This is a genomic window from Deinococcus metallilatus (assembly GCF_004758605.1).
Taxonomy (GTDB): Bacteria; Deinococcota; Deinococci; order Deinococcales; family Deinococcaceae; genus Deinococcus; species Deinococcus metallilatus.
This window is the reverse complement of sequence record NZ_CP038510.1, coordinates 788,404-845,214: the sequence shown is the minus strand read 5'-3', so window position 1 is coordinate 845,214 and position 56,811 is coordinate 788,404. Positions and strand designations below refer to the sequence as shown.

47 protein-coding genes and 1 CRISPR repeat array (2 of these 48 cut by a window edge) are annotated in these 56,811 nt (G+C 68.6%); of the genes, 24 read left to right on the top strand and 23 right to left on the bottom strand.

Going from position 1 to position 56,811, the window contains the following annotated elements; genetic code table 11:
- Both galK and galT read right to left on the bottom strand, forming a co-directional pair.
- Positions 1-522, bottom strand: partial view of a galactokinase gene (gene galK, locus E5F05_RS03730; RefSeq protein WP_129117315.1) — the start only. It extends 597 nt beyond the left edge of the window; the window shows 522 of its 1,119 coding nt (coding positions 1-522); its start codon is at positions 520-522; the stop codon falls past the left edge of the window.
- A complete protein-coding gene (gene galT / locus E5F05_RS03725; RefSeq protein WP_129117314.1) occupies positions 509-1,594 on the bottom strand; it encodes a galactose-1-phosphate uridylyltransferase in 1,086 nt (361 codons plus the stop codon). Before galT ends, galK begins: the two co-directional genes overlap by 14 nt.
- Positions 1,595-2,020: 426 nt before the next feature.
- Between galT and E5F05_RS03720 the strand changes: the two genes are divergently transcribed.
- Complete coding sequence (locus tag E5F05_RS03720; RefSeq protein ID WP_129117313.1) at positions 2,021-2,608, top strand: hypothetical protein; 588 nt, start codon at positions 2,021-2,023, stop codon at positions 2,606-2,608.
- Between the two features lie 240 nt (positions 2,609-2,848).
- Positions 2,849-4,864: an HD domain-containing phosphohydrolase gene (locus tag E5F05_RS03715; RefSeq protein ID WP_129117312.1), complete on the top strand. Its 2,016-nt coding sequence runs from the start codon at positions 2,849-2,851 to the stop codon at positions 4,862-4,864.
- A 40-nt stretch (positions 4,865-4,904) separates the two neighbouring features.
- On the opposite strand, the gene E5F05_RS03710 is transcribed toward E5F05_RS03715, so the two are convergent.
- Positions 4,905-5,435: a MarR family winged helix-turn-helix transcriptional regulator gene (locus E5F05_RS03710; RefSeq protein WP_129117311.1), complete on the bottom strand. Its 531-nt coding sequence runs from the start codon at positions 5,433-5,435 to the stop codon at positions 4,905-4,907.
- Between the two features lie 703 nt (positions 5,436-6,138).
- On the opposite strand from E5F05_RS03710, the gene E5F05_RS03705 reads away from it, so the two are divergent.
- The 10 genes from E5F05_RS03705 to E5F05_RS03660 all read left to right on the top strand — a co-directional run bounded on the left by E5F05_RS03705 (position 6,139) and on the right by E5F05_RS03660 (position 18,543).
- Positions 6,139-7,518 carry a nucleobase:cation symporter-2 family protein gene (locus tag E5F05_RS03705; RefSeq protein ID WP_129117310.1) on the top strand — a complete coding sequence of 460 codons (1,380 nt, stop codon included), beginning with the start codon at positions 6,139-6,141 and terminating at the stop codon, positions 7,516-7,518.
- The gene (gene uraD, locus E5F05_RS03700) at positions 7,515-8,060 is read left to right on the top strand and encodes a 2-oxo-4-hydroxy-4-carboxy-5-ureidoimidazoline decarboxylase (protein ID WP_129117309.1); all 546 of its coding nucleotides are present in this window, start codon (positions 7,515-7,517) and stop codon (positions 8,058-8,060) included. The genes E5F05_RS03705 and uraD overlap by 4 nt, the downstream gene beginning before the upstream one ends.
- A complete protein-coding gene (gene pucL / locus E5F05_RS03695) occupies positions 8,057-8,938 on the top strand; it encodes a factor-independent urate hydroxylase (RefSeq protein WP_129117308.1) in 882 nt (293 codons plus the stop codon). The genes uraD and pucL overlap by 4 nt, the downstream gene beginning before the upstream one ends.
- Positions 8,938-9,312, top strand: coding sequence for a hydroxyisourate hydrolase (uraH, locus tag E5F05_RS03690; protein WP_129117307.1), 375 nt, complete (start codon positions 8,938-8,940; stop codon positions 9,310-9,312). The genes pucL and uraH overlap by 1 nt, the downstream gene beginning before the upstream one ends.
- A gap of 269 nt (positions 9,313-9,581) precedes the next feature.
- Complete coding sequence (gene xdhA, locus E5F05_RS03685) at positions 9,582-10,988, top strand: xanthine dehydrogenase small subunit (RefSeq protein ID WP_129117306.1); 1,407 nt, start codon at positions 9,582-9,584, stop codon at positions 10,986-10,988.
- A complete protein-coding gene (gene xdhB, locus E5F05_RS03680; protein WP_129117305.1) occupies positions 10,985-13,372 on the top strand; it encodes a xanthine dehydrogenase molybdopterin binding subunit in 2,388 nt (795 codons plus the stop codon). Before xdhA ends, xdhB begins: the two co-directional genes overlap by 4 nt.
- Position 13,373: 1 nt before the next feature.
- On the top strand, positions 13,374-14,222 hold the full coding sequence (gene xdhC, locus E5F05_RS03675) for a xanthine dehydrogenase accessory protein XdhC (RefSeq protein WP_129117304.1): 849 nt from the start codon (positions 13,374-13,376) through the stop codon (positions 14,220-14,222).
- Positions 14,219-15,538, top strand: coding sequence for a guanine deaminase (gene guaD / locus E5F05_RS03670; protein WP_129117303.1), 1,320 nt, complete (start codon positions 14,219-14,221; stop codon positions 15,536-15,538). Before xdhC ends, guaD begins: the two co-directional genes overlap by 4 nt.
- 129 nt (positions 15,539-15,667) lie before the next feature.
- A complete protein-coding gene (locus E5F05_RS03665) occupies positions 15,668-17,068 on the top strand; it encodes an NCS2 family permease (RefSeq protein ID WP_129117302.1) in 1,401 nt (466 codons plus the stop codon).
- A gap of 71 nt (positions 17,069-17,139) precedes the next feature.
- The gene (locus tag E5F05_RS03660; protein ID WP_129117301.1) at positions 17,140-18,543 is read left to right on the top strand and encodes an 8-oxoguanine deaminase; all 1,404 of its coding nucleotides are present in this window, start codon (positions 17,140-17,142) and stop codon (positions 18,541-18,543) included.
- 122 nt (positions 18,544-18,665) lie between these two features.
- Here the strand turns inward: E5F05_RS03660 and E5F05_RS03655 are convergent, their stop codons facing one another.
- From E5F05_RS03655 to E5F05_RS03645, 3 genes are all read right to left on the bottom strand, one after another.
- On the bottom strand, positions 18,666-20,213 hold the full coding sequence (locus E5F05_RS03655; RefSeq protein WP_129117300.1) for a glycerol-3-phosphate dehydrogenase/oxidase: 1,548 nt from the start codon (positions 20,211-20,213) through the stop codon (positions 18,666-18,668).
- A gap of 150 nt (positions 20,214-20,363) precedes the next feature.
- Complete coding sequence (gene glpK, locus E5F05_RS03650) at positions 20,364-21,872, bottom strand: glycerol kinase GlpK (RefSeq protein ID WP_129117299.1); 1,509 nt, start codon at positions 21,870-21,872, stop codon at positions 20,364-20,366.
- Positions 21,873-21,986: 114 nt separating this feature from the next.
- A complete protein-coding gene (locus tag E5F05_RS03645) occupies positions 21,987-22,814 on the bottom strand; it encodes an MIP/aquaporin family protein (protein WP_129117298.1) in 828 nt (275 codons plus the stop codon).
- A gap of 209 nt (positions 22,815-23,023) precedes the next feature.
- Here E5F05_RS03645 and E5F05_RS03640 point away from each other — a divergent pair, with 209 nt between their 5' ends.
- Positions 23,024-23,998, top strand: coding sequence for a sugar-binding transcriptional regulator (locus E5F05_RS03640; protein WP_241687028.1), 975 nt, complete (start codon positions 23,024-23,026; stop codon positions 23,996-23,998).
- Positions 23,999-24,010: 12 nt separating this feature from the next.
- Here the strand turns inward: E5F05_RS03640 and E5F05_RS03635 are convergent, their stop codons facing one another.
- Positions 24,011-24,868, bottom strand: a complete 858-nt coding sequence (locus E5F05_RS03635) for a patatin-like phospholipase family protein (RefSeq protein ID WP_129117296.1) — start codon at positions 24,866-24,868, stop codon at positions 24,011-24,013.
- A gap of 166 nt (positions 24,869-25,034) precedes the next feature.
- Between E5F05_RS03635 and E5F05_RS03630 the strand changes: the two genes are divergently transcribed.
- The 3 genes from E5F05_RS03630 (at position 25,035) to paaK (ending at position 28,936) form a co-directional block, all read left to right on the top strand.
- On the top strand, positions 25,035-26,180 hold the full coding sequence (locus E5F05_RS03630; RefSeq protein WP_129117295.1) for an ABC transporter substrate-binding protein: 1,146 nt from the start codon (positions 25,035-25,037) through the stop codon (positions 26,178-26,180).
- 70 nt (positions 26,181-26,250) lie between these two features.
- Positions 26,251-27,675, top strand: coding sequence for an FAD-binding oxidoreductase (locus E5F05_RS03625; RefSeq protein WP_129117294.1), 1,425 nt, complete (start codon positions 26,251-26,253; stop codon positions 27,673-27,675).
- Positions 27,656-28,936 (top strand): phenylacetate--CoA ligase PaaK, encoded by a 1,281-nt coding sequence (paaK, locus tag E5F05_RS03620; RefSeq protein ID WP_129117293.1) that lies wholly within the window; start codon positions 27,656-27,658, stop codon positions 28,934-28,936. Before E5F05_RS03625 ends, paaK begins: the two co-directional genes overlap by 20 nt.
- Before the next feature lie 3 nt (positions 28,937-28,939).
- Here the strand turns inward: paaK and E5F05_RS03615 are convergent, their stop codons facing one another.
- Positions 28,940-30,289: an MATE family efflux transporter gene (locus E5F05_RS03615; protein WP_129117292.1), complete on the bottom strand. Its 1,350-nt coding sequence runs from the start codon at positions 30,287-30,289 to the stop codon at positions 28,940-28,942.
- Positions 30,290-30,754: 465 nt separating this feature from the next.
- Between E5F05_RS03615 and E5F05_RS03610 the strand changes: the two genes are divergently transcribed.
- The gene (locus tag E5F05_RS03610; protein ID WP_241687027.1) at positions 30,755-31,942 is read left to right on the top strand and encodes a glycosyltransferase family 1 protein; all 1,188 of its coding nucleotides are present in this window, start codon (positions 30,755-30,757) and stop codon (positions 31,940-31,942) included.
- Positions 31,935-33,086: a UDP-galactopyranose mutase gene (gene glf, locus E5F05_RS03605; RefSeq protein ID WP_129117290.1), complete on the top strand. Its 1,152-nt coding sequence runs from the start codon at positions 31,935-31,937 to the stop codon at positions 33,084-33,086. The genes E5F05_RS03610 and glf overlap by 8 nt, the downstream gene beginning before the upstream one ends.
- A gap of 119 nt (positions 33,087-33,205) precedes the next feature.
- Here the strand turns inward: glf and E5F05_RS03600 are convergent, their stop codons facing one another.
- From E5F05_RS03600 to E5F05_RS03575, 6 genes are read right to left on the bottom strand one after another with little or no spacing between them, the layout of a single operon-like run.
- Positions 33,206-33,892 carry an MIP/aquaporin family protein gene (locus E5F05_RS03600; RefSeq protein WP_129117289.1) on the bottom strand — a complete coding sequence of 229 codons (687 nt, stop codon included), beginning with the start codon at positions 33,890-33,892 and terminating at the stop codon, positions 33,206-33,208.
- Positions 33,889-35,628 carry an NAD-dependent malic enzyme gene (locus tag E5F05_RS03595; protein ID WP_129117442.1) on the bottom strand — a complete coding sequence of 580 codons (1,740 nt, stop codon included), beginning with the start codon at positions 35,626-35,628 and terminating at the stop codon, positions 33,889-33,891. Before E5F05_RS03595 ends, E5F05_RS03600 begins: the two co-directional genes overlap by 4 nt.
- Before the next feature lie 56 nt (positions 35,629-35,684).
- Entirely contained in the window at positions 35,685-36,458 is a 774-nt protein-coding gene (gene allE / locus E5F05_RS03590) for a (S)-ureidoglycine aminohydrolase (protein ID WP_129117288.1), read from the bottom strand.
- Positions 36,455-37,819 (bottom strand): allantoinase, encoded by a 1,365-nt coding sequence (locus E5F05_RS03585; RefSeq protein ID WP_129117287.1) that lies wholly within the window; start codon positions 37,817-37,819, stop codon positions 36,455-36,457. Before E5F05_RS03585 ends, allE begins: the two co-directional genes overlap by 4 nt.
- Entirely contained in the window at positions 37,819-39,078 is a 1,260-nt protein-coding gene (locus E5F05_RS03580) for an allantoate amidohydrolase (RefSeq protein WP_129117286.1), read from the bottom strand. The genes E5F05_RS03585 and E5F05_RS03580 overlap by 1 nt, the downstream gene beginning before the upstream one ends.
- Positions 39,075-40,457, bottom strand: coding sequence for an aldolase/citrate lyase/malate synthase family protein (locus E5F05_RS03575; RefSeq protein ID WP_129117285.1), 1,383 nt, complete (start codon positions 40,455-40,457; stop codon positions 39,075-39,077). The genes E5F05_RS03580 and E5F05_RS03575 overlap by 4 nt, the downstream gene beginning before the upstream one ends.
- 808 nt (positions 40,458-41,265) lie before the next feature.
- On the opposite strand from E5F05_RS03575, the gene gcl reads away from it, so the two are divergent.
- The 6 genes from gcl (at position 41,266) to E5F05_RS03545 (ending at position 48,717) form a co-directional block, all read left to right on the top strand.
- A complete protein-coding gene (gcl, locus tag E5F05_RS03570; protein ID WP_129117284.1) occupies positions 41,266-43,044 on the top strand; it encodes a glyoxylate carboligase in 1,779 nt (592 codons plus the stop codon).
- 72 nt (positions 43,045-43,116) lie between these two features.
- Positions 43,117-43,920 carry a hydroxypyruvate isomerase gene (hyi, locus tag E5F05_RS03565; protein ID WP_129117283.1) on the top strand — a complete coding sequence of 268 codons (804 nt, stop codon included), beginning with the start codon at positions 43,117-43,119 and terminating at the stop codon, positions 43,918-43,920.
- Entirely contained in the window at positions 43,917-44,813 is an 897-nt protein-coding gene (locus E5F05_RS03560) for a 2-hydroxy-3-oxopropionate reductase (protein WP_129117282.1), read from the top strand. The genes hyi and E5F05_RS03560 overlap by 4 nt, the downstream gene beginning before the upstream one ends.
- A gap of 2 nt (positions 44,814-44,815) precedes the next feature.
- Entirely contained in the window at positions 44,816-46,093 is a 1,278-nt protein-coding gene (locus E5F05_RS03555; protein WP_206732972.1) for a glycerate kinase type-2 family protein, read from the top strand.
- Between the two features lie 226 nt (positions 46,094-46,319).
- The gene (aceB, locus tag E5F05_RS03550) at positions 46,320-47,858 is read left to right on the top strand and encodes a malate synthase A (protein ID WP_212744541.1); all 1,539 of its coding nucleotides are present in this window, start codon (positions 46,320-46,322) and stop codon (positions 47,856-47,858) included.
- A 58-nt stretch (positions 47,859-47,916) separates the two neighbouring features.
- Positions 47,917-48,717, top strand: coding sequence for an IclR family transcriptional regulator (locus tag E5F05_RS03545; protein WP_129117280.1), 801 nt, complete (start codon positions 47,917-47,919; stop codon positions 48,715-48,717).
- Between the two features lie 268 nt (positions 48,718-48,985).
- On the opposite strand, the gene E5F05_RS21150 is transcribed toward E5F05_RS03545, so the two are convergent.
- From E5F05_RS21150 to cas5c, 9 genes are all read right to left on the bottom strand, one after another.
- Positions 48,986-49,159 (bottom strand): hypothetical protein, encoded by a 174-nt coding sequence (locus E5F05_RS21150; RefSeq protein WP_164973297.1) that lies wholly within the window; start codon positions 49,157-49,159, stop codon positions 48,986-48,988.
- 70 nt (positions 49,160-49,229) lie between these two features.
- A complete protein-coding gene (locus E5F05_RS03540) occupies positions 49,230-49,661 on the bottom strand; it encodes a helix-turn-helix domain-containing protein (RefSeq protein ID WP_129117279.1) in 432 nt (143 codons plus the stop codon).
- Positions 49,662-49,718: 57 nt separating this feature from the next.
- Positions 49,719-50,003: a type II toxin-antitoxin system HigB family toxin gene (locus tag E5F05_RS03535; protein WP_129117278.1), complete on the bottom strand. Its 285-nt coding sequence runs from the start codon at positions 50,001-50,003 to the stop codon at positions 49,719-49,721.
- A gap of 145 nt (positions 50,004-50,148) precedes the next feature.
- Positions 50,149-50,975: direct repeats of the CRISPR family, unit length 37 nt; unit sequence GTTTCAATCCTCAGCCGCCCCGAAGGACGGCTGCAAC.
- A 181-nt stretch (positions 50,976-51,156) separates the two neighbouring features.
- Entirely contained in the window at positions 51,157-51,450 is a 294-nt protein-coding gene (cas2, locus tag E5F05_RS03530) for a CRISPR-associated endonuclease Cas2 (protein WP_171029480.1), read from the bottom strand.
- 7 nt (positions 51,451-51,457) lie between these two features.
- Positions 51,458-52,486, bottom strand: coding sequence for a type I-C CRISPR-associated endonuclease Cas1c (gene cas1c, locus E5F05_RS03525; RefSeq protein ID WP_129117277.1), 1,029 nt, complete (start codon positions 52,484-52,486; stop codon positions 51,458-51,460).
- Positions 52,483-53,121 (bottom strand): CRISPR-associated protein Cas4, encoded by a 639-nt coding sequence (gene cas4 / locus E5F05_RS03520; RefSeq protein WP_129117276.1) that lies wholly within the window; start codon positions 53,119-53,121, stop codon positions 52,483-52,485. The genes cas1c and cas4 overlap by 4 nt, the downstream gene beginning before the upstream one ends.
- Positions 53,122-53,124: 3 nt before the next feature.
- Positions 53,125-54,117, bottom strand: a complete 993-nt coding sequence (cas7c, locus tag E5F05_RS03515; protein ID WP_129117275.1) for a type I-C CRISPR-associated protein Cas7/Csd2 — start codon at positions 54,115-54,117, stop codon at positions 53,125-53,127.
- A gap of 2 nt (positions 54,118-54,119) precedes the next feature.
- Complete coding sequence (gene cas8c / locus E5F05_RS03510; RefSeq protein ID WP_129117274.1) at positions 54,120-56,114, bottom strand: type I-C CRISPR-associated protein Cas8c/Csd1; 1,995 nt, start codon at positions 56,112-56,114, stop codon at positions 54,120-54,122.
- Positions 56,099-56,811 carry the 3' portion of a type I-C CRISPR-associated protein Cas5c gene (gene cas5c, locus E5F05_RS03505; RefSeq protein ID WP_129117273.1) on the bottom strand. 61 nt of this gene lie beyond the right edge of the window, so the window shows 713 of its 774 coding nt (coding positions 62-774); its start codon lies off the right edge, out of view — the gene reads right to left on this strand; the stop codon is at positions 56,099-56,101. Before cas5c ends, cas8c begins: the two co-directional genes overlap by 16 nt.

Below are 56,811 nucleotides of genomic sequence, written 5' to 3'. Positions count from 1 at the left end.
AAACAGCATGTGCCGGGTGTCCGCCAGGCTGCTCGCCATCTGGTCCATGATCCCGCTGCGGACCCCCACGAATTCGTGTTCGACCCGCTGCCCGATCAGCGCCAGGTCCACGTCGGTCAGCGGCAGGTCGTACAGCGTCCGCAGGGCACGCAGGGTCGCGATTTCCAGCGCCGCGCTGCTCGACAGCCCCCCGGAGGGCACGTCCGAACTGATCCACACGTCCAGCGCGTCCGTGACCCCCGTGAGGGCGCAGCATCCGGTGACGTACGGCGCGAAGCCCGTGCCCGTCTCGCCCGCTGGCACGTCCAGCCGCTCCCTGTAGTTGAGGGAGTACAGGTGGTGGGTGTCGCCGCCGTTCCGCGCCAGGGCGACCACCGTATGCTGCGGAATCGCGCTGGGCAGCACGAATCCGCCCTGGTAGTCGGTGTGTTCGCCCAGCAGGTTCACCCGGCCTGGGGCCTGGGCCTGGGCTTCGGGCGGCCTGCCGAACACGTCAGCGAAGCTCGGGCTACTGGCGGGCATCCTTCACCTCTCTCAGCTCGGCGGCCTTCTGCTCGGGCAGCGCGTCGTTCACGAATTCGCCCGCGCCCTGCTCGGTCCCGGCCAGGTACTTCATGCGGCCCGGCGCCCGCAGGTAAGGCGAAATCTCGATCCGCAGCGGCCACTCGGGATACGCCTGGCCATCGGTCGGGGCCTGCTGCACCGTCAGCAAGTAGGGCATCCTCACCCCGAACAGCGTGTCCAGCCGCGTCAGGGCGTCCTTGAGGACGGCGGCCAGCGCGTCCCGCTCGCCCTCCCGCAGGTCGGACAGGAAGGCGACGGCGCGGGTCGGCAGCACCCACATCTCGTAGGTGAAGCGCGCGAAGGGCGGCACCACGCTGAGCGCCTGGCCCTCGTCCCGCACCACCCGCAGGCCCGCCTCGCGCTCCTGGCGCACGAAGTCTTCCAGCCAGGGTCGGCCGTGCTCCGCCAGGTAAGCGCGCATCTGGGTGAGCGCCCGGGTCTGCACCGGGGGCAGGTGGTCGTAGGCGTAGATCTGGCCGTGCGGGTGGTGCAGGGTCACGCCGACCTCCACCCCCCGGTTCTCGAAGGGCAGCACGTACTGGAGCTGGGGGTCGCGGCCCAGGCAGGTCGTCCGGTCGGCCCAGACGTCGATCAGCAGCCGCACCTGTTCTGCGGGCAGGCCGCCCAGGGTGCCGCCCGGGTCCTGGCTGAACACCACCACCTCACATTTGCCTCGCCCGGCCCGGACCGTCACGTCCGGCACCGGGTCCGGCGTGGGGGCGTCGAGCGTCAGGCTGGGAAAGCGGTTCTCGAACACCGCCAGGTCGTAGTTCCCCGGCGGCAGCTCGGTGGGATGCTCGGGGTCGTGGGTGGGGGCCAGCGGGTTGTACTCGGGTGGGGGCAGAAAGGTGCGGTTCAGGCGGTGCGCGGCGTAGATCACCCACTCGCCGCGCACCGGATGCCAGCGCATCTGCGGGCGCGCCTCCACCGCCTCGCCGGGGCTGGGAATGGGACCGCTGACCTCCACCGGCGTCAGGCCATAGAGGATAAGGGCGCGGCCATCCGGTTTCACGAACTCCGACTTGTACATATTCCACCAGTCCTGTCAGGGGAGGCGGCCGGGTCCGGACCGGCAGAAGGCGTGGGTAAGCACGCTTCAGGGCTGAGCCGGGGGGCCGGGCCGCCTGGGTTGAGCGGCGTCATCGGGGCGCGCTCCAATCGACTTGATCACACCGAATCACGGGACCTCACAGCGGGTTGACCAGCAGAAAATACCGGAACCGGGAACGGAAGAGGCCTCCGCCTCCCCCGGCTCCCGCCCCACATTGCCATGAAGAACGGGCGGCCAGCGCGGCCAGCTGGGACAGACGGGTTCCCCCCGGCTTCAGGGCCGCGCCGTCACCCATAGTCCAGCCCTCCCGGACAGAACCCAGGCAGTGATTCCACCCGGCGGGGGTAAGGGCATGATGTGAAATTCTTAACACCCCTTTCGGGGATGGAGACAGGATATTGAACCATGGTGTCGTCTCTCGTCCGCTCGCCTGCCTGCCTGGCCCTGCTGGTCCCCCTCCTGCTGTCCGCCTGTGGGCAGGCCGGGCTGACGCCAGGGGCGCAGGCCGCAGCGGACCGCCCCGAATTCGCGGCCCAGGTTCCGCTGCCTGCCGGGACCGCCGGGGGCAGCCTGAGCGCGGCCTACGGGGGCCGGGTGCTGCGTGAGGCCCCGGACGCGGACGAGGGTGACGCCCTGTTGGGCTTCTCGGAGGGGCAGGTCGGGGGCGGCCTGACCACTCAGGGGCTGCCCTCCGTGCAGGTGGAGCGCAACCGCGACGTCTTCCAGGCAGGGGAGGCAGCCCCAGTCACGGAGACCGCCCGGCGTACCGTGTGGGTGAACGGGAGTTTTACCAGTTGGGCGAGCGCCCGGCGCACCGTCTGGGTGAACGGCCGCTTTGGTCCCGTTCCCGCGAGTGAGTGGCGGGATTTCCGCGACGACGCCTGCGACCCGGACGAGGAAGGCACGCCGGGCGCGGGCGGGTATGGGCACGGTCTGAACAGCGCCTACAAGACGGGCTGGGCGAGAGCCGCCTCGATCTGCCCGCCTTCCTGAACAGCGTCTTCTGAAAGAATTCCGGTTCATCAGTGATGAAATAACTGGGTAACCCGACCGGACTTGCAAAGCTGCGCAGCAGAGGAAGAAGGAAAGACGGTGACGGAGAGGCGTGGAGGCACCGAAGCGGAGCGGGTTTGCAAAGCTGCTCAGCAGAGGGGCTGTGCCGGATGATCCGGAATCCGTATAAGACGGGCGGCATGAGGGCGGCGGCGCGTCGTATCGGGGGCCGGGGGAGTCTTGCCACCCTCTGACCTGCGGGGTGGGCGGCCGGGTGAGCGTGCCCTGGCCCTGCTGGAGCAGGCCGAGCGGCTGACGGCCGTGGACGAGGCGCGGGCGCTCCAGGTGGCCGAACTGGCCCTGGCGGCGGCGGGCGAGGAGTCGCGGCCCCGGCTGCGCGCCCAGGCCCACCACCTGATCGGGCAGATGCAGGCGCGGCGCGGGGACGGGGAACGGGCGGCGTACCACCTGGAAGCTGCCCTGGGCCTGTTCCTGGCCCTGGGGGACCGCCGCGCCGAGGGGCGCGTCCGGCGCGATCTGGGGGCAGCCCTGCTCGATCAGGGGCGCTTCCGCGAGGCCGAAGGGCAGCTCACCCAGGCGCTCGGGCAGTCAGCCGTGGGAGAGGACGGGCGGGGCGACATCCTCAACAGTCTCGCCGGGCTTTACCACGCGGCCGGGCAGTACGCGGAGAGCCTGGACAGCCTGCGGGCCGCGCTGGGCGAATTCCGGCAGGCGGGCGACGTGGTGGGGGAGGTCAAGGTGCTGTGCAACCTCGGCACGCTCCTGACCAGCCTGGGCCGCTACCCCGAGGCGCTGGAGCACCTACAGGCCGCCTATGCCCTCAGCACCGGCCCGGCCCGGGCGCAGCTCGCCGGGCACCGCAGCCAGGGGGCGATGCTGCTGAGTCTGGGGGCACTCCTGCTGGACATGGGCGATCCGCGCGAGGCGCAGCGGTACTTCGACGAGGCGCTGGCCTTCGGGCAGCACTCCGGCGATCAGGTCATCGCGGCCAACGCCATGCTGAACCGCGCCGAGGCGCAGCAGGCCCTGGGGGAGGCGGCGGCCGCCCGCGCCGCCTACGAACGGGCGCTGGACCTCGCGCGCGAAGGGCAGTACCGGCAGGTGGAGGCCTCGGCCCTGACGGGGCTGGGGCAACTGCTGATGGCGGAGGGGCAGGAGGTGGAGGCCGAGAGCGCCTACCGCCAGGCGGGGGAGATCGCCCGCGAGACGGGGGACCTGGAGGGGCAACTGTACGCCCTGCTGCACCTCGGTGAAGTCCAGGAGCGGCTGGAGGACCTGCCCGCGGCCCTCGCCACGCTGGAACTGGCCCTGTCGCTGGCGCGCGGGATGGGCCGCCCCAAGGCAGTCTGCGACGTCCACCGGGCCCTGTATCCCATGTATGCCCGCCGGGGCGACCACGCCCGCGCCCTGGCACATCTGGAACAGCTCTACCAGCAGGAGCGCGAGATCCTGAACACGGAGGTCGAGCAGCGGGTGCAGACGCTGACCGGCAACTTCGAGCTGGAGCGCGCGCAGCATCAGGCGGAGCTGACGCGGCTGCGGCTGGTGGCGGCCGAGGAGGCCCGCGCCCTGGCCGAGGAGGAGGTGCGCGAGCGCACGCACAGCCTGGAACAGGCGCACCTGGAGGTCGTGACCCGGCTCGCGGTGGCCGCCGAGTACCGGGACGACTCGACCGGCGAGCACACCTGGCGGGTGGGCCAGATGTCGGCGGCCATCGCCCTGCGCCTCGGGCTGCCCCACGAAACGGTCGAACTGCTGCGGGTCGCGGCCCGGCTCCATGACGTCGGCAAGATCGGGATTCCTGACCGCATTCTCCTGAAGACCGGCGTGCTGACCGAGGAGGAGTACCGGCACATGCAGCAGCACACCCTGATCGGGAGCCGCATCCTGTCGGGCGGGCAGTCCCGCCTGCTCCAGATGGCCGAGGAGATCGCCCGCGCCCACCACGAGCGCTGGGCGGGCGGCGGCTACCCCCTCGACCTGCGAGGCGAGGCCATTCCGCTCACCGCCCGCATCGTGGCGGTCGCGGACGTCTTCGACGCGCTCACCCACGACCGCCCGTACAAGGCGGCCTGGACCGTCACCAGCGCCCTGCGTGAACTTCGGCGGCTCTCCGGCATCTCCTTTGACCCGGCCGTCGTGGAGGCAGCCTTGCAGGTGTTGCCCCTGCCCGCAGCCGGGCAAGGCTCTTCCGGGGCGGAGGAATCCCCGACCCGCGGGCCTGCTGACCCCTGACCGCAGCCTCCGGCGCGGGCGGGGACAGACCTTCCGGTGGTCAGTGGGCCGGGGTTTCCAGCGGTTCGGGCGCTTCCAGTTCGGCCAGCAGCTTGAGCGCGAGGCGTTCGAGCGTCTGCGTCTCGGCGGGGGTCAGCGCCGACAGGATCCTGGCCTCGTTGGCGACGTGGTGCGGCAGCAGTTCCTCCACCAGCGCCCGGCCCGCCGGGGTCAGCCGCACCTGCACCGAGCGGCGGTCGGACTCGCTCGCCAGCCGCTCGGCCAGCCCCTTCTGGACCAGCCGGTCCACCCGGTTGGTGATGGAGGGGCCGCTGATGGCGGTCAGGTCGGTGAGCTGGGTGGGCGTCAGGCCCTCCGGGGGCGCGGAACGGTACAGCGTCAGCAGTAGGTCCCAGCCTGCCGGATTGATCCCTGCGGGCTGGTAGGTGGTTTCGATCTGCCGGACCAGCGCGGTGTGCAGCCGTCCCAGCAGCAGCAGGGGCAGCATCGGGCCGGGGTCGAGGTCGGGCTGGGTCTGTGCCCAGTCCTGGCGGATACGTTCGAGGAGGTCGGAAGTCTGGGGGGGAGCCATGTTGGATGCCTCAGTGCGTCTGAGCCTAGCACGCGGGTTCTGGAGCGGGAGGGGCGCGGGAAGGTCCGGCCAGGGCCACCGCAAAGGTGCCGAGTCCGCACAGGCCCGGTTGAACCCCGCTGCTGCGCCGCTCTGCGAGTCCGGCCCTGCGGGCCACGCCCCTCAAGACGCCTGATGTGAAATGCGGGACGGGTGGGTCAGGTCATCAGGAGCATTTTTCTCGTCTGCATGAGGGCGAGCTTCGCCCGCCACCCCCCTCCCCAGCCCTCTGCAAGCAGCTCTACGAGTCCCCCGCAAGGGGAGAGGGAGAAAAAAGCCCATCCAAGGCAGCAAATTTCTATTGCACACCAGGCGTTCAAAGGGAGGCCACAGGCTGGACGCCTTGGAGGGCAAATTGAGCCCCTGGCTCCCCTTGAGGGGAGCTGTCAGCGGAGCTGACTGAGGGGTTGAACGGGACGAGCCTACCCAAAACCGGACGTTGCGGTTGCCCTAAAGGTCCGGCGCCGCTCTTCAGCACTTGTCAAGACCACTGGTGATTTTCATCCTGTGAACAGATACTCCACGGCTTGACAGCACTGGCGATTGTCCCTACGATGAAGCGACTCAAGTACATAGATGTCTAAGTAGTCCGGTCGTCTGGCGGCTCCGGCCGCACCGTTTCTCCGGCGTGTGCCCCCGGCCACGTCCCCGTAGGGAGGTCTGCATGACCCAAGGAACTGTTCCTGTCCGGTCCACCCACCCCGTCGACGAAGTGCCGCCGCTCGGGCGCATGATCGCCTTCGGGCTTCAGCACGTCCTGAGCATGTATGCCGGGATTGTGGCCGTGCCGCTGGTGCTGGCCTCCGCCCTGGGGCTGGACCACGACCATGTGGTGCGGATCGTGAACGCCAGTTTCTTCATGTGCGGCATCGCCACCCTGATCCAGACCATCGGCTTCCCCGGCTTCGGGGCCAAGCTGCCGCTGGTGCAGGGCACCACCTTCGCGTCGGTGGCGACCATGATCCTGATCGGCAAGCAGTCCGGGCTGCCGGGCATCTACGGCGCGGTGATCGCGGCGGGCATCTTCACGGTGATCGCGGCGCCCTTCTTCTCGCGCCTCCTGCGCTTCTTCCCGCCAGTGGTGACGGGGACGGTTATCACCATCATCGGGGTTTCGCTGATGCCGGTCGCGATCCGCTGGGCGGGCGGCGGCGTGCCCGGAACCCCGGACTTCGGCGCGCCTGCCAACCTGGGCCTGGCCGCGCTGACCCTGCTGTTCGTGCTGCTGGTCACCCGTTTTGGCAAGGGGTTCTGGAGCCGCATCGCCGTGCTGCTGGGCCTGGTGTTCGGCACGGTCGTGGCCGCGCTGCTGGGCAAGGCGTCCTTTGCCACGGTGGGCACCGCCGCCGCCGTCGGCTTCACGCCCCCCTTCTTCTTCGGCGCGCCGACCTTCCTGCTGGTGCCGATCCTGTCGATGATCCTGGTGATGCTGGTCGTGATGGTCGAAACCACTGCCGACCTGCTCGCCATCGGTGAGATCACCGAGCGGCCCGTCAATGCCCGCGACGTGGCAAACGGCCTGCGTGCCGACGGCCTCTCGTCCGCGCTGGGGGGCTTCTTCAACGTGTTCCCCTTCACGGCCTTCGCGCAGAACGTCGGTCTGGTGCGCTTCACCGGCATCCGCAGCCGCTTCGTGGTGGCCGCCGCGGGCGTCATCCTGATGCTGCTGGGCTTCTTCCCCAAGCTGGGCGCGCTGGTGGCCTCCATCCCGCTGCCGGTGCTGGGCGGGGCCGGGCTGGTGCTGTTCGGCACCGTGGCCGCCGCCGGAATTCAGACCCTGACCCGCGTCAACATGGCCGACACCCGCAACCTCACCATCGTCGCCGTCAGCATTGCGCTGGGCGTGATCCCGGCGACCGTGCCGACCCTCTACGAGAAGCTGCCGAGCTGGGCCAGCCTCTTCCTGGAAAGCGGCATTACCGCCGCCGCCCTGGCCGCCATCCTGCTGAACATCCTCTTCAATATCCTCAGCACCGGGGCCGAGCGCCGCTCGTACACCGCCGACGCCACCGCGCACGCGCCGGAAGTGGGGGACATCCATTGAACGCCTTCCTGTCCCTGGCTGAGGTGAACGCCCTCCCGCTCTCCGACTTCGTGCGCCTCTTCGGCGGCGTGCTGGAACACAGCCCGCGCTACGCCGAGCGGGTGGGCAAAGAGCGCCCCTTCGCCGATGTGGAGGAACTGGCCGCCGCCTTTACTGGAGCCGTCCTGGCCGATACCCCCGCAGAGCAGCTCGCCCTGATCCGCGCCCACCCCGACCTCGCCGGCAAGGCCGCTCTGGCCGGAGAAGTGACGCCCGAATCCGCCTCCGAACAGGCTTCCGCCGGTCTGGACCGCCTGACCCCCGAGGAATACGCCGAGTTTCACCGCATCAACGCGGCCTACCACGACAAGTTCGACATGCCCTACATCGTCTGCGTGCGCGAGAACACCAAGGACACCATCATGAGCGGTGCCGCCACGCGCCTGCACAACTCGCCGGAACAGGAGCGGGAAACCGCTCTCCGGGAAATCGGCAAGATCGCACGTCTCAGGGTTCTCGACCTGGTGGACCAGGGCCAGGAAGTAAAAGGAGCAGGAGCATGACGCAGACCCAGCAGCAGACCCAGCCCAAAGCCAACGCCCGCCTCGGCGCGAACAACTACGGCAAGGCCGAAGTCAACCTGATGAAGGTGAGCCGCGATACCCCGCGCCACGAGATCCGCGAACTCCAGGTGCGTGTGGCGATGACCGGCGACTTTGACGCGGCCCACACCCAGGGCGACAACACCGACCTGATCGCCACCGACACCGTCCGCAACACCATCTACGGGCTGGCGAAGGAAGGCTTCGAGGGCAGCCCCGAGGAGTTCGGCAAGGAGCTGATCGCCCACTTCGTGAAGACCGGCCCCAGGGTGACGGGCGGCTTCATGGAGTTCACCGAGTACCTCTGGGAGCGCATCCCGGTCGGCGGTGAGGGCCACAACCACTCCTTCGTGCGCCAGATGCCCCAGCGAACCGGCCGCGTGGAGAGCAGTGACGGGCAGACCTTCAAGGTCACCTCCGGCATCGAGAACCTGTACGTCCTCAAGACCACCGAGAGCGGTTGGGAGAACTACCTCCTGAACGAGCGTTTCACCACGCTGCCCGAGACGCACGAACGCCTGATGGCGTCCTTCGTGACCGCCAAGTGGGAGTACAACGAGGGTCAGGTGGACTACGACGCCGTATGGCAGCGGGTCTACCAGCAGATTCAGGAGACGTTCACCGACCACTACTCGCCCAGCCTCCAGAACACCCTGTTCCTGATGGGCCAGGCGGTGCTGACGGTCTGCCCGGAAATCTCCCGTATCTGGTTCCAGATGCCCAACAAGCACCACCTCCAGTACAACCTGGGGCGTTTCGGCCTGGAGAACAACCTGGAAATCTTCCACGTCGATCCCGAACCCTACGGCCTGATGGAAGGCTGGGTGGAGCGCGCTTAATGGCCAGCCAGACGGGACCAGCACATTCGGGACTGACGACGCACGTCCTCGACACGGCCAGAGGTCGGCCCGCCGCTGGAGTTCAGGTCGAACTCTACGCGGTGGAAGGCGGGGAGCGCCGCAAGGTGACGGAAGCGGTGACGAACAATGACGGGCGCACCGACGCCCCCCTGATCGAACGCGGGAGCCTCCAGTCCGGCACCTATGAGCTGACCTTCCACGTTGCCCCCTACTACGAGGGCTTCGAGGCCGCGCCGCAAGTCCCGTTTCTGGACCTGGTCACGTTGCGCTTCACGGTCAGTGACACCTCCGGGCACTACCACGTGCCGCTGGTGATGACGCCCTGGTCGTACAGCACGTACCGCGGGAGTTGAGTTCCCAGACGCCTGGACCCTAACGCGAATGTGTGCCAGGGTGTAGTCGTCTAATCCATTCCGCCCCCTCTTGTCAAGGGACAACTTTCAGGGTAACATTCACCCAACGACAACCCAGACCACTGTTCTGCATGGATAACCAGCGGTCCGCCTCGTGCGTCAACCATGCGCCTGACCTGACCGGTCGGGCGTGAGGAGACACGGGGCGGACTGTTTTTCTGTCTGGTGTTGTCGTATGGAGGAACGGCGCCCGCCGCGAAGGAGAAGATATGGACAGCATCACCCTTACCGTGAACGGCGTGCCGCGCGAAGCGCGTGACGTGCGCCCCCACACGACGCTGCTGAACTGGCTGCGCGACCAGGGCCTGACCGGCTGCAAGGAAGGCTGCGCGGAAGGCGAGTGCGGCGCGTGCGCGGTCCTGCTCGCCCGCCCCACCGAGGAAGGCGGCACCCGCCTGGAATCCGTGAACGCCTGCCTGGTGCTGCTCCCGGCCCTGAACGGGCAGGAGGTCGTCACCGCCGAGGGCCTGGGCGCGCCCGGTGCCCTGCACCCTGTCCAGCGCGAACTGGCCTTCCGGGGTGGCTCGCAGTGCGGCTACTGCACCCCCGGCTTCGTGGTCAGCATGGCCGCCGAGTACTACCGCGAGGACCGGCCCGCGCAGGAGTTCGACATCCACGCGCTGAGCGGCAACCTGTGCCGCTGCACCGGCTACCGCCCCATCGCGGACGCGGCGAACGCGCTGGGCCGCGTGGCGGAGGAAGACCCCTTCGCGCAGCGCCGCGAGCAGCCCGCGCCCGTCCCGCAGGCCACCCACCTGACCACGCCCGAGGGCGAGTTCTACCGCCCGACGACGCTCGCGGAGGCCCTGGGCCTGCTCGCCGCGTACCCCGGGGCCATGCTCCTCGCGGGCGGCACTGACTGGGGCGTGGACATCAATATCCGCCACAGCCGCGCCCGGGTGACCATCGCCATCGACCGGCTGCCCGAACTGCAAACCCTGATCTGGAACGACGATGCTCTGGAGATCGGCGCGGGCCTGAACCTCTCGGAGATCGAGCGCCGTCTGGCGGGCCGGGTGCCGCTCCTTGAAGAACTCTTCCCGCTCTTCGCCTCGCGCCTGATTCGCAACAGCGCCACCCTGGGCGGCAACCTGGGCACCGCCAGCCCCATCGGGGACAGCCCGCCCGTGCTGCTGGCGCTGGACGCACGGCTGGTGCTGGCATCCACGGCGGGCGAGCGCGAGGTGCCTCTCGCGGAATACTTCACCGGCTACCGCCGGACGCAGCGCCGCCCCGACGAACTGATCCGCGCCGTCCGCATTCCTTTGCCCCTCGCGCCCCTTACCGGCTTCTACAAGATCGCCAAGCGCCGCTTCGACGACATTTCCAGCGTGGCGGTCGGGATCGCGCTGGACCTCGACGGCGACGTGGTGCGCTCCATCCGCATCGGGCTGGGCGGCGTGGCGGCGACCCCGCTGCGCGCCCTGGCGACGGAGGAGGCCCTGACGGGCAAGCCCTGGAACGAACGGACCGTGCGCGAGGCCGCCCGCGTGCTGCGCGGCGAGGGCACCCCGCTCGACGACCACCGCGCCAGCGCCGCCTACCGCGCGGCGATGCTGGAGCAGACGCTGCTGAAATTCTTCTTCGAGAAGACCGCCCAGGAGGTGACCGTATGACCAGCCTGTTTGAGCGTCCCCCGGTCGGCGCGGTGGGCGAACCCCTGCCGCACGAGAGCGCCGAACTGCACGTGACGGGGCACGCCCTGTACACCGACGACCTCGGCGTGCGTCTCCAGAACGTGCTGCACGCCTGGCCGCTCCAGGCCCCGCACGCGCACGCCCTGGTGACCCGCCTGCACATCGCCCCCGCCTTGCAGGTGCCCGGCGTGGTCCGCGTCCTGACCGCCGAGGACGTGCCCGGCGAGAATGACGCGGGCGTGAAGCACGACGAGCCGCTTTTCCCGACCGAAGTCATGTACTACGGCCACGCGGTCTGCTGGGTGCTGGCCGAGAGCATCGAGGCGGCGCGGCTGGGGGCCGATGCCATCGAGGTCGAGTACGAGCCGCTGCCCGCCATCGTGACGGTGCAGGAGGCCATCGCCGCCGAGTCGTTCCAGGGCCACCAGTCCACCCTGCGCCGTGGTGACATCGCCCTGGGCTTCGAGCAGGCCGCCCACGTCTTCGAGGGTGAGTTCGAGTTCGGCGGCCAGGAGCACTTCTATCTGGAGACGAACGCCTCGCTCGCCCATGTGGACGAGTACGGGCAGGTCTTCGTGCAGAGTTCTACACAGCACCCCACCGAGACGCAGGAGATCGTGGCGCACGTGCTGGGCTTATCGAGCAACGAGGTGACCGTCCAGTGCCTGCGGATGGGCGGCGGCTTCGGCGGCAAGGAGATGCAGCCGCACGGCTACGCCGCCATCGCCGCCCTGGGGGCCACGCTGACGGGCCGCCCCGTCCGCCTCCGCCTCAACCGCACCCAGGACATCACCCTCACCGGCAAGCGCCATCCCTTCCACTCCCGCTGGAAGGTGGGTTTCGATGCCGACGGCAGGCTGCTGGCCCTCCAGGCGACCCTCACCTCGGACGGCGGATGGTGCCTGGACCTGTCCGAGCCGGTGCTGGCCCGCGCGCTGTGCCACATCGACAACGCCTACTTCATCCCGCACGTGGAGGTTCATGGGCGGATCGGCAAGACGAACAAGACCTCGCAGACCGCCTTCCGCGGCTTCGGCGGGCCGCAGGGCATGCTGGTGATCGAGGACATCCTGGGCCGCTGCGCGCCGCTGCTGGGCAGCGAAGCGCACGAGCTGCGCCGCCGCAACTTCTACCAGCCCGGCGAGAGCACTCCCTACGGTCAGCCGGTGCGCCACGCCGAGCGCCTGGAAGATGTCTGGTCCACGCTGCTGCGGACTTCCGACTTCGAGGCGCGGCAGGCGGAGGTGCGGGCCTTCAACGCCGCCCACCCGCACGTCAAGCGCGGCCTCGCCATCACCCCGGTCAAGTTCGGCATCTCCTTCAATTTCACGTCCTACAACCAGGCGGGCGCCCTCGTCCATGTGTACAAGGATGGCTCGGTGCTGATCAACCACGGCGGCACCGAGATGGGCCAGGGCCTCCACACCAAGATGCTCCAGGTCGCCGCGACCGCGCTGGGCGTGCCCCTGAGCTGGGTGCGCCTCGCGCCCACGCGGACGGACAAGGTGCCCAACACTTCCGCGACGGCGGCCTCCAGCGGCGCGGACCTCAACGGCGGCGCGATCAAGGATGCGTGCGAGCAGATCAAGGCGCGGCTGGCGGCGGTGGCGGCGGGGTCGCTGAGTACCCTGTCGGTCAAGGTGGGGGCGCTGGGCGTCAACCCCGACGACGTGCGCTTCGAGAATGGCCGCGTCTTCCCGGTCGGCCACCCCGAACTGGGGATGGACTTCCGCCAGGTCGTCCACGACGCCTACCACCTGCGGACGCAGCTGTGGGCGGCGGGCTACTACCGCACGCCGGGCCTGCACTGGGACCGCAACACGATGCAGGGCGAGCCGTTCAAGTATTTCGCTTACGGCGCTTCCGTCAGCGAGGTGGAGGTGGACGGCTTCACCGGGGCCTACCGCCTGCGCCGGGTGGACATCCTGCATGACGTGGGCGACAGCCTCTCGCCGCTCGTGGACCTGGGGCAGGTGGAGGGCGGCTTCGTGCAGGGCGCGGGCTGGCTGACGCTGGAAGAGCTGCGCTGGGACACCTCCTCCGGCCCCAACCGTGGCCGCCTCGCCACCCAGGCCGCCAGCACCTACAAGCTGCCGAGCTTCTCGGAAATGCCCGAGGTGTTCAACGTGGCCCTGCTGGAACGCGCGGCCGAGAGCGGCGTCGTGTACGGCAGCAAGGCCGTGGGTGAACCCCCGCTGATGCTGGCCTTCAGCGTCCGCGAGGCGCTGCGTCAGGCGGCGTCGGCCTTCGGGCCACAGGGGCGCGAAACCTTCCTCCCCAGCCCGGCCACCTCCGAAGCGGTGTTCTGGGCGCTGGACGTGGCGCGGCAGGCGGCGGCGCGCCCGGAAGTGGCGGCGGACTGACATGAACTGGCTGGACGCGGTGCAGGCGCTCTCTGAAAGGGGAGAGGCGGGCGTGCTGGTCACCGTCGCGGCGGTGCGAGGCCATGCCCCGCGCGAGGCGGGCGCGAAGATGGTCGTCGGCCCGCAGCAGACCTGGGACAGTGTGGGCGGCGGCAATCTGGAAGCGACCGCCGTCGAACGTGCCCGCGCCCTGCTGGCCTGTGGGGCTGGCACGCCCGAACTCCTCACCCTGCGCCTGACCGACCGCGCCGCGAACGAGTACGGCCGCCAGTGCTGCGGCGGGGAGGTGACGCTTCTGCTCGAACCCCTCAGGACGGCCCGCCCCAACCTCGCCATCTTCGGCGTCGGTCACGTGGGCCTGGCGCTGGCGAACATCCTCAAGACGCTGCCGGTGAACCTCCACCTGATCGACTCGCGGGAGGCGCAGCTTGCCCCCGAGCGGCTGGCGGGGCTGGAGGGCGACGCGGCCCGCCTGCACGTCCACCACGCGCCGATTCCCGAGATGGCGCTGGCCGACCTGCCCGCCGGAACGCACCTCGTCATCGTGACCCACGACCACGCCGAAGATGCCGCCCTGTGTGACGCCGCGCTCCGCCGCCCCGACCTGGGCTTTATCGGGTTGATCGGGTCGAAGGTGAAGTGGGTGCGCTTCCGCGAGCAGCTTCAGGCGGTTGGACATTCGGAAGCGGACCTCGCCCGTATCACCACGCCCATCGGCCTTCCCGGCATTCGCGGTAAGAGTCCGCCCATTATCGCCATCAGCGTGGCCGCGCAGCTTCAGCAGGTGCTGGAAGCGGACGCCACTTCCACCTACTCTCCCGTTTCTCCCGCCCCCCAGAGGACTTCATGACGCTCTACCGCGCCACCTTCATGCACACCCCCGAGAGCCCCTTCACCGCGCCGGACGCCTTGCAGGTTCAGGAAGACGGCGGCCTGCTGGTCGAAGATGGCCGGATTCTCGCCAGTGGCCCCTACGCCGAGGTTCGCGCGAACTCTCCCCGCGCCGAGGTGGTGGACCTGCGCGGCGGTGTCCTGCTGCCCGGCTTCATCGACACCCACGTGCATTACCCCCAGGTGCGGGTGCTGGGCGGCCTGGGAATGCAACTGCTGGAATGGCTGGACAAGAACACGCTGCCGGAGGAGGCGCGGCTTTCGGACCCCACCTATGCCCGCGCCGTCGCCCGCGAGTTCCTGTCCGCCCTCGCCTCGAACGGCACCACGACCGCCCTGGTCTTCGGCAGCCACTACGCCTCCGCGATGGAGGTGTTCTTCGAGGAGGCCACCCGGACCGGCCTGCGGGTGGTCGCGGGGCAGGTCGTCTCCGACCGCCTGCTGCGCCCCGAACTGCACACCACCCCCGAGCGTGCCTACACTGAGGGCAAGGCCCTGATCGAACGCTGGCACGGCGTGGGGCGTGCCCTCTACGCCGTCACGCCGCGCTTCGCCCTGTCGGCCAGCGAGGCCCTCCTCGACGCCTGCGGGGCACTGATGCGCGAATTCCCTGACGTGCGCTTCACCAGCCACATCAACGAGAATCCGCGCGAAGTCCAGACCGTTCTGGAGCTGTTCCCCGGTGCCCGCGACTACCTCGACCCCTACGAGCAGGCCGGGCTGGTCACGCACCGCAGCGTGCTGGCGCACAACGTCCACCCGACCGACCGCGAACTGGGCGTGATGGCGGCCCACCGCTGCTCCGCCGCGCACTGCCCGTGCAGCAATTCGGCGCTGGGCAGCGGCCTGTTCCCGCTGCGGCGTCACCTCCAGGCGGGCGTTCACGTCGCGCTGGGGACCGACGTGGGCGGCGGCACCGGCTTCTCGATGCTCAAGGAAGGCTTGCAAGCCTACTTCATGCAGCAACTCCTCGGCACGGCGGGGGTGCCGCTCGGCCCCGCCCACCTGCTCTACCTGTCCACCCGGGCGGGCGCGCAGGCGCTCGACCTGGGGGACCTGACCGGTGACTTCGGGGTGGGGAAGGCGTTCGACGCCGTATGCCTGCGCCCGCCGGAAGGCACCACCCTTGATACCGTCCTGAACCACGCCGACAGCCCGGAACGGATGCTCGCCGACCTCTTCACCCTGGGCACCCAGCAGGACGTGGCCCAGGTCTGGGTGGGCGGCGACCCGGTATACCGCCGCGTGCCCGCCGGGCAGGAGGTGGGCGTCTGAATTGATCCGGCTGGAGGCGCTGTAGACAACTCCAGCCATAGAAGAGTAAGACTCGTAACAATTCGGGATCGAAGCCTCCCCCCGGCGCCCGGCCCTTCCCCTCCCCGCCCTCCCTTTCAGGAGTCCCGCATGTCTGACGTTTCCCAGTCCCGTGCTGTCCCCACCTCCGGCCTCGACCGCTACTTTGGCCTGAGCGCCCACGGTTCGACTGTTCCGCGCGAGATTCGAGCGGGCATCACGACCTTCCTCACGATGAGTTACATCCTCTTCGTGAACCCGCAGGTGCTTTCGACGGCCATTCACGTGCCGAACGCCTTCGTGCAACTGCTGATGACCACGGCCATCGCGGCGGCCTTCGGTTGCCTGGTGATGGGCCTGATCGCGCGTTATCCCTTTGCCCAGGCGCCCGGCATGGGCCTGAACGCCTTTTTCGCCTTTACGGTCGTGCAGGGGATGAAGATCCCGTGGCAGACGGCGCTGGGCGCGGTCTTTATCAGCGGCGTCCTGTTCGTGTTGCTGAGCGTCCTGGGCGCCCGGCAGGCCATCGTGCAGGCCATTCCCAACTCGCTGAAGTTCGCCATCACGGGCGGGATCGGGGCTTTCCTGGCCTTCCTGGGCCTGAAGAACGCCGGGATCGTGGTCGCCAATCCCGCGACGCTGGTGGGCCTCGGCTCGCTGACCGCCGCGCCGGTGTGGCTGGCGCTGCTGGGCCTGATCATCACCGCCGTGCTGATGACCCGCCGGGTGACGGGGGCCATTCTGTGGGGCATTCTGGCGACCACCGTGATCGGCATCCTCACCCACGCCGCCGTGTATGCGGGCGGGGCGAACGGAGCCCTGCGGCCCTTCCCCGGCTTTGACGGCAGCTTCCTGGGCATCTTCGGCACACCCGTCTGGCCGAGCGAGCTGGTCGGTCAGCTCGACATCGGCGGGGCGCTGGGCCTGGGCCTGCTGAGCGTGGTCTTCACCTTCTTCTTCGTGGACTTCTTCGACGCGACCGGCACCCTGACCGGCCTCTCGCAGCGCGCCGGGTTCCTCGACGAGAACGGCAACATGCCGCGCGCCCGCCGCCTCTTCGCGATGGACGGCCTGGCCGCGATGTTCGGCTCGTTCATGGGCACCTCGACCACCACCGCCTACGTGGAGTCGGCCTCGGGGATCGGTGAGGGTGGCCGCACCGGCCTGACCGCCGTCACGGTCGGCGTGCTGTTCCTGCTGAGCATGTTCCTGTGGCCGCTGGCCGCCGCGATTCCCGGCGCCGCCACCGCCCCGGCCCTGATCCTGGTGGGCGCGCTGATGATGGAAGGCGTGCGGCACGTGGACTGGGACGACATCAGCGAGGGCCTGCCCGCCTTCCTGACCATCATCGCCATGCCGCTGACCTTTTCCATCGCCAACGGCGTCAGCCTGGGCGTCATCAGCTACTGCGCCATCAAGCTGCTGAGCGGGCGGTGGCGGCAGGTCAGCCCGATCCTGTACGGCGTGGCGGCCCTGCTGCTGATCCGCTACATCTGGCTGATGGGCGGGTAACCTGCCAGAGCTTTTCTCAACTCCAGGTCCTGACCCCGTGTCGGGACCTTTTTTCTTGAGGAGGTCATACCATGACGAGCCCCCCTTCCCAGACGCTGCTGCGCGGCATTCACACCCTGCTGACCATGCAGGGCGAACGTCAGTCCCCCGTCCCACCCATCCCAGGCGCCGCCGTGCTGATCGAGGGAGAGCGGGTGCGCTGGGTCGGCCCGGAGCGTGATCTGCCCGCCGACTGGCTGACCCCCGATCATCACGTCCGCGACCTGAGCGGCCACGTGGTCCTGCCCGGCCTGATCAACACCCACCACCACCTCTACCAGAACCTCACCCGCTGCCTGGTGCCCGACGCGGGGCTGTTCGACTGGCTGCGGACGCTGTACCCGATCTGGCTGCGCCTGACACCCGAGGCGGCCTTCGTGAGTGCCCAGGTCGGGCTGGCCGAACTCGCCCTCTCCGGTTGCACCACCAGCAGCGACCACCTGTACCTCTACCCCAACGGCGTGCGGCTGGACGACACCATCCACGCCGCCCGCGAAACCGGCCTGCGCTTCCACGCCACACGCGGCAGCATGAGCCTGGGGGAATCGCAGGGAGGTCTGCCGCCCGACCGCGCCGTGGAGCGTGAGGACGACATCCTGCGCGACAGCGAGCGGGTGATCGCGGCCTTTCACGACCCCGCGCCGCTGGCCCTGACGCGGGTGGCCCTGGCGCCCTGCTCGCCCTTCTCGGTGACGGGCGACCTGATGCGCGAGAGTGCCCGGCTGGCCCGCTCACGCGGCGTGCGGCTGCACACCCACCTGGCCGAAACTGCCGACGAGGACGCCTTTTGCCTGGCGAAGTTCGGCCTGCGCCCGCTCGATTACGCCGAATCGGTGGAATGGCTGGGGCCGGACGTGTGGTTCGCGCACGGCGTGCATTTCAGCCCGGCAGATGCTGTCCGGCTGGGCGAGTGTGGGTGCGGCGTCGCCCACTGCCCCAGCAGCAACATGCGCCTGGCGAGCGGGATCGCCCCGGTCAGGAATCTGCTGGAAGCCGGGGTGAAGGTGGCCCTCGGCGTGGACGGCAGCGCCAGCAACGATGGCGCTCACCTGATCGGGGAAGCGCGGCAGGCGCTGCTCTCGTCCCGCGTGCGTGGCGCGCCCGGCGAGGCCCCCCGAACGGCGGACGCGCTGACTGCCCTGGAAGCCCTCTGGCTCGCCACGCGGGGCGGGGCCGAGGTGCTGGGGCGGGACGACGTGGGGCAACTGGCCCCCGGGTTCGCCGCCGACCTGATCGCGGTGGATCTGCGGACCCTGACCTTCGCCGGAGCACGTCACGCTCCCCTCGCGGCGCTGACGCTGTGCAGCCCACCCCGCGTGGCCCTGAACATGGTCGGCGGGCGGGTGATCGTGGAGGGCAGCGAACTGGTCACGCTGGACCTGCCGCCGCTGCTGGAGCGCCACGAGCGCCTGAGTAGGGCGATGATTGAGGGCTGAGGTTGGACGGGTACGCCTCCCCGCCGGTTGGGGGAGGCGCAGCTTACTCAGGTAAGAAAAGCACGGCGAGGACGGCGTTGTTCTCCCTCTCCCCGAGGGGAAGAACTGGGCAGGTCCACTGTTCAGAGCTGGTAGCCCTGGGCCAGGTTCTGGTAGGCCTGCGCCTGCGCTTCGGCCCAGGCGGCGTCCTGCCCGAGTTCTTCGGCCAGGATGGCGGCGGCGCGCGGGGCGGCCTCGCTGCTGGCGCGGGCGTTCAGCAGCAGGGCGCGGGTGCGGCGGGCCAGCAGGTCCTCGACGGTCCGCGCGCTCTCGTGACGGACGCCCCAGCGCAGTTCCGCCTCGGTGTAGGGCAGTTCGGGGTGCAGTTGGCGGTCGGCGCCGGGCAGGGCCTCCACCCGCTCGGCATCGCTGCCGTAGACCCGCAGGGGGTCGGGGCGCGGTTCCTCGGACCAGCCGTGCAGGTGCAGGCCCGGCGTGACGGTCAGGCGTTCGGGCAGGCCCGCGACGCGCTCGGCACGGTTCACGGTGTCCTCGCCCATCCGGCGGTAGGTGGTCCACTTGCCGCCCGTCAGGGTGATCAGGCCGCCTTCCGAAACCCGGATCACGTGGTCGCGGCTGATTTCCTTGGTGTCGGCGTTGTCGGCGGGTTTGACCAGCGGGCGCAGGCCCGCGTAGGTGCTCAGCACGTCCGCGCGGGTGGGGGCGGGGTTCATGTAGCGTCCGGCGGTGTTCAGGATAAAATCGATCTCTTCTTCCAAGGGGCGCGGCTCGAAGCTGGTCCCGCTGACCGGGGTGTCGGTCGTGCCGATCACCACGTGGTCGTGCCAGGGCACCGCGAACAGCACCCGCCCGTCGTCGGTGCGCGGGATCATGATGGCGCTGTCGCCGGGCAGGAAGCGCCGGTCCACCACGATGTGGGTCCCCTGGCTGGGCGAGAGCATCGGCTTGGCGTCCGCGTTCTCCATCCGGCGGATGTCGTCCACCCACACGCCGGTGGCGTTCACGATGGCCCGCGCCCGGACCTCGTACTCGCGGCCCGTCTCCAGGTCGCGGAAGCGGACGCCCACCACCTTGCCGTCCTCCTTCAGCAGTCCGGTCACCGGCGCGTAGTTCAGGGCCACCCCGCCGTGGTCCTCCAGTGTCCGCAGCAGCGTGACGGCGAGGCGGGCGTCGTCGAACTGCCCGTCGTAGTAGAGGATGCCGCCCATCAGCCCTTCCGGCTGGAGGGTGGGGGCGCGTTCCAGGGCCGCTTCCTTGCCCAGATACTTGCTGCTGCCCAGATTCAGCTTGCCCGCCAGGATGTCGTACAGCTTCAGGCCGATGCCGTAGAAGGGTCCGGCCCACCAGTTGTAGGCGGGCACCACGAAGCCCAGGTCACGCACCAGGTGCGGCGCATTCTTCCGCAGCAGGCCGCGCTCGTGCAGCGCCTCGCGCACCAGGCCGACGTTGCCCTGGGCGAGATAGCGGACACCGCCGTGGACGAGCTTGGTGCTGCGGCTGCTGGTGCCCTTGGCGTAGTCCTGCGCTTCGAGCAGCAGCGTGCGGTGCCCGCGCGTGGCGGCCTCCACGGCGGTGCCCAGGCCCGACGCCCCCCCTCCGATCACGAGAACGTCCCAGATTCCGGGGGCAGTGGCGGCGGCGAGGATGGCGGAGCGGGGATCTTGAGGCATAAGCGTCCTTTCGGTGAGGGAAGGAAGAACTTCCGAACAGATGTTCGCACACCTTGAACGGACGTTCAGCAGGATGACGCACGGTTGCGACCCCTTCAGGTTGCCGCGCCCGGACAAGGCTCATTCCGGGCGCGGCAGCGGGGGCGAGGCCTAAACTCCGGCGACTTCGGCTGCTTCCCAGGCGCGGCTGCGTTCCACGGCCTGGCGCCAGCGGGCCATCAGGCGCTCGCGTTCCCCTGCGGCCATCTGCGGCTCGAAGGTGCGGTCCACCTGCCACTGCCGGGTGATCTCCTCCGGCCCGGCCCAGTACCCCACCGCCAGCCCGGCCAGGTAGGCCGCCCCCAGCGCGGTCGTCTCGGTGATCTTGGGGCGCACGACCGGCACGCCCAGGATGTCGGCCTGGAACTGCATCATCAGGTTGTTGTTGCTGGCGCCGCCGTCCACCCGGAGTTCCTTGAGGGGCTCGCCGCTGTCCTGCCGCATGGCCATCAGCAGTTCGGCCGACTGGAACGCGATGGATTCCAGCGCCGCGCGGGCGATGTGGGCCCGGGTGGTGCCGCGGGTCAGGCCGACCAGCGTGCCGCGGGCGTAGCTGTCCCAGTAGGGCGCCCCCAGGCCCACGAAGGCGGGCACCAGAAACACCCCTTCCGAGGAGTCCACGCTGGTCGCCAGCCCTTCCACCTCACTGCTGGAGCGGATGATGCCCAGGCCGTCACGCAGCCACTGCACCACCGCGCCCGCCACAAACACGCTGCCTTCCAGCGCGTAGGTGCGCTGGCCGTGCAGTTGCCACGCCACGGTGGTCAGCAGCTTGTTCCCGCTGGGCACCACCTCGCTGCCGGTATTCATCAGCATGAAGCAGCCGGTGCCGTAGGTGTTTTTCGCCATGCCGGGGGAGAGGCAGGCCTGCCCGAAGGTGGCCGCCTGCTGGTCCCCGGCCATGCCCGCGATCTTCACGCGGCTGCCGAACAGGCCCTCGGCCGTCTCGCCGTACACCTCGCTGCTGTCGCGGATGTCCGGCAGCAGTGAGCGCGGTACGTCCAGCAGGCGCAGCAGCTCGTCGTCCCATTCGCCGGTGTTGATGTTGTACAGCAGCGTGCGGCTGGCGTTGGACGCATCGGTGATGTGCAGCGCCCCGCCGGTGAGCTTGTAGACCAGCCAGGAATCAATCGTGCCGAAGGCCAGTTCGCCGCGTTCGGCCCGTTCGCGCGCCCCCTCCACGTTGTCGAGAATCCAGCGCACCTTGGTCCCGCTGAAGTAGGCGTCGATGATCAGCCCGGTCTTCTGCTGAAAGGTCGCTTCGAGGCCCTGGGTCCGCAGAGCGTCGCAGAAGGCGGCGGTGCGGCGGTCCTGCCAGACGATGGCGTGGTGGATCGGCTGCCCCGTCTTCCGGTCCCACACCACCACCGTCTCGCGCTGGTTGGTGATCCCGATGGCGGCGATGTCACTCGCCCGCAGCCCGGCCTGCGTGATGGCCTCCTGCGCCACGCCGCTCTGGGTGCTCCAGATTTCGTTCGCGTCGTGTTCCACCCAGCCGGGCCGGGGGAAGTACTGCTTGAACTCCTTTTGCGCGAGGGCCTTGATGTTGCCGCCCTGATCGAACACGATGGCGCGGCTGCTGGTGGTGCCCTGGTCGAGGGCGAGGATGTACTGGGTCATGGGAGGCTCCTTGCAGAGAGGGCTGAAGGTCTGACCGTCAACAGGGTGAAGGGAACGCTTTCCCGCCGTTCCTGGGCCGTTAGACCGTTTGGCGGTTCGACCCCTGGACGCGCTTCACCGCTGGTGCTCCAGATTGAAGGCCGGGTCCACACCCTGCTCACCGACGGCGGCCTCCCCGGCGCGGGCCAGCGGCCTGCCGATGAAGAAGTCGTAGATAAAGGCGCCGACCAGCGCGCCCACGATGGGGCCGATGATGGGCACCAGCCACACGTTGAGGTCCCCGGTGTTCCTGAAGCCTGCCAGGACCGCGAAGATACGCGGGCCAGCGTCGCGGGCGGGGTTGATGGCGTAGCCGTTCATGCCGCCGAAGCTGATGCCGATGGCCATCACCACAAAGGCCACGGCCAGCGCGCCCCAGGCGGCCCCGGCCGGGTTGTTCAGCTTGTCGCCAATCGCCAGAATCAGGCCCATCAGCAGCGCCGTGCCGACCACCTGATCCACGAAGCCGGGCCAGAAGCCGGGGACGGCGGGGAAGGTGCTGAAGACCCCGGCGGTGTGCGAGAGGTCCGGGTCGAAGCCCAGCCACTTGGCGTGGTACACCGCGAAGACGATGGCCGCGCCCAGAAAGGCGCCGATAAACTGCGCGACGATATAGGGCAGGACCTTCGACCAGGGAAAACGGCCGGTGGCGGCCAGCGCGATGGTGACGGCGGGATTGAGGTGCGCGCCGCTGATGGTGCCCGCCATGAAGATGCCCATCAGCACGCCGAAGCCCCACCCCAGCGTGACGTTGGTGTAGCCGCCCTTGACGATCTCACCGGGAATCGGCGGATTCGTGCTGGCGAAGATGACCACCATCGCCACCACCCCCACGCCGAAGAGGATCAGCACCATCGTGCCGAGCAGTTCCGCCATGAATTCCTGAGCAACGGTGAATTTCATCTCTCCCCCTGTGTGTTCCCGGCAGCGGGCCGGGCCGCGAATGACGGAAGGCCGGACTCCACCCGAGGTCCTGCACCAACGGCGCCGCGCTCGCTCCGGGCGCCCAATTGTCGGTTCGCTCATCTTCCATAGCCTCTGAACAGTTGTCAAGGGGAAGCGAACAGATGTTCAGACGGGTTCGGGTGCGCCTCCGCCTTATCCTGAGCAGCGTGACCGACGACCCAGCCGCGCTGGCCGTGCAGGTGGCCCGGCTCTACTATCACCAGGGCCTCACCACCGACGCCATCGCCCGCGAACTCCAGCTCTCCCGCCCCAAGGTCAGCCGCCTGCTGACGCTCGCGCGCCGTACCGGCCTGGTCGAGATTCGCATTCACGACCCCCAGGCCCACCCGCAGAGCCTGGAAGCGCGGCTGCGCGAGCGGTATCCCTTTCTCCGCCCGCACGTGGTCGGCGTCCCGGCGGGCAGCTCGGAGGACGTGTGGATGGACCGGGTCGCCGTTGCCGCTGCCAGTGTCCTCGACAGTGTCCTGCGGCCCGGACAGACGGTCGGCCTGGCCTGGGGAAACACGCTGGACGCCGTCTCCCGCGTGCTGAGGCCCCGGCGGATGGACAACCTCGACTTCGTGCAGCTCAACGGGAGCGCCAACGCGCTCGACTTCATGAGCGGCTTTGTCACCGACACCATCACGCGCTTTGCCGGGAACTACGCCGGACGCGCGCACCTGTTCCCCGTCCCGACCTTTTTCGACGACCCCGCCACCAAGCGCGCGATGTGGCGCGAGCGCAGCGTCAGGCACGTGCTGGACCTGCAAGCGCGGGCCGATGTGCTGCTGTACTCGGTGGGCAGCCGCAACGCCCGCCACCCCAGCCACGTGTACCTCTCGGGCGCACTCGACCCCGCCGACCTCGCCCAGCTCGACACCGAGGGTGTGGTGGGCGACATCGCCACCGTCTTCTACCGCGCGGACGGCAGTTACGGCTCGGTTCCCCTGAACGCCCGCGCCAGCGGCCCCAGCCTGGGCCTGATGCAGCAGGCCCCCCACGCGATCTGCGTCGTCAGCGGTCTGGGCAAGGTCGAGGCCCTGCGCGCCGCCCTGGCAGGCCGCCTGCTGAACACCCTCGTCACCGACGAGATGACCGCGCGGACCCTCCTGCTCCCGGCCGACCCGGGCGAGGCGGACTGAAGGCCCCGGAGGTCAGGGCGAGGCGCCTTCCCAGAAGGCTTTGATCTCGGCCGCCAGGCGCCGCCCCTGTTCCAAGCCCGCCTGCGCGGTCGCTGGCCGCCGCGCGGGGTCGAGGACGTTCGGCCCGATGGCCTCCAGAGAAGCCGCGTCCGGTCCGACCACGTGGACCGCCGCCCCGGACTCCCGCAGCCGCGCTGCTTCCAGCGGCAGGGTCTGGGCCCCTTCCAGCCCCAGCAGCGAGAGCACCAGCACCCGCCCGTACCCGCTGGCGAGGTCCGCGTTGGTCACCGAGCGGACGCCCCCGTCCATGTAGCGGTGTTCCCCGATGGTCACGGGTGGCCAGACTCCCGGCACGGCGCAACTGGCGGCGACCGCCAGCACCAGCGGCACGTCGGAATCCCGGTCGAAGACGCGCGCCTCCCCGCTCCCGGCATCGACGGCGACGATCTGGAGGGGCTGCCGCGGCCACTCGCGGTTCACCAGCCGTGAGGCGATGATGTCCACCCGCTCGGCCTCGGGCACGCTGGGGGCAGCGAGGGCCAGCTCTCCGATCCGGCGGCGAATCCGGAGGGGGTCGGAGCCGACCTCCTGCACGATGGCCTGGAAGAGTCGGCCCATCTCGGCGGCGTCGAACGTGGCCGCCGGTTCCGAGGACGGTTCGAGTTGCCGCGCCAGCAGCCCTTCGAGATCGGCGCCGCCCGCGAGCTGCGAGCCGACCACTGACCCCGCCGAGGTCCCCACCGTGAGGTCCGCGTGGCCCAGGTCCAGCCCTTCCCGGTGCAGCCCGGCGAGAAACCCGGTTCCCCAGGCGATCCCCGTCACGCCGCCGCCCCCGAGGACGAGCGCCCGCTGCCTGTCTTGTGGTGTCATGGGCCGTTCTACCACGTGGGTTTTGCGGCTGCGGCGGCCCCGCCTGTCTCGCGCCGCCGAACGTCCGTCTGACCCGCCGGGCTTTCTGCTACCATCCGCGCAAGCACAAGCTGATCTGCGCCCGCCGTCCGGCCTCCCCGGTGCGGCTCCCTGTGGAGGTTCTGCCATGAAACGACCCGTCCGTCTGCTGCTCACTGCCCTGCTCGCCTCCTCCTCGCTGGCCCTGGCCGACGTGCGGGTGGGCGTGATCGTGTCCTCGACCGGCCCGGCGGCCAGCCTGGGTATTCCCGAGAAGAACACGGTGGCGCTGCTCCCGCAGACCATCGGCGGGCAGAAGATCGTCTACACGGTCCTCGACGACGCCTCCGACACGACCGCCGCCGTGACCGCCGCCCGCAAGCTGATTCAGGACAACAAGGTGGACCTGATCATCGGCACGACCACCACGCCCGCCTCGCTCGCAATGATCGACGTGGTGGCCGAGGCGAAGGTGCCCATGATCAGCCTCGCGGCGTCCGAGGCGATCATCAAGCCGGTGGACGACAAACGCCGCTGGGTCTTCAAGACCCCCCAGACCGACGCGATCATGGCCGCCGCCATCGCGCAGCACATGCAGCAAAACGGCGTCAAGACCGTCGGCTACATCGGCTTCAACGACGCCTACGGCGAGGGCTGGCTGAACGAACTCCAGAAGAACGCGGCGGCGCGCGGCATCAAGGTGGTCGCCAGCGAACGCTACGGGCGCAGCGACACCAGCGTGACCGGCCAGATTCTGAAGATCATGGCCGCCAAGCCCGACGCCGTGCTGATCGGCGCGTCCGGGGTGCCCGCCGTCCTGCCGCAGAAGACCCTCAAGGACCGGGGCTATGCGGGCAAGATCTACCAGACGCACGGCGTCGCCAACGCCGACTTCCTGCGGGTGGGCGGCAAGGATGTGGAGGGCGCGATCCTGCCCGCCGGGCCGGTGCTGGTCGCGGACCAGCTCCCCGCCACCAACCCCAACCGGCGCGTGGGCCTGAACTACACCCAGGCCTACGAGTCCCGCTACGGCAAGGATTCGGTGAGCACCTTCGGCGCGCACCTGTGGGACGCGGGCCTGCTGATGCAGAAGGCCATCCCGGCCGCGCTCAAGAAAGCCCAGCCCGGCACCCCCGAATTCCGCGCCGCGCTGCGGGACGCCCTGGAAAGTACCCGGAACGTGATCGGCGCGCACGGCATCTTCAACCTCACCCCGCAGGACCACCTGGGCCTCGATGCCCGCAGCCGCGTGATGGTGCAGGTCGTGAACGGGACCTGGAAGCTGATCAAGTAACCGCTGGAAAGGGGAGAGGGGCCGGGCGAGCGTGGCCCGGCTCCTCTCCCCATGAGAGGACGGTGGAACGTTGACGGAGGGAGAAGGCGGCTGGGTGGACGCCCTGCGCGCCCGGCTGGGGGACCGGGTGAGCGTGTCGGCGGGCGACCTGAACGCCCATGCGCACGACGAGGGCACGCCGTACACCTGCATCCCCGGCGCGGTGGTCTTCGCCCGGTCGGAGGCGGACGTGCTGGCGACCCTGAGCACGGCCCGGGAATCCCGCGTCCCGGTCATACCCTGGGGCGCGGGCACCAGCCTGGAAGGGGCCGTCCTGCCCGTGCCGGGCGCCCTTTCCCTCGACCTGAGCGGTATGGACACGGTGGGAGAGGTGGACCCGGTGGGCTTCACGGTGACGGTCGGGCCGGGGGTGCGCCGCATGGCGCTGAACCGCCGCCTGCGTCCGCACGGGCTGTTCTTCCCGGTGGACCCCGGCGCGGACGCCAGCCTGGGCGGTATGGCCGCCACCAACGCGAGCGGCACCACCACCGTCCGTTACGGCGGGATGCGTGAGAACGTGGCCGCCTTGCGGGTGGCGCTGCTGGACGGGCGTGTCCTGTCGCTGGGCAGCGCGGCCCGCAAGAGCAGCAGCGGCTACGCCCTCAAACACCTCTTCATCGGTTCGGAGGGCACCCTGGGCGTGATCACGGCGCTGACGCTGCGGCTGCACCCGCTCCCGCCCGCCACGGCCAGCGTGCAACTCGCGTTCCCTGACGTGGCGTCCGCCGTGCTGGCGAGCGTGACGGTGCGTGGCCTCGGCGTCGTCCCGGAGCGGCTGGAGTTCGTGGACGCGGAAACCGTGCGGGCGGTGAACCGTCACCGGGACCGCCGGGACCCGGAAGCGCCGACCCTCTGGGCCGAGGTGGCAGGCCGGGATGGGGCCGACGTGGACGCGCAACTCGCCCTGCTGCGGGAGGCGGCGGAACTGCACGGCGGCCAGGTGGTGGGCGAGGCCCGCACGCCGGAAGCGCAAAGCGCCCTGTGGGCCGCCCGCCACGGCGTCTATGACGCGCTGCGCGCCGCCTGGCCCGGCCACGCCACCCGCATCGGTGACGTTTGTGTGCCCCTCCCCGCGCTGGCGGACACCGTGACCCTCGCGCTGCACCTGCTCGACGAACGCGGCCTGACCGCGCCCCTGGTGGGCCACATCGGAGACGGGAACCTGCACCTGCTGATGCACGCGCTGCCTGACGATGCCGCAGCCTGGGCACGCATCGACCACGTGCTGCACGACCTCGCCGCGCACGCCGTCGCGGTCGGCGGCACCTGCACGGGCGAGCATGGCGTGGGCCTCCGCAAGCGTGCCTACCTCCGCGCCGAACACGGCGACGCCCTGGATGTGATGCGGGACGTGAAGGCCCTGTTCGATCCCGGCGGACTGCTGAATCCCGGCAAGGTGGTGGGTGACCCCGACGCTCTGTTTGAATGGAGAAGTGATGTTCCGACCCGACCGTGAAGCGATGCCCCTGGCCGACCTGCGCGCCCTGCAACTCGCGCAACTTCAGGCGATGGTGGCCCGCCAGTTTGAGCACGTCCCCGCCTACCGCGCCAAGTTCGAGGCGGCGGGCGTCACGCCGGACGACCTGCGGACCCTGGACGACCTCGCCCGCTTCCCGCTGACCCGCAAGAGCGACCTGCGCGACAACTATCCCCTGGGCCTGACCGCCGTGCCCCGCGAGGGGCTGCGCCGCCTCCACGCCAGCAGCGGCACCACCGGCAAGCCCACCGTCGTCGCCTACGACGAGAACGACCTCGGCGTGTTCGCGGAGGTCGTGGCCCGCAGCCTGTATGCGGCGGGCGCGCGGCCCGGCATGACCTTTCACAACGCCTACGGGTACGGCCTCTTTACCGGTGGCCTGGGGCTGCACGGCGGGGCCGAGCGGCTGGGCCTCAATACGGTGCCGGTGTCGGGCGGCGGCACCGAGCGGCAGGTGGGGCTGATCCTCGACCTCGAACCGGAAGTGATCGCCTGCACGCCCAGTTATGCGCTGGTGCTGGCCGACGCCTTCGCGCGTCAGGGCGTCCGCCCGGAAGACCTTTCCCTGCGCTACGCCGTGCTGGGCGCCGAACCCTGGACCGAGAAAACTCGCCGCGAGGTCGAGGCCCGCCTGGGCGTGACCGCCACCAACATCTACGGCCTGTCGGAGATCATCGGCCCCGGCGTCAGCAACGAGGACGCGGCCGAGCAGCGGGGCAGTTACCTCTGGGAAGACCACTTCTACCCCGAGATCGTGGACCCCGAGACGGGCGAGGTGCTGCCCGACGGGGAGTACGGCGTGCTGGTCCTCTCGTCCATGACGCGCACCGCCATGCCGGTGTTGCGCTACTGGACCGGCGACATCACCCGGCTGATCGCGGAGCCGAACAGCACCGGGCGCACCTTCCGGCGGATGGATCAGATTCGCGGACGGGCGGACGACCTGATCATCCTGCGCGGCGTGAACGTGTACCCGACGCAACTGGAGGCCGTGCTGGTGGGGATGGGCCAGGTCAGCCCGCACTATCACATCGTCCTGACCCGCACCGGCACCCGCGACGACCTGACCCTGCGCGTGGAGAGCGAGGACCGCGCCCCGGCCCTGCGCGCCGAGATCGAGCGGCTGATCAAGGCGCAGGTCGGCGTGACGGTCGCCTGCGACCTGTGCGAACCCGGCAGCCTCCCCCGCAGCGAGGGCGGCAAGCTCAAGCGGGTGACGGACCTGCGGGAGGAGGGGTAAGGTTCACGCTGCCCGCGTCCGCCGCAAGAACCGTGTCAGCAGCGCCCCCGCCGCCGTGAACAGCCCCGCCGTCAGGCCGAACCACAGGCCGCGCGGTCCCAGGCCCAGCCCGAAGGCCAGCAGCGAGCCGACGCCCAGCCCCACGAGCCAGTAGGCGGTCAGCGAGATCAGCAGCGGCCAGCGGGTGTCGTGCAGGCCGCGCAGCGCCGCGTTCGCGGTGACCTGCACGCCGTCCACCGTCTGAAACAGCGCGGCGATGGTCAGGAGGACGGTGGCTGTCCCGATCAGGGCGGCATTCTGCGGGTCCCCCACATCGACGAACACCCCCAGCACCAGGCGCGGCGCGAGCAGTTCCAGCAGCGCGAAGGCCAGCATCACGCCCGCCGCGACGCCGATGCCGGTCAGGCCCGCGCGGCGTGCTCCGGCCCGGTCGCCCGCGCCCGCCGCGTGGGCCACCCGGATGCCGGTGGCGGTCGCCAGCCCCAGCGGGATCATGAACACCGCCGTGATGACCTGAAGCGCGAGGTTGTGCGCCGCGAGCGCGTCGCTGCCGAAGCGGGCCATCAGCAGGGCCGTCACGCTGAACATGCCGCCCTCCGCGCCCAGCGTCAGACCGATGGGCCAGCCCAGCGTGAGGAGCGCCCGCACCTCCGAACGCACGCGGCCCAGCCCGGCCACCCGGGGCGCGCGGCGCAGCGCCACCGGCAGCAGCGTGAGCGCCGTCGCCCAGGAGGTCAGCGCACTCGCGGCCGCCGCTCCCGCCAGTCCCAACCGGGGCAGCGGTCCCCAACCGAAGGCCAGCGCCGGGCTGAGCAGGGCCACCAGGGCCACGCCCCCCAGTGCGACCGCCGTGACGGTCCGCGGCCTGCCAGTGCCCTCCAGCGTGCCGCGCAGGGCGGTGAAGACCAGCACCGGCAGCATGCCCAGCGCGTAGACCCGCAGGTACGTCGCCGCCAGGTCCGCCCGGATGCCTGTCGGGGCGAGGCCGGGCAGCAGCGCCGCGACCCCCCACATCAGCGGCAGGGCGAGGGCCGCGAGCAGCAGCGCCAGAATCAACCCCCCCCGCAGGGCCAGCGCCACCCCGGCCCCGTCCCCCGCCCCGTGTGCCTGCGCCGCGCGCGGCCCCACCGCCAGCAGCATCCCCAGCAGCACGATGAACACCAGATAGTAGGTGGCGTTGGCATAGGCCGCGGCGGCCAGTTCCGCCGCCCCCAGTCTGCCGATCACCGCTGTGCTGACCAGCGTGAGCGCGTTGGACGCGAATTGTGACACGACCACCGGCGCGGCCAGCCGGACGAGTGCCGCGAGTTCACGCTGCGGGGCGGCGGGCAGAGGGACCGAGGTGGGCAGCATGGCCGGACAGTCTATGCCTTCAAGATGCCCGGGGCCAGGGCAGTATCTCCGGCAGGCCCGCTGCTTTTTCTCAGGACTTACGCGAAACGCGATTCTTGGCGGCAGAGGGAAAGCGCGTTTTCTTGCTGCTGGGATGGCGGCGCCGTCCACCCCCCTCCCAGCCTCCCCCGCAAGGGGGGAGGAGGAAAAAGCTGCTCTACACGCTCTCTCCTTCTGAATCGCGTAAGTCCTATTTAGACGACTCCATGAAGCCTTGTTCCAAAGTCTCTTCAGGATTGTTCAGGGGCAGGGGCAAGGGCCGACGCTAGACTGCTAGCGTTCCCAGAAACCGCCTTGACCAGCAGCCATCTGGGGTACCGAGCTCCTGTCCTCATTCTTGCGCCATGAGTTGACCATTTCACGTCGCGGCGAGGGTGATGCTGCACAGTGCCCGCCGCTTTTTATCCCTGGGGGAGGGAACAGACCTTGAAGCATGTTGATTTCCGCCGTGGACTGGCCCGCCCGGCCGCCACGCCTGCCCTGCTCGTGCTGTCCCATCTGCGCTGGGATTTCGTGTTCCAGCGCCCGCAACACCTGATGACCCGGGCGGCCCGCACGCGCCCGGTGTATTACATCGAGGAACCGGTCTTCACGCCGCAGCCCGACCACCTCGTCACCCGGCAGGATGCCAGCGGCGTCTGGGTGGTCACGCCGCACATCGAGGCGGGGCGCAGTCCGGCCGAGTCTCAGGCGTGCACAGCCCGGCTGCTGACCGAGCTGGTGCGCGACGAGGGCCTGGCCGAGTATGACCTGTGGGTCTACACACCGATGGAACTGCCCGTCACGGCGGGCCTGCAACCCCGCGTGACCGTGTATGACTGCATGGACGAACTCGCCAACTTCAGGGGCGCACCCCCTGAGCTGCGGGGGCGCGAGGAGGCGCTGTTCCAGCAGGCCGATCTGGTCTTTACCGGGGGCCACCGCCTGTACGAGGCCAAGCGCGAACGGCACCCCGGCGCGCACCCCTTTCCCTCCAGCGTGGACGCCGCCCACTTCGCGCAGGCCCGCTCCGGCCTGGCCGACCCCGCCGACCAGCGGGACCTGCCCCGCCCGCGTCTGGGCTTTTACGGCGTGCTCGACGAGCGGTTCGACATCGACCTGATCGGCGAGCTGGCCCGCCGCCGCCCGGAATGGCAGTTCGTCCTGCTCGGCCCGGTGGTCAAGATCGACCCGGCCGACCTCCCGCGTGCTGAAAACCTGCATTATCTGGGGATGAAGAAGTACGCCGAACTGCCCGCCTACCTCGCCCACTGGGACGTGGCCCTGCTCCCCTTCGCGCTGAACGAGGCGACCGAATTCATCAGCCCCACCAAGACGCCCGAGTACCTCGCGGCGGGCGTCCCGGTGGTGTCCTCCGGCATCCGCGACGTGATCCGCCCCTACGGCGAACGGGACCTCGTGCGGATCGCCGACGGGGTGGACGCCTTCGAGGCCGCCTGCGCCGCTGCCCTGGCCGAACGTGGCACCGCCGCCGGGCAGGCCCGCCAGGAACGCGCGGACGCCTACCTCTCCACCCTCTCCTGGGACCGCACCTGGGCCGACATGAGCGCCCTGATCGAGCGGGCCGCTGCCGACCGCGGCGTGCTGCCCCTGGTGGGAGTCGCCAATGACTGAAGCGCGGAATGCGGCCACGTCCGGCGGCTTCGACTACCTGATCGTGGGGGCGGGGTTCGCGGGCAGCGTGCTGGCCGAGCGGCTGGCGTCGGACGGCCAGCGCGTCCTGATCGTGGACCGGCGGCCCCACATCGGCGGGAATGCCTACGACCGCTACGACGACGCGGGTATCCTGATCCACCCCTACGGCCCGCACATCTTCCACACCAACAGCAAGGATGTCTTTGACTACCTCTCGCGCTTTACCCAGTGGCGGCCCTACGAGCACCGCGTGCTGGCGAGCGTGGACGGTCAGCTCCTGCCCATCCCGATCAACCTCGACACCGTGAACCGGCTGTACGGCCTGAACCTCACGTCGTTCCAGGTCGAGGACTTCTTCGCGTCGGTCGCGGAAAAGGTCGAGCAGGTCCGCACCAGCGAGGACGTGGTGGTCAGCAAGGTGGGGCGCGACCTCTACAACAAGTTCTTCCGGGGCTATACCCGCAAGCAGTGGGGCCTCGACCCCAGCGAACTCGACGCCAGCGTGACGGCGCGGGTGCCCACCCGCACCAACCGCGACGACCGGTACTTCGCGGACACCTACCAGGCGATGCCGCTGCACGGCTACACCCGGATGTTCGAGAACATGCTGAGCAGCCCCAACATCAGCGTCATGCTGAACACCGACTACCGCGACATCGTGGACTTCATCCCCTACGGGCACATGATCTACACGGGGCCGGTGGACGCCTTTTTCGACTACTGCTACGGCAAGCTGCCCTACCGCAGCCTGGAGTTCGTCCACGAGACGCACGCGCGCGAGCACTTCCAGCCGACCGGCACCGTGAACTACCCCAACGACTACGGCTACACCCGCATCAGCGAGTTCAAGTACATCACCGGGCAGCAGCACCCCCACACCAGCGTCGTGTACGAGTATCCCCGCGCCGAGGGCGATCCCTACTACCCGGTGCCGCGGCCCGAGAACCAGGAACTCTACAAGCGCTACGCTGCCCTGGCCGACGCCCGCCCCGACGTGACCTTCGTGGGCCGCCTCGCCACCTACCGCTACTACAACATGGATCAGGTCGTGGCGCAGGCGCTGGCGACGTACCGCAAGCTCACGGGTGGCCAGGCGCAGCCCGAAGCCACGCCCGCCGGGTAACGCCCGGCCCTGACCCCCGGCCCTCGTCAGGGTCGGGGCGTTTTTGTTGCCCCGGTTCCTGTGCCCGCCCCCAAAAAAAGCGTCCCCTTTCGGGGACACGGGCGGTTCGATTTCGCGTATCAGACGGCCTGTTGCCCCTCGGGGGCCGGGGCGACCGGCTGGGTGGGCAGGCGCCACAGCGTCCGGGCGGTGGCCGCCGCCAGTGCCGCGCCCAGCAGCGGGCCGACCCAGTACACCCACTGGAAGGTCCAGTCGCCAGACACCAGCGCCGGGCCGAACACGCGGGCCGGGTTCATCGCCGCACCCGAGATCGGGCCGCCCGCCAGGATGTCCATCACGATGGTGAGGCCCACGATCAGGCCCGCCATCGCGTGCCCCTGCCGCACCGCGACTTTCAGGATCACCAGCACCAGGAAGAAGGTCAGCACGGTTTCCATCCCCAGGGCCGTCATCGCGCTCACGCCCTGGCCGGGGTTGGGCTGTCCGAAGCCCGCCTGGGCGAGCGCGGCATGGCCCTTGAGGCCCAGCACGGCGAAGGCGCCCAGCGCCCCGCCCAGGAGTTGCGAGGCGGCAAAGGCCAGCGTGTCCCCCCACTTCTGCTTGCCGATCAGGCTGAGGCCCAGGCTGACGGCGGGGTTGAACTGCCCGCCGCTGACAGTCCCCAGAGCCGTCGCCATCACGGCAATCGCCAGGCCGTGTGCGAAAGCCACGCCCAGCAGGTCCGCACCGTTCGCGATGGCGAGCATGCCCACGAAGACCAGGGTAAAGGTGCCGATCAACTCGGCCAGCATCTTGCCGTAGATCATGCCTGACGGCCCTCCTGAGCGGGCGCGCGGAACGGCAGGTACTTCGGCACCCAGAACTTGGCGCGGACCAGGTCGGTCAGGGCCGCCTCGTCCAGACCGTCCAGCCCCTTTTCCTGCGCCACGCCGTCACGCAGCGTCTGCTGGATCACCCGCACGGCCACCTCGATGCTGGCGGCGGGCAGTTCATCCACGGGCGGGTAGAGGCGGTCGGGGTGCGTGCGGGCCGTGTAGTCGGCCAGGGCGTAGGCGGCTTCCAGCACCATCTCGTCGGTGATCTCGCGGGCACCCGCCAGGATCGCGCCGAAGCCCAGGCCCGGGAAGATGAAGGCGTTGTTGCCCTGCCCGATGGGGTAGGTCTTCCCGTTCAGTTCCACCGGAGCGAAGGGGCTGCCGGTGGACACCAGCGCCGCGCCGTCCGTCCAGCGCAGCACGTCCCCCGGCAGCGCCTCGCAGTTGGCGGTGGGGTTGCTGAGGGGGAAGACGATGGGCTGCGCGGTATTGGCGTGGACGGCCTTCACCACATCCTCGCCAAAGGCCCGCGCGACGCCGGAGAGGCCCACCAGGATGGTCGCCTTCGCGCCCTGCACGGTTTCGAGCAGGCTGGGCGCGCGGCCCGCGTAGCTGAAGCCCAGGCTGGCCGGGTCGTGCGCGTAGGTCCGCTTGTAGGCTTCCAGGTTGCGGTCACTGAGCAGCAGGCCGGTCTGGTCCAGCACGAACAGGCGGGCGCGCGCTTCCTCGTCGCTGAGGCCCTCGCGCATCAGGCCGCGGCGCAGCGCGTCGGTCACGCCGATGCCGCCCGCGCCCGCGCCGTGCAGCACGATCCGCTGGTCGCGCAGCCGCTCGCCCTTGAGGCGGCAGGCATTCAGCACCCCGGCCAGCACCACCGCGCCGGTCCCCTGGATGTCGTCGTTGAAGCTGGGCACCACCTTGCGGTACCGCTCCAGCACCGTGAAGGCCGCGTCACGCGAGAAGTCCTCCCACTGGATGATCGCCTTGGGATACCGCTTGCGGGTCGCTTCCACGAAGCGGTCAACGAACGCCAGATACTCGTCCCCGGTCAGGCGCTTGTGGTGCACGCCCAGGTAATCCGGGTCGTCCAGCAAATCCTGGCGGTTGGTGCCCACGTCCAGCTCCACCGGCAGCGTCTTGTCGGGACCGACGCCGCCCGCGACCACGTAGAGGCTGAGCTTGCCGATGGAAATACCCATCCCGCCGAAGCCCTGGTCCCCGATGCCCAGGATCGCGCTGGAATCGGTCGCCACGATGATCCGCACGTCGTTGAGCGGTACATTGTCGAGCGCCTGCTCCGCCCGCTCGATGTTGTCGGTGGAGAGCATCAGGCCGCGCGGCACCCGGTAGATCTTGCTGAACTCCTGCACCGCCTGGCCCACGGTGGGCGTGTACACGATGGGCAGCATCTCCTCGACGTGGGCGGCCAGCAGCGCGTAGAACAGCACTTCATTGCGGTCTTGCAGGTGGCGCAGGAAGACGTGCTTGTCGAGTGGCTTCTGAACCTGCACGTAGTCGCGGTAGAGGCGGTCCACCAGCGTGTTCAAGCTGTCCACCTGCGGCGCGATCAGCCCGTCGAGGCCCAGCTTCTCGCGTTCCTCGTGGGTGAAGGCGGTGCCCTTGTTCAGCAGCGGGATGCGGGTGAGGTCGAAGCCCTTCACGAAGGGTTCGAGGTAACGGTGACCCTCGGCGTCACGGCGCACGTCGTAGTGGGTGGTCACGGGCAGGCGGCCCTCGGTGTTGGCGGTGGTCATCTCGGCTCCTCTCGGGTCGGCGGCGCGGGTCACTTGATCTCCAGCGGGTGACGGTTCATGTCCTTGTAGAGCAGGTACTTGCTCCACGTCTTGCCCAGCGCGCCGTACCACTGCGGGCAGTGCGCGCCCATCCAGATCACGTCGCCCTGCGTCACCTGGAAGTAGCGTTCGCCCAGGCGGTAGATGCCCTCGCCCTCCAGCATCAGGAGGCCGTGTTCCATGTAGTGAATCTCGACGTAGGGCAGCGTGGCGCCCGGCGCGTAGCTCATGGTCGTCACGATGAAGTCGAACTGCGCCTCGTCGGGGAGCAGCTTGCGCGCGATCAGTCCGGGGTCGCCCTCGAACTCGGTGCCCTCCACCTTGCGCTCGTTGCCGATGAAGACTTCCGGCGCGGGCAGGCCTTCCAGTTGGGGGTGGAACTTCTTCTCGAACACGCTCACCCGGGCCGCGTTCTGCGCGCGCAGCGTGTGGTCAATCCCGGCGGGCAGGTAGGCGTAGTCGTACTCACCGAGGCGGTGCGTCTCGCCGTTCACGGAAAGCTCCACCTCGCCGTCCAGCACAAAGACGAAACGCTGAATCCCCGCGGGCGGGGCGCTGGCCTCGGCGCCCGGCTGCATCTCGGCGGTGAACTGCGTGAAGCGCGTCCCGAAGCCCATCACCGGGGCGATGTGGACGATGCAGCTCGTGTTCTTCCACTCCGCGACGGTGGTGCGGATAAAGGTTTCGGGCGTGAGCAGCGCGTACTCTTGGTTGACGACGCTGCGGGTCTGGCCGAGCTGTTGCAGGCTGGGTTGGCGGTTCAAGCGGTTTCCTCCTGGGGAACGGGAGCGGGACGCAGGAAGCGGCCCTGGGGCGGGTTGGGGAAGGTGCCGTCCTGGTACACCGTCTGGCCGCGCAGCAGCGTGCGGCGCACCTGGCCGCGGAAGGTCCGGCCCACGTAGGGGCTGAACTTCCAGCGGGTGTGCAGGTCGTCTGTGGTGTGGACCCACTCGGTATCGAGGTCCACCAGCACCAGGTCGGCGTCCGCGCCGGGGTCCAGGCGGCCCTTCCCGGCGAGGCCGAAGCGCCGCGCGGGCGTGCGGGCACTCAGGCGGGCGATGTCGGGCAAAGAGAGGCCGTGCTCCCGGCCCTCGGTCAGCAGGACGGCGAGAGTGGACTGCACGCCTGCGATCCCGCCCCAGATGCTGAAGAAGTCCTCCCCGGTCTTGAGGTCCAGGGTGCTGGGCGAGTGATCCGAGCCGATGGTGTCGATGCGGCCCTCGCGGATGGCGGTCCACAGCGCGTCCACTTCCGCTGTGTCCCGCAGCGGCGGCGCGCACTTCAGTACCGCGCCCAGCCGCTCCATGTCCTCGCCGGTAAACATCAGGTAGTGCGGGCAGGTTTCGATGCTCACGTTCACACCGCGCGCGCGGGCCTCGGCGGCCAGGGCGACGGCCCGCCCGGTTGAGAGGTGGACGAGGTGCAGTTTCGCCTCCGTCTCCTCGGCCAGCAGCAGCGCGCGGTTCACGGCCTCCACCTCGGCAATCGCGGGGCGGCTGCGCAGGTAGTCGCGCACACCCCGGCCGCCCTCCCCGCGAATCCGTCTGGCGAGGCCGCTCGTGATGGAGTCGCTCTCCGCGTGCAGCGCGACGATCAGGCCCAGCTCGCGCGCCGCCTTCATCCCCTCGTAGAGCGTGTAGTCGTCGGGGGACTCGAACTCTTCCAGGCCGCTGTGGCTCATGAACGCCTTGAAGCCCACCGCGCCCGCCCCCGCCAGTTCGGGCAGCCGGTCCATGTTGCGGGGGGTGAGGCCGCCCCACAGCGCGAAGTCGGCGTAGGACTCGCGTTCGCCCGCCTGCCGCTTGGCCTCGAAGGTGGCGCGGTCCAGCACGGGCGGCGTGCTGTTGAGCGGCATGTCCGCGAAGACCGTGCCGCCCCCCGCCACCAGCGCGCGGCTGCCGGTAGAAATCCCTTCCCAGTCCGTCCGGCCCGGTTCATTGAAATGAACATGGATGTCCACCGCGCCGGGGAAGACGTGCAGCCCCCGCGCGTCCAGTTCCTCACGCGCCGGGCCGCCCAGTTCAGGCGCCACGTCCACGATGCGGCCCTCCACCACGCCCAGGTCGGCCTGTTCCACGCCCCCCTCGCGCACCACTTGCCCACCGCGCACCAGCAGGTCGTACATCAGCGGGCCTCCTCCTGCGCGGCGAGCAGTTTCAGGAAGCGGGTACCGACGCGCAGCGCGGCCTCCACGTCCTCCTCGCGCACGGCCTCGTCGGGGTGGTGGCTCAGGCCGCCGGGACTCCGCAGGAACAGCATGGTGGCGGGCCACACCTGCCCGACCAGCATCGCGTCGTGCCCCGCGCCGCTGACCATCGGCGTCGCCACCTGCCCCTCGGCAGCCAGGGCTTCACCCAGCAGGGCGGTCAGGGCGGGGTCCATCGGCGTGGCGTGTTCCTCCATCCGCAGTTCGTGCGCGAAGGTGAGGCCCCGTTCCTCCGCGATCTGCCCCGCGATGGTGAGGAGCTGGTCCAGCGCCCCCAGCCGCACCTCGTCCCGCGCGTGGCGGATGTCCAGCGTGAGCTGCACCTCGCCGGGAATCACGTTGCCCGCGCCCGGCAGCGGCTTCAGCGAGCCGACGGTGGCGACCAGGCCGGGCGTGCTCTTGGCGAGGTTTTCCACCGCCAGCACGAAGGCACTCGCCCCGGTCAGCGCATCGCGGCGCAGGTACATCGGGGTGGTGCCCGCGTGGTTGGCCTTGCCGGTGAAGGTGAGGTTCAGCCGTGACTGTCCGGCGATGGCGTTCACCAGGCCCAGCGAGCGGTCCTCGGCCTCCAGCACCGGCCCCTGCTCGATGTGCATCTCCAGGTAGCCCAGCACGTCGGCCTTGAGCTGCGCGTCGGCCAGTTGCGCCACGTCCAGCCCGTACTCGGTGATGGCCTGCGCGACGCTCTTGCCCTGCGCGTCCGTCACGGTCATCAGCTCGCCCGCGTTCCCGATCAGCGCCCGGCTGCCGATGAAGGGCACGCTGAAGCGCACGCCTTCCTCCTCGCTGAAGCCGACGAGTTCGACGTGGTAGGGGAGCCGGGTGTCCTTCAGCGCGTCCAGCAGCGCCACGCCCAGCACCACGCCCAGCACGCCGTCGTAGGCCCCGGCGTTGGGCACGCTGTCCAGGTGCGAGCCGATGACCAGGGTGCGGGCGTTCGGCCGGTCGCTGCGGCGGGTGGCGCGCCAGTTCCCGGCGGCGTCCTCGTGGGTCTGGAGGCCCAGGGAGGCGGCCCAGCGGTCCAGCCGGGCGTGGGCGTCGTGCATGGGCGCGCAGAGGAAGGTGCGGGTGATCTGGCCGGGTTCCTCGGTGCAGGCGGCGATGTCGGCGCAGCAGGCGAGGGTGCGCCCGGCCAGGTCGGTCCAGTCCAGTTCGTTCAGCGGTTGGGAAGTGGTCATGCGAGCGGAACCTCGTGGAGGGAACGGGCGGTGGCGGGAAAGAAGGGCGGGCAGCTTTCGGGGAGGACCAGCGCGCGCAGCAGCCGGGCGGCCGGTTCCTGCCCGTCCGCCTGCTCGGCCAGCAGCGCCTCGAAGCGTTCCGGGGTGAGCGCCTCGCCGTCATCCAGAGGGATGCGGTGCTGCACCCACTGCCACAGTTGCGCGCGGGCGAGTTCGGCGGTCGCGGTGTCTTCCACCCGATTGTTCCGCACGATAAAGCCCTGCCCCGCCAGCCAGGCCCGGAAGTACGTCACGGTGACGGCGACGGCCTCGCGCACGGCGGAAAGCGGCACCTGTTCCGCGCGGGGAAAGGCCAGCAGTTCCGCCGCGACCTCCTCTTCAGTCCGGGGCGCGGGCGGCGAGGCGGGCGGCGCGGACTGGAACACCGCCCGGACGGTGGGAATCAGGCCCGGCAGCCCGGCCCAGGCCGCCACGTAGCCCTGCGACGCCTCGCGTTCCTTGTCGGCCCGGACCACCGCGAGGGCGGGTTCGGGGTCGGCGGGATCGGGGGCGAGGGCCGCTGTCCCGCCAATCGCCTGCGCCCCCCGGCGGGCGCACACCCGCGCCAGGTTCTGCTCGTAGGCCTGCATGGACGGCTGCCCCATGTTCAGCTCGCCGCGCTCGGGCAGGCAGAAGCGGCGGTCCTGGCCCAGCCACTTGATCGCGCTGAACACGTAGTCCCAGCGCCCCGCGTTCAACCCGAAGGCCCGGTCACGCAGCGCATACAGCAATTCATCGGCATAAAAGGCGCCGGGCAGCGTCTCGATCTGAATGCAGACCCGGATGCTGCCCGGCTGGCGCCCGCCCAGCCGCTCGGTTTCGGTCAGCAGGTCGTTCCAGAACTCGGCCTCGGCGGGGAATTCCAGCTTGGGAATGTAGACGTAGAGCGTTTCCCGGTCCGCGAACGCCTCCACATAGGCGGCGAGGTCCTGAAGGCTGGCGCTCTGCCCGTTCTCGTCCTCCATGTAGAGCGGCCGGGGCCGCGTCATCGGGAGGGGGCCACCCGCCCTGGGCACGTTCCGCAGGTTCGCGTGCCCCGCGCGGACATTCTCCGGGGTGGGGGCGAAGGTGTCGTCGAAATCGAAGATCAGCGCGTCGGGACCGGCAGACAGGGCCGCCTGAATCGCCGCCGCGTCGCTGGGTTCCACCAGTTGCTCGACCAGGCGGGCGCGCAGTTCGGCGGGCGGGGGGGCCACCTGCCAGTCGGCCTGGCGGATGGCGGCCGTCCGGGGGTCGAAGCCGGGCGCCCAGTCGTTCTGGCGGCCAGCGAGCAGAGCGCGCCGACGCTCCGCGAAGAGGCCCTGGAGCGTGTGGTGCAGGTCAGTACCGGATGTGGTCACAGGTGTCTCCAGATGTGGTCCTGCGGGTGGGCGGAACTCGGGGTGTCTCCCGCAGGAATGGCGGCGGACAGGGGCAAAGGCTGTTATGGAAGGTGTAACACGTCCGCTGGTATTTGTCAAAGGACGAAGAAGTTTTTTAAACAGTAAAATATAGATGTCGAACTACCTGTGACGATCCTACCACTCCCTCGTCTTGTTGTCCCCGGGAAAGTGGGGGAGGGCAGGGCCACCGCAAAGGCGCCGAGTCCGCACAGGCCCGGCTGAACCCCTCTGCTACGCCGCTCTGCGAGTTTCGGCCCTGCGGGCCACCGCCCCTCAAGACGCTTGCTGTGCAATTACAGGTCGGGCGGGCAGGGCGATTTTTCTCGTCTGACAGGAGAGCGAGTTGCGCCCGCCACCCCCTCCCCAGCCCTCTGCAAGCAGCTCTACGAGTCCCCCTCAAGGGGGGAGGGAGAAAAAAGCCCATCCCAGACAACAAGTTTCTATTGCGCATCGAACGTTCAAAGGGAGGAGCAGAAATGGCCTTCTGGAGGGCGAACGGCTTCCTGGCTCCCCTTGAGGGGAGCTGTCAGCGAAGCTGACTGAGGGGTTGACCAGGACGAGCATAGCCAAAACCGGACTTGGCGGTTGCCCCCCTTCCTCTGGGCCACTGACCGGTCAAGAGGGCTGGGACGACTGCCGTCGCAGAGACACGTCACGTGGGAACGGTCGGCAAAGCCGGAGCTATTTATCTAAGAATGAAAAATGCTTCTACAGGTTGACAAAAGCGAAAAAGCCACTTACGCTGCTGGGCAAGGAGGAAAGGAAGATGCCGAGAATGACCGCGGTCGAGGCCGCCGTGCATGTGATGCGCCTGGAGGGTGTGGATACCGCCTTCGGGGTACCCGGAGCCGCCATCAACCCGCTGTATGCCGCGCTGCGCAAGGTCGGCGGCGTGAACCACATCCTGGCCCGCCATGTCGAGGGGGCTTCTCACATGGCCGACGGGTACACCCGCGCCAAATTCGGGAACATCGGCGTGTGCATCGGCACCAGCGGCCCCGCCGGGACGGACATGATCACCGGCCTGTACGCGGCCATTGCCGACTCCGTGCCGATCCTGTGCATCACCGGTCAGGCCCCGCGCGCCCGCCTCTACAAGGAAGACTTCCAGGCGGTGGACATCGAGAGCATCGCCAAGCCGGTCACCAAGATGGCCGTGACGGTGCGCGAACCCGCCCTGGTCCCCTATGTCTTCCAGCAGGCGTTCCATGTGATGCGTTCCGGTCGCCCCGGCCCGGTGCTGATCGACCTGCCCTTCGACGTGCAGATGACCGAGATCGAGTTCGATCCGGAAACCTACGCGCCGCTGCCGATCTACAAGCCCCTCGCCACCCGCGCCCAGGTCGAAAAGGCGATGACCATGCTCAATGCCTCCGAGCGCCCGCTGCTCGTGTCGGGCGGCGGTGTCATCGGCGCGGACGCCTCGGACCTGCTGGTACAGTTCGCGGAGTTGACCGGTGTGCCCGTCATTCCCACGCTGATGGGCTGGGGCAGCATCCCCGACGACCACCCGCTGATGGTGGGCATGGTGGGCCTCCAGACCTCGCAGCGGTATGGCAATGCCAACCTGCTGGCCTCTGACTTCGTGATGGGCATCGGCAACCGCTGGGCTAACCGCCACACCGGGGGCCTGGACGTGTACACCGAGGGCCGCAAGTTCGTCCACGTGGACATTGAACCCACCCAGATCGGGCGCGTCTTCGGCCCCGACTACGCCATCGTCAGTGACGCCAAGGCCGCGTTGCAGCTCTTCGTCGAGGTGGCCCGCGAGTGGCGCGCCGCCGGGAAGCTCAAGGACCGCGGCGAGTGGGCCGAGTCGTGCCGCGAGCGCAAGCGCACCATGCTGCGCAAGACGCACTACGACAACGTGCCGATCAAGCCCCAGCGCGTCTACGAGGAGATGAACAAGGCCTTCGGGCGCGACGTGACCTACGTCACCACCATCGGCCTGTCGCAGATCGCGGGCGGGCAATTCCTGCACGTCTACAAGCCGCGCCACTGGATCAACGCGGGTCAGGCCGGGCCGCTGGGCTGGACCGTGCCCGCCGCGCTGGGGGTTGCCGCCGCCAAGCCCGGCGCCGAGATCGTGGCCCTCTCCGGCGACTACGACTTCCAGTTCATGATCGAGGAACTCGCGGTGGGCGCACAGTTCAACCTGCCCTTCATCCAGGTGCTGGTAAACAACTCCTACCTGGGCCTGATCCGCCAGTCGCAGCGCGGCTTCGACATGGACTACCAGGTGCAGCTCTCCTTCGAGAACATCAACTCGCCCGAGGTGAACGGCTACGGCGTGGACCACCTCAAGGTGGTGGAGGGCCTGGGCTGCAAGGCGCTGCGTGTCTTCAAGCCCGACGACATCCTGCCCGCCTTCGAAAAGGCCCGCGACCTGATGCAGGAATACCGCGTGCCGGTGGTGGTGGAAGTGATCCTGGAGCGCGTGACCAACATCAGCATGGGCACCGAGATCAACAACATCACCGAGTTCGAGGAACTGGCCGAGAACGCCAAAGAGGATGCGCCGACGGCGATTGCGTTGCTGGACTGAAGGAGTTAGGGGTTAGGAATTAGGAGTTAGGAAAAAGCCTAATCCCTAATCCCTAACGCCTATGAGGTACCTATGACCAAATTTGCTGCCAACCTTACCATGCTGTTTCAGGAAGTGCCCTTTCTGGAACGCTTCGGCGCGGCCCGTCAGGCGGGTTTCGATGCCGTCGAGTACATGTTTCCCTATCCCTTTTCGCCGGAGGAACTGCGAGCGCAGCTTCAGCAGCATGGGCTGAAGCAGGTCCTCTTCAACCTGCCCGCCGGGAACTGGGAGGCTGGGGAACGCGGGATCGCGGTGCTGCCTGATCGTCAGGAGGAGTTCCGGCAGGGCGTGACCCGCGCGCTGACCTACGTGGAGGCGCTGCGGAATGACGGTGCGCCGCCCCTCGTCAACTGCCTGGTGGGCAAGCTCCCCGCCGGGGCCGACGCCGAGGAAGCCCGCCGCGTGCTGGTGGAGAACCTGCGCTACGCCGCCCAGGAACTCGGCCGCGTGGGCGTTACCCTCCTCATCGAGCCGATCAACCCGCACGACATCCCCGGTTTCTTCCTGCGCACGCCCGACCAGGCGGCGGCCCTGATCGAGGACGTGGGCGCGGACAACCTGAAGATTCAGTACGACCTCTACCACCAGCAGCGCACCGAGGGGCAACTGCTCGACACCTTCCGCCGTCTTCAGGACCGGATCGCCCATGTGCAGCTCGCGGACGTGCCGGGCCGCCACCAGCCGGGCACCGGGGAGATCAACTACCCCTTCGTGCTGGCGGCACTCGATCAGGCCGGGTACAACGGGTACGTGGGTCTGGAATACATCCCCGAGGGGGATACGGTCAGTTCGCTGGGCTGGATGACGAGCCTCAAGGAAGGAGTGCAGGCATGACGACGGGGACGCAAAAGGAACGCATCGGCTTTATCGGCCTGGGCATCATGGGCCTCCCGATGGCCCGCAACCTGATCAAGGCGGGCTACGGCCTCACGGTGAACAACCGCGGCCCCGAAGCCGAACAGGCGCTGGCCGCCGAGGGTGCCAAGGTGGCCCGCACCGCCCGCGAGGTGGCCGAGCAGAGCGACATCGTGATCACGATGCTGCCCGACAGCCCGCAGGTCGAAGAAGTCGTGCTGGGCGAGAACGGCGTGGCGGAAGGGCTGCGCGCGGGTGGCCTCTACATCGACATGAGCAGCGTCGCGCCCAGCACCGCCCGCAAGGTGGCGGAGGCACTGAAGGCGAAGGGGGCCGATTCGCTCGATGCCCCCGTCTCCGGCGGTCAGGTCGGCGCGGAGCAGGCCACCCTCAGCATCATGGTGGGCGGCAGCGAGGACGCCTTCGGACGCGCCCGCCCCATCTTCGAGGCCGTCGGTAAGAACATCGTCTACATCGGCGGCCCCGGTGCGGGTCAGGTGACGAAAATCTGCAACCAGATCGTCGTGGCCCTGACCATCCAGGCGGTGGCCGAGGCGCTCACCCTGGCGCGCAAGAGCGGCGTGGACGCGGCGAAGGTGCGCGAGGCGCTGCTCGGCGGCTTCGCGCAGAGCCGCATTCTGGACCTGCACGGGCAGCGCATTCTGGACGGCAACTTCAAGCCGGGCTTCCGCATCAACCTGCACCGCAAGGACCTGCGCCTGGCGCTGGAAGCGGGCCGCGAGCAGGCCGTGCCGCTCTTCGCTACCGCTGGGGTGGCGGAGCTGATGAACAGCATGATCGCGCAGGGCATGGGCGACCTCGACCACTCGGGCCTCGCGGCGCTGTACGCGCAACTGGCCGGGCTGGACTGAGCATGAGCGCGCCGGGCAAGGCTCCAGCCGCGACGGACATGCGGGCGCTGCTGGCCGACAGCTACCGCTCGGCGCTGGAGGCGGTGGCCCCCGCCCGCCTCCTGGCCCCCTACCTGACCGGGCCGCGCCCCGACTTCGTGCTGGCCTTCGGCAAGGCGGCGCTGCCGATGCTGCGCGCGGCGCTGGAAGCCTACCCCGGCGTGCCGGGCCTGGCGGTGCCGCCGCGCGGAACGCTGGACCTCAGCGCGCCGGAAGGAGCGGAGGTGCTGCCCGGCAGCCATCCCGTGCCGGACGAGCACAGCACCGGGGCCGCCGAGCAGGCACTCGCGCGGGTGCGGGAGCTGCCGGAAGGGGCGCAACTCCTCGTCCTCGTCTCCGGTGGCGGGAGTGCGCTGCTGAGTGCTCCCTGGGGCGTGACCCTCGCGCAGAAGCAGGCGCTCACCCGTGACCTGTTGCGCGCCGGGGCCGCCATCGAGGAGATCAACGCCGTCCGCAAGCACCTCTCGCAGACGAAGGGCGGGCGGCTGGCGCAGGCGACGCGCGCTCAGGTGCGTGCCCTCCTGATCTCCGACGTGATCGGGGACGACCCCTCGGTGATCGCCAGCGGCCCCACCGTGCCCGACGCCACCACCTTCGCGGACGCGCTGGCCGTGCTGGACCGTTACGGGATCGAGGCCCCGGAGGCCCGCGCGCACCTTGAGGCGGGCGCACGCGGCGAACTGGCCGAGACGCCCAAACCCGGCGAACTGCCCCACGTCGAGAACATCATCATCGGCTCGAACCGCGTGCTGCTGGAAGCGGCGCAGGCGTTCCTGACGGAACAGGGCGTCCGCTCGGTGATCCTCTCCGACACCTTTGAGGGCGAGGCGCGCGACCTGGCCGGATTCCACGCCTCGCTGGTGGAGAGTATCCGCGACTACGGCACGCCCTTCCACGGACCGCTGGTGCTGCTCTCGGGCGGGGAGGCGACCGTCACGGTACGTGGCGAGGGGCGCGGCGGGCGCAATCAGGAGTTCGCGCTCTGGCTGCTGGAGGACCTGGGGGAACGGGGAGTCTATGCCCTCTCCGCCGGTTCGGACGGCATCGACGGCAACAGCGACGCGGCGGGAGCGTTCCTGACCCCGGATTCCCTGGCACGTGCGCGGGCGGCGGGCCTCGACCCTCGGGGCTTCCTCGCACGCAACGATTCGGGCACCTTCTTCGCGGCGCTGGGGGACGCGCTGATCACCGGTCCCAGCGGGCATAACCTCAACGACTACCGCGCGATTTACGTCGAATAGGGGTTCTGAATGAAGCGAGAGACGGCTGGCCCGGCGGGAGCAGGGGGGCAGCCGTCTTGTCCTGGGGGAGACTGCGGCGTTACTCACAAAGAGACGCTTTTTGAGCTTCCCCTTGGTCCTGTCTCCGCTAAAATGGAAATAAGCTTCATCAGGTGAAATTTCCGTCCGCAAGCCTCGTTCCCCCAGGAGACTCCCCGTGACTCAGACCCTGCAACTCCCCGCTGGCATGACGATCAACGCTCCCGTTCAGGAGGCCTACGCCGAGATCCTGACGCCCGAGGCGCTGGCCTTTGTGGCCGACCTGCACCGGCGCTTCGATGCCCGCCGCCGCGAACTGCTGGCGGCCCGCGAGGAGCGGCAGAAGCGGCTGGACGCGGGCGAGCTGCCCGACTTCCTGCCCGAGACGGCGGACGTCCGCGCGGGCGACTGGAAGATCGCGCCCCTGCCCGAAGACCTGCAAGACCGCCGTGTGGAGATCACCGGTCCGGTGGACCGCAAGATGATCATCAATGCGCTCAACAGCGGCGCGCGGATGTTCATGGCCGACTTCGAGGACGCCAGCAGCCCTACCTGGGAGAACATGATCGAGGGCCAGATCAACCTGCGTGACGCGGTGCGTGGCGAGATCAGCCTCGACCAGGGCGGCAAGCAGTACCGCCTGAACGACCAGACGGCCATGCTGCTGGTGCGTCCGCGCGGCCTGCACCTGCCCGAGAAGCACGTCACCGTGGACGGCGAGACGATGAGCGGCCCCCTCTTCGACTTCGGCCTGTATGCCTTCCACAACATGCAGGAGCGCCTGAACCGCGGCACCGGCACCTACTTCTACATTCCCAAGCTCGAAAGCCACCTCGAAGCGCGCTGGTGGAACGACGTGTTCACCTTCGCGGAGGACACCCTCGGCGTGCCGCGCGGCACCATCCGCGCCACGGTCCTGATCGAGACAATCCTGGCGGCCTTCGAGATGGACGAGATCCTCTACGAGCTGCGCGAGCACTCGGCGGGCCTGAACAGCGGGCGCTGGGACTACATCTTCAGCTACATCAAGAAGTTCCGTAACCGCGACGACAAGATTCTCCCCGACCGCGCCCAGGTCACGATGGCGGTCCCGATGATGTCGAACTACTCCAAGCTTGCCGTCAAGACCGCCCACCGGCGCGGCGCCCCGGCCATCGGCGGCATGAGCGCCTTTATTCCCGTCAAGAACGACCCGGAGGCCAACACGCGCGCCTTCGCCCAGGTCCGCGCCGACAAGGAGCGCGAGGCGACGAACGGCCACGACGGCACCTGGGTGGCGCACCCCGGCATGGTGCAGCTCGCCACCGAGGTCTTCGACCAGCTGATGCCCACGCCCAACCAGATCGATTCGGGCAAGCAGGCGGACCTCCAGGTGACGGCGGCGGACCTCCTCACCCCGCCCGACGGCATCGTGACCGAGGCGGGCGTGCGGACGAACATCGACGTGGGGACGCAGTACCTCGCCGCCTGGCTCCAGGGCCGGGGCGCGGTGCCGATCCACAACCTGATGGAAGACGCCGCGACCGCCGAGATCAGCCGCGCGCAGCTCTGGCAGTGGCTGCACAACGGCGTCAAGCTGGAAGATGGCCGGACCCTCACGCCCGAACTGCTCGACACCTTCTTCGAAGAGGAACTGGGCAAGCTCGGCCCCGACTACGCCGAAGCCGGGAAGCTCTTCAAGGACATCTCCACCCGCTCGCCGCTGGCCGAGTTCCTGACTCTGCCCGCCTACCGGGAACTCGCTTGAGTCTGGCCTGGGGGACAATTCCCCGGCCGCTGACACGCTACCTTCTCCCAGGACTGCTATGACCACGCCCGCACGCCAAAAACCCGGCCGCACCCGCAGCGGCGAAACGAGCAGCGTCCGTACCCTGGAGCGCGGACTGACGGTCCTGCTGGCGCTGAAGGAACTGCGCCGCGCGCCCCTCAGCCAGCTTGCGCGGCAGGTCGGCTTATCTGTCAGCACCACCTACCGCCTGCTGGAAACGCTGCGGCAACAGGGCTTCGTGGAGTGGGAGGAGCAGACCGGGATGTTCAGCGTGGGCCTGCGCGCCTATCAGGTGGGCCTGGCCTTTGCCGAGCGCAACAGCCTGCTGGGTGCGGCCCAGCCCGAGATGGAAGCCCTGGTGAAGGAGCTGAACGAGACGGTGAACCTGGCCGTGCTGTACGACACCGAGGCGGTGTACGTGCATCAGGTGGAGGGGCGCCAGCTCGTGCGGATGTTCGCGCACCTGGGGGACAGCGCGCCGCTGCACTGTTCGGGCGTGGGCAAGGCGCTGCTGGCCTGGCGGCCCACGGAGGATGCCCGCCAGAAGCTGGGCGAAGGCCCGTATGCGGCCTACACGCCCCACACCCTCACCACCCTCCCGGCGCTGCTGGCCGAGCTGGAGCGGGTGCGCGAGCAGGGCTACAGCCTCGACGACGAGGAACGCGAACTGGGCGTGCGCTGCGTAGCGGTGCCGGTCCGGGACCAGTCGGGCCAGGTCGTGGCGTCCCTCAGCATCTCCGCGCCCACCTCCCGCTTCACCCGCGAGCAGATCAAGGATGTGGCCGAGCGGATGAACCGGGCCGCGAATCAGGTTTCGGCCCGGCTGGGGTGGGAATAGGCCTCGAGATCGAGGACAATTGACGAAAGAGTGCGCTTCTGGGCGCACTTTTTTTCTGACCCTTGCCATCCTGAAGGACAGCTGCAACGAGGTCGTGAGCAACGCGAACGGTATCAACGCCGTTTCAATCCTCAGCCGCCCCGTAGGACGGCTGCAACCCCATTCCGGCTGCCTTCCCCGTAACACCTATTCAGGCTCACCCCGGCCGGTCCCGCCCAGTCCAGCAGCACCTGCACCCCGATCCGGTAGGACTCCAGTGTGTTGACGCTCACGCGCGCGCCCCGGCCCCCGCGCGTGACGAGGTACGCCTCCACAGCGCGTCCACGTCCCGGTCGCGGGCGGCACGCAGGCCCTCGCGGCGCAGGGCCTCCGGTTCCAGGGCGGCCAGCCGATCGGCGCGGGCCTGGAGATCGAGGTTCGCGGCCAGCAGCTCCAGCGTCATGGGAACAGCGTACAGGAGGAATGGAAAAACCCCCGCCGTGCGGGGGCTGGTATGAATGTCCGGTTGCCGCTCAGGCCAGGAACACGGTGGCGGGCACCTTGAAAATCTGGCTGAGTTGCTTGATCAGGTCGGCGGTGAAGGTCTTTTTGCCGTTGATCAGGCGGCTGACATTGCTCTGATCCACGCCGAGTTTCTCAGCGAGATCGCTCTGACGGACGCCGTTCTGATCCATCAGGAAGTCGAGCATGACGTGCGGGGGAACCGGTTCGGCCGGGTAGACCTCCTCTTCGTAGTGGGCGATGTGCTCAATGAGGGTCGCGTAGACCGGGCCGAGCGGGTGGTGGGGGTCGCCTGCCACGATGCGGCTCAGGCGGTCCACCATCTCGAGTGCCTGATCATAGGCTTCCTCGGTGGTGATGGGGCGCAGCAGGTCCAGGGCGGCTTCTGGGAGTTCAGTCAGGGCCGCGACTGCGCGTTCAAAGTTCTTGATGTTGAGAGACATTCAGTTCACCTCCCCCGAGGGGGTGGCCCGCCGATCGGGCCAGGCATTCAGTTCGGTTCAGGGCTTCCACTTGTCGTAATCCGAGTGCCTCATGAACTCCTTGACCCGGATCATCTTGTAAGTGAAATCCACGGTAGTGATCAGGCGGAAGTGGTTGCCCTTGATGTTGAACACCACGTAGTCGGGGCCGACCCAACTGGCCGTAGCGAAGGCTTCTTGCACTTCCGCGAACGAGGCGAAGTTCTTTTTTCTCGCCAGGGTTTCCCAGGCGAGGAGAGCTTCGCGGGCTTCAGGGTACTGCTCGGCAAATTTGAGCAGAGTCCGTCTGGCAAGCACATTCATACCAAGAGGAGTTTATGCGCTTTCTACATAAAATGCAAGTATCGCATACTAGCCTGATTCCCGGATCTCCCTTGCGGCCACCGGAGCTGGAGGGTTGTTGGAGGCTGCTCCGGTCTGGGATGCCTTCCCCGTAACACCTATTATGGTTTCAATCCTCAGCCGCCCCGAAGGACGGCTGCAACGTCACTCGCAGCAAGTCCGGCACCAACATCGGCAAGTTTCAATCCTCAGCCGCCCCGAAGGACGGCTGCAACCGTGCCGGGGTACGCCGTCACCTGCAGAGAAAGCGTTTCAATCCTCAGCCGCCCCGAAGGACGGCTGCAACGCGGTGAGGCTCATGGTTCGCTCCTGCCTTGTTGCGTTTCAATCCTCAGCCGCCCCGAAGGACGGCTGCAACTGGGAGCACGGTAGAAGGTGGCCTGCCCAGCGTCCTGTTTCAATCCTCAGCCGCCCCGAAGGACGGCTGCAACCAAGGGGCGCAGCTCAGCGCGCTGCTGACTTATTGTTTCAATCCTCAGCCGCCCCGAAGGACGGCTGCAACCGCCCCCACACTCCCCTCAGAGGTGCCGATGCCCGTTTCAATCCTCAGCCGCCCCGAAGGACGGCTGCAACGCGCTCGCGGTCGGCCCCAAGCGCGTCGAGGACGTTTCAATCCTCAGCCGCCCCGAAGGACGGCTGCAACACCCAGGTGTCGGGCGCCTTCGCCAGCATGAACTTGTTTCAATCCTCAGCCGCCCCGAAGGACGGCTGCAACGGGAACCGGCGCGACCTTCGCGCACTACCCGGCCAGTTTCAATCCTCAGCCGCCCCGAAGGACGGCTGCAACAGCGTCACCCCCAGCCCGTCACCCTGCACACACCAGTTTCAATCCTCAGCCGCCCCGAAGGACGGCTGCAACCGCGCAGCAGCCCAAACAGGCCACCAACAGCGAGAGTGTTTCAATCCTCAGCCGCCCCGAAGGACGGCTGCAACGGATACGAACTGAATGCCTTCCAGCCCGCGTTCCATTTCGTATTCTGCGCGAACCTCGCTCCTGGCGGCAAGCGGCGGCTTCCGGCGCCCATTATCGTTGTCATGCGGCGCGTCCTGGCCGGACTTTTGGAGCGCGCGAACCTCCCCCGCTGTTGTTTGTCACAGGGAGTTCGCGCAGGCTTTACAGGATGAGGGGCGCGCTGAGGTCGCGGTACTGGTCGCGTCCGAAGGCCTCCACGAACTTCTCGCGCGGCTGGCGGAGGCGGTAAATGCGGATACTGTCCTCGGTCGGGTCCATTTCCTGAAGCAGTCTGTCGCGCAGCGCGAGGAGCTGCACGTCGGTGACGCTGACCTCGAACACGCTGTTCTGCACGCGCTGGCCGTGCGCCACACAGACTTTGGCGACGCGGCGCAGGCGTTTGCGTCCGGCGGAAGTCTCGGTAGAAACGTCGTAGGTGATCAGAAGGTCGATCATGCAGCCCTCAACGGTGCAGGTAAGGCGGGTAGTGGGGCCGGTCCCCGCGCAAATGCTGGGCCAGGAGGCGGGCCTGAACGTGCGGAATCAGGCCGATGGGCGTCTTGCGCCCGGTCAGCGGGTGGTGAACCTCCTCCCCCTTGCGTTCCTGAAGGTGTTTGATAAGGGTCCGCCTGCCGTCCTCGGTGAGGGTGACGGTGCGGCCCTCGTGCAGCGTGAAGTCGCGCGGCGTGAGTTGCTGGCGGTTGATCAGGGTGATGACGGCCCGGTCCGCGACAACAGGCCGCAGTTCCTCCATCAGGTCGAGGGCGAGGCTCTGCCGTCCGGGGCGCAGGGCGTGCAGAAAGCCGATCTGCGGGTCGAGGCCCACTGTCTGGCAGGCGCTGGCGCAGTCGCCCGCGAGGAGGGTATACACGTAGTTGAGGACCGCGTTGATCGGGTCGCGGGCGGGTCGCCGGGTGCGTTCGCCCAGCCAGAAGAAGTCGCGGTTCACGCGCAGCATCAGGCTGAACGCCTCGAAGTAGACGCGGGCGGCGGTGCCCTCGATGCCGCGCACCTCGTCCACCGTCTCCGCGAGGGGCAGCACGGCGATCTGCGCGTTGATGTCTCGCGCCGCCTGCCGCAGGGCGGGGGCGTCCTCCTCGGCGGCCTCACGGGCGGAGCGGAGCAGCGTCGTCTTCTGGTTCTGGAGTTTGCCCGCCGCGACATACCGCGCCACGGCGAGCGTCCGCGCCGGGTCGCAGGTGCAGGCGTGCTGGGCGACGCGCAGCAGGACGTTTCCACTGACGGGCGTCTCGGTGCGGGCCGTGAAGTGCCCCCACTCGGTCAGCCAGGTGATCGGCTTGTGCGCGCGCCCCAGCTTCTGGACCAGATACGGGCTGATCAGCACGTTTCCGAACACGACGACCCCGTCAAGGTGGTGCAGGGGCAGCATCCTCTTGGGTTGCCCTTCCACGTCCACGCGCACGTTGTCGTTCTCCAGTCGCAGGTAACTGCCCTGCGTCTGCACGTACAGGGTGTTCAGCAGATGCTTCATGCAAACCTCGGGTCGTCCATGCCGGTCGAAAAGGGGTCGTAACCGGGCGGAAAGTCGCGCGGCGCGAAGGGTTCGCAGGCGTCGAACAGGCTGCAAAACTGGCAGCGGTCATCGGCGGCGGGCGGGGGCAGCACGCGGGTCCGCAGCAGCTCGCGTATCCCGTCGCGCGCCCTCAGCACGGCCGCCCGCAGTTCCGGCGTGAACTTCACCTCGCGCCGTTTGCGGCTGGCGACGTGGTAGATGAAGCCTTCCGGGATGCTGACGCCGAACATCTCTTCCAGGCAGAGGGCCTGGGCGCAGAGTTGCACGTCCTCGGCGTGGTGGCCCGGCTTGTTGGTTTTGGGGATGCGGCTGGATTTGTATTCCACTGGGCGTGGGGAACCGTCGGGCAGCAGTTCCACCACATCAGCCACGCCCGCGAAGCCATGCTGGCGCGATACGAGGGGCAGGGCGCGGAGCGTCTTCACGCCGTCCCGTTCCTCGCTGCCGCCCCCGTGCGCCCGTTCGTGCTGCTGCTTGCCCCGCGCGGTCAGCGCGTTCTCCGACCACTCCTGTTCGACATGCACCAGCGCGAACCGCCTGGGGCAGTAGGCGTAGTGGGTGAGGCCGGAGAGAGGAATCGGCTCTTCACTCACGGCTCACTCTTGGCGTCCCTGCCAGCCGTTCTCGAATTGAGCAGTGTCCCAGCCGTCGAGGTCGAGAAGTTCGACACCGGCGGGTAGTTTCGTCCGATCCACATGCACGTCGTAATCCCTGAACCTCCGGGCGGGTTTGCCCTCGTCCTTCAGCTTCACCGTGACGATTTCGTTCAGGTCGAGCAGTTTGTGGGCGGGGGCACAGCCCAACTTCGCCTGACGGGAACGCTGTGCAGTGTCGCTGTCCGTCCCCACATGCCGGAACACGAACAGGCGGCGGCTGCTCATCAGGCCCTTGCTGGCGCTGCGGTCGTGGTCGTACATGTTCAGCAGGGCTTCCAGCAGCAACTTCAGGTCGGCTTCGCTGAAGCCGGTGCCTTCCGCCAGGTGTGCGCTGACGAACCCCTTGGCCGCGAACAGTCCATAGGGCACGAAGCTCTTGCGGCCCATCGTGCGGAGTTTGTCCTCGTCCTGTTTGGCCTCCCAGTCGAGAAAGTCCTGCACGGTCTTGGCGTTCTTCACGTCCTCCGCGACGGCACCGCGGGTGATGCTCGCCTCCAGGCCGAACACCGGGTTAACGCTGCGCGCGAACGTCACCTGCACTGGGCCGCGCACCTGACCGGCGTTCGCGCCTGTACTCATGACCGCGCCGAAGGTCCGGACGTCGTAAAACTGCTGGCACATCCAGGCGCGGGCCTTGTCCACCTCGGCCTTCGACCTGCCACTGCCACCTGTCTCCGTCCGGGCGCGGAAAATCTCACGGTTCAGGTTGGTGCCGTGCTGGATGAAAATGTTCTCGCCTGCCGCCTGCACGTAATTGCGGATGCGGCGCTTGATGGCGACGTCCGACACCAGGCCATGCCCGTCCTCGGGGTCAACGCGGGGAGCGTTCCCGCTGTCGGGGTCGCCGTTGGGATTGCCGTTTTCGACATCGAACAGAAGCAGGAACTCGTAGCGGTTGCGGATGGGTCCGGTGGTCAGTGCGGTCTGGGTCATGATCAGGCTCCTTTTTCGGTAGAGGTCACTTCGGGGGTGGCGGTATCAGAAAGGCCAGCCTGGCCTTCAGCGGCGCGTTTGGCCGCTGCACGTTCCTGTCGCTCGGTGCTGTACGCGGCCAGTTGCTGGTAATAGCCCAGGGCGAAGAGGCTTTGCTGCTCCAGTGTCAGGGTCCGCGGAAGGTCTTTCCCCAGGGCCGTCCACACCTGCGCGATATCGCGCTCCAGCGTGAAGGCGAGACCGGGGCGATCACGTCCGATTTTTGACAGGTGATGTTGACTCAGACGGGTGAGGCGGCCCAGGACCAGGGCGGGTGTGGCACTTGCCGCGCCGTAGTACCGCTGGACGACGCCCGCGTTGATTTCGCTGCCCTGGGCCTCCTGCAGGTTGGCGAGCAGATACATCAGGCGCCCACAGTGGTAGGCGGGACTGGGATGGTTCAGGTCGACATGGGTGGACATCAGATAGCCTCCTTGAGTTCTGGCCTTGCGGTTGTGGAAAGCGCGGATTAGGGCCATGCGGGCGTAGACGCGGCCCTTCTCGTCGTTGCTGCCTTCCCGGCTCAGGGCCTCGGTAAACTTTCCCGTCATGACGTGGGCCTTGTGCGCTTCCATGACCTTGCTGATGGCGGAGAGAGGAAGGGGCATGCCGGGGTCCAGGGCCGCCCGCCACAGGGGAAGTTGCAGGTTCCGAACGGGTTTGAGGTAATCGTCGAGTTTGGTATCCTGGCTCTTGGGCCGCTGAATGCACATCAGCAGCCGCATCAGGCCGGGGCGGTTCGCGCGTTTGCCACTCAGACTGGTGATGGCGAGATCGTCAAACCACATCACCACCGCTTCCGCCAGGCTTTCCAGGCTGCCGGTGTGCCAATCGCGTACCATTGCGCGCCCACTCGCGCCACTGATCGCCAAAGCGAAGTAACGGGCGGTGAGTCTGTCCGGTTCCTCCCCCTTGCGGATGGCGGTCAGGAGCTTCCGGGCACGCTGCCGGGCCACTTCCGCCTGCTGCTCCGGCGTTTGCTCGGCCTTGACCTCCTCTTCGGGGTCGAAGTCGTCCAGACTGAAGAATTCCTCGGTCACCTCAGCCAGCGAGGGGGGGTCGACCAGGGCATTCACCAGCACCTGACCTTCGGTCTGCCGGTGGTCGAACCAGACCGCCACCTTCATCTGCCCGAGAATGGGCGCGGTGTCCAGCAGGTTGTCGAGTGCGGCATGGTAAGCAGCGGCGTTGTCCTCGGAAACGGCCCCGTTCTCGCCCGCCGCAAAGCCGTAGGAGGTGAACGCCTCCTTGTCGTAGCCGACCAGGGATGCCCCCATCGCAATAGCTCCGACGCCCAACTTGCCGAGTTTCGGGTGGGTATTGGCGGGCATGATCCGCTCGCCGCTGGTGAGGTCGAGCATCCCGCCGCCCTCGTTTCTACCTGTACGCCCGAACGTCTCACGGCGGAAGCTGCGCCACCAGTCATGCCAGTCGGAACTCTCCAGCAGGTTTAGCCCGTCCGCCTCGAAGCTGATTTTATCGGTAGGTTTGGCCCCCTGCCGGAGAAGCTCAGCCCGCAGCCAGGCCAGTTGCTCCGGGTCCTCGAGGGCTGAAGCCACAGCTCCAAGTTCCGGCAGGCTCTCTGACGCTCTCTGCAGCAAGGCTCGAAAGGTCTGATGTTTGTCAGCATTCCGGGTCTGTTCGGTCAGACTCTTGTCGTCCGTTTTGGGCTTGCCATCCTTGTCGGTCGCGGGGAGGAGCGCCACCACACCGCAGGTATCCGCGAGGAAGTGCGCGGCCTGCGCCTGACCCAGCGCCCTCGGCAACGCCATCATTTCCGGCTGCCCCATCTCCGGACAGCGCGTGAAAGTCAGCCCCTTTCTGCCGTCGCTGAGAGGAAGCACGCCCGTAAGCCTTTCGCCCGAGAGCTGTGCCAGCCAACGCAATTCCTTCGGTGCAAATCCCGGTTCCGTCACCAGGCCCGCGCGTTCCGCCTGCCGAATCAGTGCGCCGAGCATCCGGCCACCCCCGGTTTCCGCACCGCGTCACTCGCATAGGGCGGCACTTCCAGCACTCCGGCTCGAATGCTCGCCTCGAATAGACTCACGGCGGCGTCGTCGCTGTTCCCGCCGGGACGGCTCAGGTCGAACACGTCGTACAGCATCCAGCCGATTTCCTCGTCGTGGAGCTGTGGTGGCAACAGACCGGGCTGCTGACGGTCCACCAGTTCAAACGCGGCGGTGAACTCGCGGCAGCCCAGGTAAGGCTGGTAGATGCACTGACCGCGCCGCTCGAAGCTCCGCTCGATTTTCTGGCGCAGTTCGAAATTTTCGTCAAACAGGACCGTGTGGGCGTGCAGGCGGTAACGGGGGGCCTTCAGGGCCATCGTCTGCCGCTGCGTGCGGCCCTTGGTGTCCGTTCCGGCGTCTTCCTTGGTGGCGTCGGCATAGATCGGCGTGGTGAGGGCAGGGTTCTGCATCCACTTCTTCACGCTGGCAGTGCTGATTTTCTCCTTGACCTCGTTGCGCATCAGGGCCACGTAGCGCACGGGGGAAAGCACCTCGACACGGCTGACTTCCCAGCGGTGCGCGGGGCGACCCGTGCGTTTGTCGAATTCCAGGTAAATCGCGTCGTAGATGGCGCGGGCGGCACTGGGCGTGATAATGGGATAGCTGAACCGTTCGACCTTGAGTTCCGGTCGCGTAAAGCACCCGT

What these genes read in the sequence shown, in the direction of transcription:
- galT (WP_129117314.1), bottom strand. Translation starts at nt 1,594, where the DNA reads ATGTACAAGTCGGAGTTCGTGAAACCGGATGGCCGCGCCCTTATCCTC.
- E5F05_RS03720 (WP_129117313.1), top strand. Translation starts at nt 2,021, where the DNA reads ATGGTGTCGTCTCTCGTCCGCTCGCCTGCCTGCCTGGCCCTGCTGGTC.
- E5F05_RS03710 (WP_129117311.1), bottom strand. Translation starts at nt 5,435, where the DNA reads ATGGCTCCCCCCCAGACTTCCGACCTCCTCGAACGTATCCGCCAGGAC.
- E5F05_RS03705 (WP_129117310.1), top strand. Translation starts at nt 6,139, where the DNA reads ATGACCCAAGGAACTGTTCCTGTCCGGTCCACCCACCCCGTCGACGAA.
- pucL (WP_129117308.1), top strand. Translation starts at nt 8,057, where the DNA reads ATGACGCAGACCCAGCAGCAGACCCAGCCCAAAGCCAACGCCCGCCTC.
- uraH (WP_129117307.1), top strand. Translation starts at nt 8,938, where the DNA reads ATGGCCAGCCAGACGGGACCAGCACATTCGGGACTGACGACGCACGTC.
- xdhA (WP_129117306.1), top strand. Translation starts at nt 9,582, where the DNA reads ATGGACAGCATCACCCTTACCGTGAACGGCGTGCCGCGCGAAGCGCGT.
- xdhB (WP_129117305.1), top strand. Translation starts at nt 10,985, where the DNA reads ATGACCAGCCTGTTTGAGCGTCCCCCGGTCGGCGCGGTGGGCGAACCC.
- xdhC (WP_129117304.1), top strand. Translation starts at nt 13,374, where the DNA reads ATGAACTGGCTGGACGCGGTGCAGGCGCTCTCTGAAAGGGGAGAGGCG.
- guaD (WP_129117303.1), top strand. Translation starts at nt 14,219, where the DNA reads ATGACGCTCTACCGCGCCACCTTCATGCACACCCCCGAGAGCCCCTTC.
- E5F05_RS03665 (WP_129117302.1), top strand. Translation starts at nt 15,668, where the DNA reads ATGTCTGACGTTTCCCAGTCCCGTGCTGTCCCCACCTCCGGCCTCGAC.
- E5F05_RS03660 (WP_129117301.1), top strand. Translation starts at nt 17,140, where the DNA reads ATGACGAGCCCCCCTTCCCAGACGCTGCTGCGCGGCATTCACACCCTG.
- E5F05_RS03655 (WP_129117300.1), bottom strand. Translation starts at nt 20,213, where the DNA reads ATGCCTCAAGATCCCCGCTCCGCCATCCTCGCCGCCGCCACTGCCCCC.
- glpK (WP_129117299.1), bottom strand. Translation starts at nt 21,872, where the DNA reads ATGACCCAGTACATCCTCGCCCTCGACCAGGGCACCACCAGCAGCCGC.
- E5F05_RS03645 (WP_129117298.1), bottom strand. Translation starts at nt 22,814, where the DNA reads ATGAAATTCACCGTTGCTCAGGAATTCATGGCGGAACTGCTCGGCACG.
- E5F05_RS03635 (WP_129117296.1), bottom strand. Translation starts at nt 24,868, where the DNA reads ATGACACCACAAGACAGGCAGCGGGCGCTCGTCCTCGGGGGCGGCGGC.
- E5F05_RS03630 (WP_129117295.1), top strand. Translation starts at nt 25,035, where the DNA reads ATGAAACGACCCGTCCGTCTGCTGCTCACTGCCCTGCTCGCCTCCTCC.
- paaK (WP_129117293.1), top strand. Translation starts at nt 27,656, where the DNA reads ATGTTCCGACCCGACCGTGAAGCGATGCCCCTGGCCGACCTGCGCGCC.
- E5F05_RS03615 (WP_129117292.1), bottom strand. Translation starts at nt 30,289, where the DNA reads ATGCTGCCCACCTCGGTCCCTCTGCCCGCCGCCCCGCAGCGTGAACTC.
- glf (WP_129117290.1), top strand. Translation starts at nt 31,935, where the DNA reads ATGACTGAAGCGCGGAATGCGGCCACGTCCGGCGGCTTCGACTACCTG.
- E5F05_RS03600 (WP_129117289.1), bottom strand. Translation starts at nt 33,892, where the DNA reads ATGATCTACGGCAAGATGCTGGCCGAGTTGATCGGCACCTTTACCCTG.
- E5F05_RS03585 (WP_129117287.1), bottom strand. Translation starts at nt 37,819, where the DNA reads ATGTACGACCTGCTGGTGCGCGGTGGGCAAGTGGTGCGCGAGGGGGGC.
- E5F05_RS03580 (WP_129117286.1), bottom strand. Translation starts at nt 39,078, where the DNA reads ATGACCACTTCCCAACCGCTGAACGAACTGGACTGGACCGACCTGGCC.
- gcl (WP_129117284.1), top strand. Translation starts at nt 41,266, where the DNA reads ATGCCGAGAATGACCGCGGTCGAGGCCGCCGTGCATGTGATGCGCCTG.
- hyi (WP_129117283.1), top strand. Translation starts at nt 43,117, where the DNA reads ATGACCAAATTTGCTGCCAACCTTACCATGCTGTTTCAGGAAGTGCCC.
- E5F05_RS03560 (WP_129117282.1), top strand. Translation starts at nt 43,917, where the DNA reads ATGACGACGGGGACGCAAAAGGAACGCATCGGCTTTATCGGCCTGGGC.
- E5F05_RS03555 (WP_206732972.1), top strand. Translation starts at nt 44,816, where the DNA reads ATGAGCGCGCCGGGCAAGGCTCCAGCCGCGACGGACATGCGGGCGCTG.
- aceB (WP_212744541.1), top strand. Translation starts at nt 46,320, where the DNA reads ATGACGATCAACGCTCCCGTTCAGGAGGCCTACGCCGAGATCCTGACG.
- E5F05_RS03545 (WP_129117280.1), top strand. Translation starts at nt 47,917, where the DNA reads ATGACCACGCCCGCACGCCAAAAACCCGGCCGCACCCGCAGCGGCGAA.
- E5F05_RS21150 (WP_164973297.1), bottom strand. Translation starts at nt 49,159, where the DNA reads ATGACGCTGGAGCTGCTGGCCGCGAACCTCGATCTCCAGGCCCGCGCC.
- E5F05_RS03540 (WP_129117279.1), bottom strand. Translation starts at nt 49,661, where the DNA reads ATGTCTCTCAACATCAAGAACTTTGAACGCGCAGTCGCGGCCCTGACT.
- E5F05_RS03535 (WP_129117278.1), bottom strand. Translation starts at nt 50,003, where the DNA reads ATGAATGTGCTTGCCAGACGGACTCTGCTCAAATTTGCCGAGCAGTAC.
- cas2 (WP_171029480.1), bottom strand. Translation starts at nt 51,450, where the DNA reads ATGATCGACCTTCTGATCACCTACGACGTTTCTACCGAGACTTCCGCC.
- cas1c (WP_129117277.1), bottom strand. Translation starts at nt 52,486, where the DNA reads ATGAAGCATCTGCTGAACACCCTGTACGTGCAGACGCAGGGCAGTTAC.
- cas7c (WP_129117275.1), bottom strand. Translation starts at nt 54,117, where the DNA reads ATGACCCAGACCGCACTGACCACCGGACCCATCCGCAACCGCTACGAG.
- cas8c (WP_129117274.1), bottom strand. Translation starts at nt 56,114, where the DNA reads ATGCTCGGCGCACTGATTCGGCAGGCGGAACGCGCGGGCCTGGTGACG.